The sequence below is a fragment of the Tenacibaculum halocynthiae genome, from assembly GCF_964512825.1.
Classification (GTDB): Bacteria; Bacteroidota; Bacteroidia; order Flavobacteriales; family Flavobacteriaceae; genus Polaribacter; species Polaribacter halocynthiae.
On the sequence record NZ_CAZELG010000012.1, the window covers coordinates 173,015 to 230,276 of the forward strand.

At 30.6% G+C, this 57,262-nt stretch carries 44 protein-coding genes (3 of these 44 running past the window's edge); 22 read left to right on the forward strand and 22 right to left on the reverse strand.

All coding sequences use genetic code 11. The annotated features are described in order from the left end of the window. The 3 genes in view from ACKTTQ_RS04185 to ACKTTQ_RS04195 are tightly spaced (at most 40 nt apart) and all read left to right on the forward strand, a layout consistent with a single transcriptional unit that may run on beyond the window. Positions 1-1,032, forward strand: the 3' portion of a protein-coding gene (locus tag ACKTTQ_RS04185; RefSeq protein WP_408048482.1) for an MBL fold metallo-hydrolase. The gene continues 462 nt to the left of window position 1, outside the view; only the last 1,032 of its 1,494 coding nucleotides appear in the window; its start codon lies beyond the left edge, outside the window; the stop codon is at positions 1,030-1,032. Positions 1,033-1,072: 40 nt separating this feature from the next. Then, the gene (locus ACKTTQ_RS04190; protein ID WP_299132992.1) at positions 1,073-1,963 is read left to right on the forward strand and encodes a tetratricopeptide repeat protein; all 891 of its coding nucleotides are present in this window, start codon (positions 1,073-1,075) and stop codon (positions 1,961-1,963) included. Between the two features lie 19 nt (positions 1,964-1,982). Further along, positions 1,983-2,369, forward strand: a complete 387-nt coding sequence (locus tag ACKTTQ_RS04195; protein ID WP_093869598.1) for a DUF1573 domain-containing protein — start codon at positions 1,983-1,985, stop codon at positions 2,367-2,369. A 291-nt stretch (positions 2,370-2,660) separates the two neighbouring features. Here the strand turns inward: ACKTTQ_RS04195 and ACKTTQ_RS04200 are convergent, their stop codons facing one another. The 6 genes from ACKTTQ_RS04200 to ACKTTQ_RS04225 all read right to left on the reverse strand — a co-directional run bounded on the left by ACKTTQ_RS04200 (position 2,661) and on the right by ACKTTQ_RS04225 (position 8,805). Further along, on the reverse strand, positions 2,661-3,407 hold the full coding sequence (locus ACKTTQ_RS04200; protein ID WP_093869597.1) for a succinate dehydrogenase/fumarate reductase iron-sulfur subunit: 747 nt from the start codon (positions 3,405-3,407) through the stop codon (positions 2,661-2,663). A gap of 9 nt (positions 3,408-3,416) precedes the next feature. Beyond that, the gene (locus ACKTTQ_RS04205; RefSeq protein WP_408048483.1) at positions 3,417-5,432 is read right to left on the reverse strand and encodes a fumarate reductase/succinate dehydrogenase flavoprotein subunit; all 2,016 of its coding nucleotides are present in this window, start codon (positions 5,430-5,432) and stop codon (positions 3,417-3,419) included. A gap of 12 nt (positions 5,433-5,444) precedes the next feature. Continuing rightward, a complete protein-coding gene (locus ACKTTQ_RS04210) occupies positions 5,445-6,122 on the reverse strand; it encodes a succinate dehydrogenase cytochrome b subunit (protein WP_093869595.1) in 678 nt (225 codons plus the stop codon). 567 nt (positions 6,123-6,689) lie between these two features. Beyond that, on the reverse strand, positions 6,690-7,373 hold the full coding sequence (locus tag ACKTTQ_RS04215; protein WP_408048484.1) for an alpha/beta fold hydrolase: 684 nt from the start codon (positions 7,371-7,373) through the stop codon (positions 6,690-6,692). Then, positions 7,373-7,993 (reverse strand): DUF6973 domain-containing protein, encoded by a 621-nt coding sequence (locus ACKTTQ_RS04220; protein ID WP_113786211.1) that lies wholly within the window; start codon positions 7,991-7,993, stop codon positions 7,373-7,375. Before ACKTTQ_RS04220 ends, ACKTTQ_RS04215 begins: the two co-directional genes overlap by 1 nt. Before the next feature lie 11 nt (positions 7,994-8,004). Then, positions 8,005-8,805 carry a S24 family peptidase gene (locus ACKTTQ_RS04225; protein WP_408048485.1) on the reverse strand — a complete coding sequence of 267 codons (801 nt, stop codon included), beginning with the start codon at positions 8,803-8,805 and terminating at the stop codon, positions 8,005-8,007. A gap of 316 nt (positions 8,806-9,121) precedes the next feature. Between ACKTTQ_RS04225 and ACKTTQ_RS04230 the strand changes: the two genes are divergently transcribed. The 14 genes from ACKTTQ_RS04230 to ACKTTQ_RS04295 all read left to right on the forward strand — a co-directional run bounded on the left by ACKTTQ_RS04230 (position 9,122) and on the right by ACKTTQ_RS04295 (position 27,087). Further along, positions 9,122-12,658, forward strand: a complete 3,537-nt coding sequence (locus ACKTTQ_RS04230) for a hypothetical protein (protein WP_408048486.1) — start codon at positions 9,122-9,124, stop codon at positions 12,656-12,658. 928 nt (positions 12,659-13,586) lie between these two features. Further along, positions 13,587-14,018 carry a TIGR02594 family protein gene (locus ACKTTQ_RS04235; RefSeq protein WP_408048487.1) on the forward strand — a complete coding sequence of 144 codons (432 nt, stop codon included), beginning with the start codon at positions 13,587-13,589 and terminating at the stop codon, positions 14,016-14,018. Continuing rightward, complete coding sequence (locus ACKTTQ_RS04240; RefSeq protein ID WP_408048488.1) at positions 14,011-14,418, forward strand: phage holin family protein; 408 nt, start codon at positions 14,011-14,013, stop codon at positions 14,416-14,418. The genes ACKTTQ_RS04235 and ACKTTQ_RS04240 overlap by 8 nt, the downstream gene beginning before the upstream one ends. 88 nt (positions 14,419-14,506) lie before the next feature. Continuing rightward, positions 14,507-15,250, forward strand: a complete 744-nt coding sequence (locus tag ACKTTQ_RS04245) for a hypothetical protein (protein ID WP_408048489.1) — start codon at positions 14,507-14,509, stop codon at positions 15,248-15,250. Positions 15,251-15,667: 417 nt separating this feature from the next. Further along, on the forward strand, positions 15,668-16,060 hold the full coding sequence (locus tag ACKTTQ_RS04250; RefSeq protein WP_408048490.1) for a hypothetical protein: 393 nt from the start codon (positions 15,668-15,670) through the stop codon (positions 16,058-16,060). Between the two features lie 167 nt (positions 16,061-16,227). Next, positions 16,228-17,121 (forward strand): hypothetical protein, encoded by an 894-nt coding sequence (locus tag ACKTTQ_RS04255; protein WP_408048491.1) that lies wholly within the window; start codon positions 16,228-16,230, stop codon positions 17,119-17,121. A 114-nt stretch (positions 17,122-17,235) separates the two neighbouring features. Further along, a complete protein-coding gene (locus ACKTTQ_RS04260; protein ID WP_408048492.1) occupies positions 17,236-18,753 on the forward strand; it encodes a hypothetical protein in 1,518 nt (505 codons plus the stop codon). 24 nt (positions 18,754-18,777) lie between these two features. Further along, positions 18,778-20,808, forward strand: coding sequence for a hypothetical protein (locus ACKTTQ_RS04265; protein WP_408048493.1), 2,031 nt, complete (start codon positions 18,778-18,780; stop codon positions 20,806-20,808). An 88-nt stretch (positions 20,809-20,896) separates the two neighbouring features. After that, a complete protein-coding gene (locus tag ACKTTQ_RS04270; RefSeq protein WP_408048494.1) occupies positions 20,897-22,186 on the forward strand; it encodes a hypothetical protein in 1,290 nt (429 codons plus the stop codon). 143 nt (positions 22,187-22,329) lie between these two features. Further along, on the forward strand, positions 22,330-22,929 hold the full coding sequence (locus ACKTTQ_RS04275; protein WP_299132941.1) for a protein kinase family protein: 600 nt from the start codon (positions 22,330-22,332) through the stop codon (positions 22,927-22,929). 13 nt (positions 22,930-22,942) lie between these two features. Beyond that, positions 22,943-25,585: a zincin-like metallopeptidase toxin domain-containing protein gene (locus ACKTTQ_RS04280; RefSeq protein WP_408048495.1), complete on the forward strand. Its 2,643-nt coding sequence runs from the start codon at positions 22,943-22,945 to the stop codon at positions 25,583-25,585. A gap of 1 nt (position 25,586) precedes the next feature. After that, positions 25,587-25,868, forward strand: a complete 282-nt coding sequence (locus ACKTTQ_RS04285) for a hypothetical protein (protein ID WP_408048496.1) — start codon at positions 25,587-25,589, stop codon at positions 25,866-25,868. A 181-nt stretch (positions 25,869-26,049) separates the two neighbouring features. Next, complete coding sequence (locus ACKTTQ_RS04290) at positions 26,050-26,355, forward strand: hypothetical protein (RefSeq protein WP_408048497.1); 306 nt, start codon at positions 26,050-26,052, stop codon at positions 26,353-26,355. A 303-nt stretch (positions 26,356-26,658) separates the two neighbouring features. After that, complete coding sequence (locus tag ACKTTQ_RS04295) at positions 26,659-27,087, forward strand: hypothetical protein (RefSeq protein WP_147239381.1); 429 nt, start codon at positions 26,659-26,661, stop codon at positions 27,085-27,087. Positions 27,088-27,158: 71 nt separating this feature from the next. Here the strand turns inward: ACKTTQ_RS04295 and ACKTTQ_RS04300 are convergent, their stop codons facing one another. The 4 genes from ACKTTQ_RS04300 to trxA all read right to left on the reverse strand — a co-directional run bounded on the left by ACKTTQ_RS04300 (position 27,159) and on the right by trxA (position 32,751). Continuing rightward, a complete protein-coding gene (locus ACKTTQ_RS04300; RefSeq protein ID WP_408048583.1) occupies positions 27,159-28,496 on the reverse strand; it encodes a deoxyguanosinetriphosphate triphosphohydrolase in 1,338 nt (445 codons plus the stop codon). Between the two features lie 80 nt (positions 28,497-28,576). Then, on the reverse strand, positions 28,577-30,976 hold the full coding sequence (locus tag ACKTTQ_RS04305) for a ribonucleoside-diphosphate reductase subunit alpha (RefSeq protein WP_093869578.1): 2,400 nt from the start codon (positions 30,974-30,976) through the stop codon (positions 28,577-28,579). 175 nt (positions 30,977-31,151) lie between these two features. Beyond that, positions 31,152-32,123 (reverse strand): ribonucleotide-diphosphate reductase subunit beta, encoded by a 972-nt coding sequence (locus tag ACKTTQ_RS04310; protein WP_093869577.1) that lies wholly within the window; start codon positions 32,121-32,123, stop codon positions 31,152-31,154. Positions 32,124-32,391: 268 nt separating this feature from the next. Beyond that, positions 32,392-32,751: a thioredoxin gene (gene trxA, locus ACKTTQ_RS04315; protein ID WP_093869576.1), complete on the reverse strand. Its 360-nt coding sequence runs from the start codon at positions 32,749-32,751 to the stop codon at positions 32,392-32,394. Between the two features lie 173 nt (positions 32,752-32,924). On the opposite strand from trxA, the gene ACKTTQ_RS04320 reads away from it, so the two are divergent. Then, entirely contained in the window at positions 32,925-35,084 is a 2,160-nt protein-coding gene (locus ACKTTQ_RS04320) for a prolyl oligopeptidase family serine peptidase (RefSeq protein ID WP_093869575.1), read from the forward strand. 139 nt (positions 35,085-35,223) lie between these two features. Beyond that, a complete protein-coding gene (locus ACKTTQ_RS04325; protein ID WP_408048498.1) occupies positions 35,224-37,302 on the forward strand; it encodes a M13 family metallopeptidase in 2,079 nt (692 codons plus the stop codon). A 94-nt stretch (positions 37,303-37,396) separates the two neighbouring features. Here ACKTTQ_RS04325 and ACKTTQ_RS04330 read toward each other — a convergent pair whose 3' ends face one another. From ACKTTQ_RS04330 to ACKTTQ_RS04340, 3 genes are read right to left on the reverse strand one after another with little or no spacing between them, the layout of a single operon-like run. After that, complete coding sequence (locus tag ACKTTQ_RS04330) at positions 37,397-37,615, reverse strand: hypothetical protein (RefSeq protein WP_299132921.1); 219 nt, start codon at positions 37,613-37,615, stop codon at positions 37,397-37,399. Positions 37,616-37,618: 3 nt separating this feature from the next. Then, the gene (locus ACKTTQ_RS04335) at positions 37,619-38,041 is read right to left on the reverse strand and encodes a hypothetical protein (RefSeq protein WP_408048499.1); all 423 of its coding nucleotides are present in this window, start codon (positions 38,039-38,041) and stop codon (positions 37,619-37,621) included. Between the two features lie 5 nt (positions 38,042-38,046). Beyond that, entirely contained in the window at positions 38,047-38,586 is a 540-nt protein-coding gene (locus ACKTTQ_RS04340) for an RNA polymerase sigma factor (protein WP_408048500.1), read from the reverse strand. Positions 38,587-38,720: 134 nt separating this feature from the next. Here ACKTTQ_RS04340 and ACKTTQ_RS04345 point away from each other — a divergent pair, with 134 nt between their 5' ends. Beyond that, positions 38,721-39,656, forward strand: coding sequence for an ABC transporter ATP-binding protein (locus ACKTTQ_RS04345; RefSeq protein WP_408048501.1), 936 nt, complete (start codon positions 38,721-38,723; stop codon positions 39,654-39,656). A gap of 77 nt (positions 39,657-39,733) precedes the next feature. Here ACKTTQ_RS04345 and ACKTTQ_RS04350 read toward each other — a convergent pair whose 3' ends face one another. Further along, the gene (locus ACKTTQ_RS04350; RefSeq protein ID WP_299132909.1) at positions 39,734-40,183 is read right to left on the reverse strand and encodes a 3-oxoacyl-ACP synthase; all 450 of its coding nucleotides are present in this window, start codon (positions 40,181-40,183) and stop codon (positions 39,734-39,736) included. Then, the gene (locus ACKTTQ_RS04355) at positions 40,180-41,286 is read right to left on the reverse strand and encodes an NAD(P)/FAD-dependent oxidoreductase (protein ID WP_408048584.1); all 1,107 of its coding nucleotides are present in this window, start codon (positions 41,284-41,286) and stop codon (positions 40,180-40,182) included. Before ACKTTQ_RS04355 ends, ACKTTQ_RS04350 begins: the two co-directional genes overlap by 4 nt. 70 nt (positions 41,287-41,356) lie before the next feature. On the opposite strand from ACKTTQ_RS04355, the gene ACKTTQ_RS04360 reads away from it, so the two are divergent. Next, positions 41,357-41,836 carry a hypothetical protein gene (locus ACKTTQ_RS04360; protein WP_408048502.1) on the forward strand — a complete coding sequence of 160 codons (480 nt, stop codon included), beginning with the start codon at positions 41,357-41,359 and terminating at the stop codon, positions 41,834-41,836. Positions 41,837-41,907: 71 nt separating this feature from the next. Here ACKTTQ_RS04360 and amaB read toward each other — a convergent pair whose 3' ends face one another. From amaB to ACKTTQ_RS04375, 3 genes are all read right to left on the reverse strand, one after another. Then, entirely contained in the window at positions 41,908-43,449 is a 1,542-nt protein-coding gene (amaB, locus tag ACKTTQ_RS04365) for an L-piperidine-6-carboxylate dehydrogenase (RefSeq protein WP_113786240.1), read from the reverse strand. 334 nt (positions 43,450-43,783) lie between these two features. After that, positions 43,784-46,960, reverse strand: coding sequence for a M4 family metallopeptidase (locus ACKTTQ_RS04370; RefSeq protein WP_408048503.1), 3,177 nt, complete (start codon positions 46,958-46,960; stop codon positions 43,784-43,786). A gap of 136 nt (positions 46,961-47,096) precedes the next feature. After that, a complete protein-coding gene (locus ACKTTQ_RS04375; protein ID WP_408048504.1) occupies positions 47,097-47,975 on the reverse strand; it encodes a helix-turn-helix domain-containing protein in 879 nt (292 codons plus the stop codon). A 364-nt stretch (positions 47,976-48,339) separates the two neighbouring features. On the opposite strand from ACKTTQ_RS04375, the gene ACKTTQ_RS04380 reads away from it, so the two are divergent. After that, complete coding sequence (locus ACKTTQ_RS04380; protein WP_408048505.1) at positions 48,340-49,392, forward strand: isoaspartyl peptidase/L-asparaginase family protein; 1,053 nt, start codon at positions 48,340-48,342, stop codon at positions 49,390-49,392. Between the two features lie 78 nt (positions 49,393-49,470). On the opposite strand, the gene ACKTTQ_RS04385 is transcribed toward ACKTTQ_RS04380, so the two are convergent. Next, positions 49,471-51,333: an ABC-F family ATP-binding cassette domain-containing protein gene (locus ACKTTQ_RS04385; protein ID WP_113786244.1), complete on the reverse strand. Its 1,863-nt coding sequence runs from the start codon at positions 51,331-51,333 to the stop codon at positions 49,471-49,473. Positions 51,334-51,624: 291 nt separating this feature from the next. Continuing rightward, entirely contained in the window at positions 51,625-56,001 is a 4,377-nt protein-coding gene (locus tag ACKTTQ_RS04390) for a GEVED domain-containing protein (RefSeq protein ID WP_408048506.1), read from the reverse strand. Positions 56,002-56,076: 75 nt separating this feature from the next. Further along, positions 56,077-57,262 carry the 3' portion of a GEVED domain-containing protein gene (locus ACKTTQ_RS04395; RefSeq protein ID WP_456243496.1) on the reverse strand. It continues 41 nt past the right edge of the window, so 1,186 of the gene's 1,227 nt are visible here — the last part of the coding sequence; its start codon lies off the right edge, out of view; it ends in the stop codon at positions 56,077-56,079. Next, positions 57,254-57,262, reverse strand: partial view of a S8 family serine peptidase gene (locus ACKTTQ_RS04400; protein ID WP_408048508.1) — the final stretch only. The gene runs 2,214 nt beyond the window's last position; only the last 9 of its 2,223 coding nucleotides appear in the window; its start codon lies beyond the right edge, outside the window; the stop codon is at positions 57,254-57,256. Before ACKTTQ_RS04400 ends, ACKTTQ_RS04395 begins: the two co-directional genes overlap by 50 nt.

Consider the following 57,262-nt stretch of genomic DNA (forward strand, 5'->3'; position numbering starts at 1 on the left):
GTTGAAAACACAAATAAATTAGCCACAAAAACAAGCCCAGAAAGCAACATTTACTCAATAAATATTGGTAAAACCCCTGTTGAATTACATATCAATAAATCAACAAATCTAATTAATAAAATCACCTATTTAACCTACGATGAATTGTATGGAGATGTGGTTACATCTTATATATATTCATCGTATAAAAAAAGTAAAACGTTAAACTATCCGAGTAAAATTAAAATTAAAAAAATTAATGAAAAAGTAGTTGATAAAGTAGCAATTTATAACTTAGAAATAATACCTGATAAACTACAGCTACTTTACAAACCTAATGATTACAGATTTATTACTTCAAAACCGGAAAACAAAACTCAAATAAAAACAGAGAAGTACAATGATTTTATTCATTTCATAAATCTAATACATACTGAAGATAAAATTATGGTTGTTGAGTTTGAAGATTTTATGTTAGTAGCAGAAGCGCCTCTTAATAGTAGAAATGGAGAACTTATTATATCGGAAGTAAAAAAAATAGCTCCTTCTAAACCAATAAAGTATTTTGTTTTTGGTCATCATCATCCTCACTATTTAGGAGGAGTAAGAGCTTTTGTACATAAAGAAGCAACTATTTTGTGTACAAAAATTAGTAAAGAATATATTGGATATATAGGGAATGCACCCCATAGTATTCAACCTGATAGTTTACACTTTGAACCAAAAAAATTAAAAACTCAAACAATACAAGATAGCCTTATAATTGGGAATAAAAACAAGTTGAACATTTACTTTATAGGAGAAAAGTCAGCACATACTAAAGATTACTTGATATACTACTTCCCTAAAGAAAAACTACTATTCCAAGATGACCTTTGTTGGATTCCAAAAACAGGAGTTATTGGTAAAGCCAATGCTAGACAAAGAGGATTATATAATAGTATCCAAGAGTTAAAATTGAATGTAAAAACTATTATTCAATCCTGGCCAGTAGAAAGTCATAAAGTAAAAACTATTATTCCTTTTCAAGATTTAGAAAAATCAATGCAATAGGAGCTTTAATTAAAAAATAAGGTTTAATAATCAATATAACATGAAAAAAACGATAACAATTATTTTTCTTCTAACAAGCTATTTTATAACAGGACAACAACTCAACACTCTATCAAAAGATAGTAAAGGAAAACCAATGCTTTTGGGAAAAACAAACAAAAAAGCTTTTGAGAATGAAAATTTTAAATGGTTTAAAAAAAATTACGATAGTTATTTAACAAATGATAAAATTATAACCCAATTAAAAGATTCTATTCAAAATTATACTATTAAAGCTTTTTATGGAAGCTGGTGTGGAGATAGTAAACGAGAATTACCAAAATTTTATAAAGTAATTGATGAAACTCATTTTAATAAAAGTCAATTAGAGGTGATTGCTGTAGATAAAAAGCCAGAAGCCTATAAAGCATCTCCTAATGGAGAAGAAAAAGGATTAAATATACACAGAGTGCCAACATTCATTTTTTATAAAAACAACAAAGAAGTAGCACGAATAGTAGAATACCCAAAACAAGATTTTGAAAGAGACATACTTACTATAATAAGTGGGAAAAAATATTCACCACAATACATTGTGGTTGAGTATTTACATAAAATGCTGGAGAAAAAAACAATTAAAGAATTAAAAAATGAAGAAAATAAACTAGCCGCTTCACTAGCTGAGTTTACAAAGGGTAGTAGAGAGTTAAACACTTATGGGTATAAATTATTACGCTCAAATCAACTAGAAAAGGCAGTATTCGTTTTTGAGTTAAACACCAAAATGTACCCATACAAAGCAAATGTTTTTGACAGTTTAGGTGAAGCTTATTTTACCACTAAAAATTATAATAAAGCTTTAAGTAGTTATAATAAAGCACAAAAATTAGATCCTAATGATAAAAACATAGCTAATATGATTAAGAAAATTAAAACAGAAATAAACCAGTAATACCCTAAATTTATATATTATGAAAACATTATTATTATTTACAGTTATTTGCCTATTATCAATAACAAGTTCAGCCCAAGAGTTCAAATTTGAAAAAGAGACTATCAATTATGGAAAGATAGCTCAAGGATCTGAAGGAACAAGAACATTTGAATTTACTAATATTGGAGACGCTCCTTTAATAATTAAAGAGATTAAATCTACTTGTGGGTGTGCTGTTCCAAAAAAACCAGAAAAACCGATTATGCCTGGTAAAAAGGGTCAAATAGAGGTTTCTTATGACACAAACAGACCTGGAAGTTTTTCAAAAGCGGTAACTATCTATTCAAACGCTAAAAACAAGAGAACAATGATTAAAATAAAGGGATTTGTTTCAAAATTAAAAAAAGATAAAACCAAGGTTTAATTATAAAACCTAATTAACCTATTTGGTATAACAAACAAAAACCTGAGTTTTCACTCAGGTTTTTTTTATAAGTTTAAATAAACTTATAAAACCTTTGAATTTGTGATTGTTTTTACATTTCAATCCCCCCGAATTTTAATGCTTGGTTAATCAACAAAAATCAAAAGTATCTCTATTTTCACTTACTAAATAAAAAAAACCTTAAGCGTTCTAATATTAGGAATAAGTGAAGAATATAAAAAAGCGAAGTTGATCAACTTCGCTTTTTTTATATGCAAAAAAAAATATTTTTTATCCTTTGAAGTTTGCTTTTAAAAACTCAGAATTCATTCGAGCAATGTTTTCTAAAGAAATACCTTTAGGACACTCTATTTCACAAGCTCCTGTATTAGTACAGTTACCAAAACCTTCTAAATCCATTTGAGCTACCATGTTTTTAACACGTTCAGTAGCTTCTACTTGTCCTTGAGGTAATAAAGCGTATTGAGACACCTTAGCACCAACAAATAACATTGCAGAAGAATTTTTACAAGTTGCTACACATGCTCCACAACCAATACAAGTTGCAGCATCCATAGCTTTATCAGCAGCTTCTTTTGAAATAGGAATAGCGTTAGCATCTTGAGTATTTCCTGAAGTATTTACAGAAATATATCCACCAGATTGTTGAATACGTTCAAAAGAACTTCTATCAACTACTAAATCTTTTATTACAGGAAAAGCAGCAGCTCTCCATGGTTCAATAGTAATTGTATCACCATCTTTAAACATACGCATGTGTAATTGACATGTAGTTACACCACGATCAGGCCCATGAGCTTCTCCATTAATATACATTGAACACATCCCGCAAATTCCTTCACGACAATCATGATCAAAAGCAACAGGCTCTTCACCTTGATTAATTAATTGTTCATTTAATACATCCATCATTTCTAAGAAAGACATATGCTCAGAAATATCGGTCACTTTATAATCGACCATCTTTCCTTTATCACTTGCACCCTTTTGACGCCAAATTTTAAGTGTTAAATTCATAATACTATCTTATTTGTATGAACGTTGTTTTAATTCAATATCGTTAAACTCTAATTCTTCTTTATGTAAAACTGCATCAGCTGGTTCACCTTTATATTCCCAAGCTGCTACATATGCATAATCTTTATCATTACGCTTAGCTTCACCTTTTTGAAGCCCATCTAACTCAACAGACTCTTCTCTAAAGTGACCTCCACAAGATTCATTTCTATTTAAAGCATCTTTAGCAAACAATTCACCTAGCTCTAAGAAATCTGCTACACGACCTGCTTTTTCTAGCTCAGGATTCATTTCATTCGCATCGCCAGGTACTGTTACATTTTTCCAGAAATCTTCACGTAAAGCTTTAATTTCAGCCATTGCTTCTTTTAAACCTTTTTCGTTACGAGCCATTCCACATTTTTCCCACATAATTTTTCCTAACTTTTTGTGGTAATAATCTACTGAATGCTCTCCTTTATTATTTACAAAGAAATTAATTCTATCCGTAACTTCTTTTTCAGCTTCATCAAACTCTTTAGAATCTGTAGGAATTTTACCTGTACGAATATCTCCAGATAAATAATCTCCAATTGTATATGGTAATACAAAATACCCATCAGCTAAACCTTGCATTAATGCAGAAGCCCCTAAACGGTTTGCTCCATGATCAGAGAAGTTTGCCTCTCCAATACAGTATAAACCATCAACAGTTGTCATTAAGTTATAATCAACCCAAACACCACCCATTGTATAGTGTGTTGCCGGATAAATCATCATTGGTGTTTCATATGGATTGTCATCAACAATCTTTTCATACATTTGGAATAAGTTACCGTATTTTGCTTCTACAATAGCTTGTCCTAATTCATATATCTTAGCAGCAGATGCATTACTAATACCTTTTAATTTTGCTTGCTCTTTACCATAACGGTCAATAGCTGATTTAAAATCTAAATATACAGCCTCACCAGTTGCGTTAACACCAAAACCAGCATCACATCTCTCTTTTGCTGCACGTGAGGCAACATCACGAGGTACTAAGTTACCAAATGCAGGATATCTTCTTTCTAAATAATAATCTCTTTCATCTTCTGACAAATCAGTTGGCTTTTTACGACCTTCTCTAATTGCCATTACATCTTCCATGTTTTTTGGTACCCAGATACGTCCATCATTACGTAATGATTCTGACATTAACGTTAACTTAGACTGATAATCTCCTGAACGTGGAATACACGTTGGGTGAATTTGTGTATAACAAGGGTTAGCGAAATACGCTCCTTTTTTATGTATTTTCCATGCTGCAGTTGCATTAGAACCCATTGCGTTAGTTGATAAGAAATATACATTTCCATACCCTCCTGAAGCAATAACTACTGCGTGAGCAGAATGACGCTCTATTTCACCAGTAACCAAATTACGAGCTATAATACCACGAGCTTTTCCATCAACAATAACTACATCTAACATTTCATGACGATTGAACATTTCAATCTTACCACGAGCAATTTGACGATTCATTGCAGAATATGCTCCTAACAATAATTGTTGTCCAGTTTGACCTTTTGCATAAAAAGTACGAGATACTAATACTCCACCAAACGAACGGTTATCTAACAAACCACCATAATCACGAGCAAAAGGAACTCCTTGTGCTACACATTGATCAATAATATTTGCAGAAACCTCAGCTAAACGATGAACGTTTGCTTCACGTGAACGGTAATCTCCTCCTTTTACAGTATCATAGAATAAACGGTAAAATGAATCACCATCACCTTGATAATTTTTTGCAGCATTGATTCCTCCTTGAGCAGCAATAGAGTGTGCTCTACGAGGTGAATCTTGATAAGCAAAAGCTTTTACGTTGTATCCTAACTCAGCTAATGTAGCTGAAGCAGAACCACCTGCTAAACCTGTACCTACAACAATAACATCTATTAAACGTTTGTTGGCAGGGTTTACCAAGTCAATTTTATCTTTATAAGTTGTCCATTTATCTTTTAATGGACCTTTTGGAATTTTTGAATCTAAAGTTGCCATACTTGTTTCGTATTATTGATTGAAATGGTGAAATAAAGCGATAATTATAAATCCAACAGGAATACCTATTGCATAAACTTTACTAAATGTTTTCAATCCTTTAGTATATTTATTGTTTGCTCCAACTGATTGGAATGCAGAATTAAACCCATGTAATAAGTGCATTGCTAAGAATCCGAATGCTACAACGTAAGCACCAACTCTTGCTGGGTTTAAAAATTTGTGTTGTAACTCATGGAAGTATCTTAACTCTCCATCATGTAATCCACTCCAATCACCTTTTATAAATTTGGTGTTGATTTCTGGAAACCAAAAATCAATAAAGTGTAATACCACGAACGCCAAAATCGCTAAACCAGACCAAATCATGTTTCTGCTCATCCAAGTAGAATTAGCTGCTCCGTTATTTTTAGCATAACTTACTTTACGTGCACTCTTGTTTTTTAATTCTAAGACGAATCCCATTACAAAGTGAAAAACAACTCCGAAAATTAATACAGGTTGCATTACATATTGAATTAACGGGTTTGTCCCCATAAAGTGCGACATTTTATTGAATGTTGCTCCATCATCTGGAAAAATCGAGGTAATGTTAATTGCAAAATGTTGTAATAAGAAAAACATCAGGAAGAATGCCGAAAGTGCCATGGCAAACTTTCTTCCGATAGAAGATTTTAGTAATCCGCTCATTATTTTGTTTATTGATTAAATAATAAGTACAAATTTAAGTGGTACATGCTACTTGAACAAACTTTACGAATTGTTTTATTAAATATTTAGAATGGGTATAAATAAACTGCTTTCACTAATCATTAGTAGAAAATGAAAAACACTATTACAAACTGATAAACAGTACATAACGATATCAACAGCTTAAAAGAATCACCCGAAAAGGGTGAGTGAAAAGTAAAATACAACACTTAGTTTTGAAATAACTAACCAAAAAGTAAAAGAAAATGAAAACTCAATTAGATTTTTTAAAGTCATCAATTCTTACAAAAAAAAAAAACAAAAAGAAATTCTAGGAGGAAAATTAGACGTTCGTTATTGCGCATATGCTACAAATAATGGAGGTATTGAAAAAAGATTAGACACAGGAAGTGGCTGTAATACTTCCGTTAACTGTTTAGGATGTTGGTGGGAAAAAATTTAATCTAAAAATTGAAATCCCCCCATTTTAAAATTTTAAATAGTAAAGTACGTTTTAATCTAAAATAATCCTTGAAGATTTAACCTTAAGGATTATTTTTTTAGCAACTATATTATGATTTTTAGCATCTCAGCTATCTCTTCTGGTTTTTCAAGAGGAATCATATGTCCACAGTTTTTAACACTAACATGCCTCCCCTTTAAGGCATTATTAGCAATCACTTTTATCTCTTTTGATGAAACTAAAGCATCATTTTCGGCCGAAATAAATAAAATAGGGATTTTTAATTTTGAAACTTCCTCAGAAATATCAACTCTTGAAGAAGTAGCTTTTAGTTGACGTATTAAAACCTCTTTACCTAAATCACTATCCATTTTTTTGATAATAGATATAACTTTTTCATTTTGATGGTTGCTAAAATGGAGAAACTGCTGAATTCTAACTTTTGAAATACCTTTATATTTATGTTTCTCTAAAAAATCAATTGTGCTTTTTCGTAATTGAATTTCATTCTGATTCAATCCGTTAGTATTCGCTGCAATTACTACTAATTGCTTTAACTTTTCTGGATAAGTAACAGCGAAATTCATAGCAGAAAACCCACCTAAAGAAAACCCTACAATTATCGCTGGCTCTTCAATTTCAGTTAAAATAATATTATTAATTTCACTAAAAGAAATAGCATGCGTAATATCAATATGAATTAGCTTTACATTTTCTAATTTAGGAAACACAAATTGCCATAAATCAATGGTACACATAGTGCCTGAGATAAAATATACTTTTTGCATCAACTTTTTTTATTAGAAAACACCAAACACTTATTATTTACCCATTTCCCTTGTAACGATTCATTTGAAATAACAGCACCTTTACAAGTTAAAAACTTACCTCGTTTATCTTTTTTAATAATCTTTAATCTTCCTTGATGTATGGCGTTTATTATCTGATAAATCAATCCTTCTTTAGAGGCTACACTTCCTTTTTTAGTAAAAGTTAACCCAACATCATTATTAAATAAATCCATAGAAGAAGATATTTTATCAGGAACAACACCATCTTCTAATTTACGCTTTTGAAAAGTCTGATAATTTTCTTTTTCATGAGCTCTACCTAGAGAGCGGGCAGCCTTTTTACCTATTTTTTGACGTAAACGAGCCATCCAAAAAGCATGACGAAAAGCGTCTACTTGCCCACCAGAAGCATCACCATCTAATAAAGGTGATTTTTGTATGGAGTCCGCAACTCTATTTGCTTCTTTTGAAATAAGCAATGCTTTTTTAGCTTTGAATGGATGAAAAAACACCCAAACCTTTTTTGGAGTAGACAGCTGTTTAAATTTCCCCCAATTTGATTGAGAAAACAAAGAAGTGCTTGTAAAAATGAGCAACAACAGAATTTTTTTAAACATGAATGTTTATGTTAGTTTTTGCTATTAACCTGCTCTTGTAATTCAACAATTTTACTTTCTAAATCATGCAACCTATCATAAACATCAACTGGCTCAGGCATTTGCTTAGACGCAAACATAGAAACATACCAAACCTCCATAATTTCCTCGGCATTTATAGTATACATTGGATAATTACCATCCTTGTTATCGCTTTTTAAAATAAGCTTACCACGTTCATGAATTCTATTAATAACTCTTTTTAACACGATACCATCATTTTTACTAACTATAATATACACACGACCATCTTTAATGTCAATAAGGTTTTCAACATACTTACCAAAAACCAAATCGCCGTCAAAAAACGTTCGCACCATAGAATTACCTTGCACTTCAAAACAACGGAAAGTTCCATTATTTAAATGTGGCATATGAAAAGAAGGTAATTGTTCAATATAATTAGAATCTCCATAACCATTTAAATACCCAGCTCTTGCTTTAATAGGTACATAAATTACATTTTCATTACCTGATTCATTAACAGAAACAACCTGAGGAACTCCAGAATATGTTGGAGTTTTTTTTACTTCAGATGTTAGCATAACATCACTTTTTCCAAATAAATAATCAGGATTTATATTAAATTCATTAATAATCGCAGTAAGAACATCATATCCAGGCTTCGTTTTTTTTCTAGTTCCATCTGCCTGTGGCCTTCCATTAATTATACTGTCTACGGTAGTTCCAGTAACTCCAATTCGTTTTGAAAAAGAGAAATTATTTAAATTAAAAGCGTTTCTAATAGTTGCTATTTTTTCTGATATCCCCATACCTTCATATTTTTGAAAAAATTAAACATTTTACATAATTGATTAAACTTTTGTTTTGTTTAATTTGTAAAATGTGTTATATTTGCACTGTAATTAATTGCTAATATACAAAAAAAATTTAAAAATCAAACATTTGTATAGTTTTGGTAATTGCGTTTTAGAGATTTTAACTTGATTTCAATCATTTTTTTAAAACCTCATCCTTTTAATTCAAACATTTTATTGAATTAAGTTCAAAACACGAAGCAGAAACTGTTAGAAAAGCAAAAAACAGTTGCTCAATTGAGCTTATTTAAAAAAATTAAAATCTATTAAAATGAGTAAAAAACCAATTAAATCAAACCTATTTAGGTTTGTAACATTACGAAGCCCACAAACAATTGAAGAGAAAGAAACAGGTTTTGTTTCATTTCCAGAAGGTCAAAATTTAAACAACAAGGCGCTTACAGCTATTGAAGGAATAGCAAATAAAGAAGAAAAAACAACAATATTATTAGCAGCATATAAAACAGGTTTCACTCCATACAAAACTCGCTCTAGTGTAAAAGCTGCAGATTCAGAATTATACAGGTTTTCACTTTGGTTGGGGAGAAACAAAACCAATCTTACATTTGAAAATATAACAAAAAACTTACCAAAAGATGGAGTAAGTAAACGAATCGTAGATTTTGAAGAAGTAATGTGGGATCAACTTTTTTATAACATTATTAATAAAAAATCTACCACAGTAAGAGAATCAATTATTCAAGTGTTAATCGGTCGTAAGTTTTTAGAAATGTTTAAAAATTTTCAACCTACAATTATACCTAAAGGCGGGTCTCCAATTTTTGCAAAAAAAGAAAGAGAAGAGTTTTCACGTAGAGCGAAGGCAAGCATAATCATACCTAAGGATATAATTATTGCAGCTCAAAAAAAACTTAACGGTATTGATTCTAGTACATCAAGAGACTCTCAAAAACACTTGAAATCCCATTTAGAAACCGCCTTAACAAAAGATAGGATTAAACAATATGAAATTTCTTTAAAAGAACTCGAACAAGCAGAATTACTACATAAAAAGGAAGAAAAGTTACGTTATGAAAGTGAATTAAAAACATACGACGCCTCTATTACTCAAATTAAAAGAGATGCAATCCCTAACAAACAAACTCTTTTAAATAAAGAAGGATACTCAAAGGAAGTAGACGTATTTCCAGAACTACAATTACCAAAATTTGAATTTCAAGAAAAAACTGAAATATCAAGAGATGGAGATAGTGTTGGAAATTCAGAAGGTGGCAATAGTTTTTCTCAAGAAACTAAAAAATTATTAAAGTCAGAAGAGTTAAAAAAACTTACTAGCTTTAGAGAGGTTTCTTCAGTTTTAAAAGAAAAAATACGAGAAGAATATAAAAACATACATGACAATACACCAAAAGAGATTGAGAAAATTAATATAGGAGGGTCAAATGTAATTGTAAACCCTTTAAACGGGGTAAAATTATACTCTTTTTTTGGAGGAATATCACCATCAACAACATATGGATACAACTATATTTCTATGATTTTGAATGTTGGAAATGAGAATATTAATATTATAAATGCATCTTATACACTTAAACATAGTTCTGGAACCACATTTTCAAGAGCTGAAATAAGAAAAGTTTCTGAAACAAATGGTTTATTAAGTTTACAACTTTTCCCTGACACAGGAAGTTTATTACCCGTTCCTATAGGAAATTGTGACTTTTCAGGTGAATTAACTTTAAGTAACGGAGTAAAGCTTAGTTTCGACTCTTCTTTATTTATTTCTAAAGATTATTTAGTATTTGGAACTATGGCTAGATATAGCGGTCGCTACTCTGGTGTTTGTCAAGTTTTAGAAGGAGGAGAAGATACAGGTTCAGGAACTACAAATACAGAAGAGACTGTATTACACGGAGTATCTCAATTAGGAATTGCTGATTTTAGGCGTGTTGAGCAAGAAGTTTGTTGCTATGTACCTGGAGAAGTTTCTCATATTGAAAATATCATGGCACGTGAATATAAAGAACGCTCAACAAGAAATTTAAATGTATCAGAACAAACATCTGAAACAACTTCAGAAAAAGAAGTAGAAAACTTAACCGACACAACTTCTACAGAACGTAACGAATTGCAAAATGAGGTTTCATCAGTTGTAAACAAAGATAAAGCCAATAATTTTGGAGCAAATGCTAGCGTTAGTGGAGAAAAATTTGGTATTAGCTTTAGTGCTGGAACTAATTACAATTCATCATCTTCAAATTCTGCCTCAAATTCAAATTTAGAAGCACAAACTTACGCACAAGATGTAACAGAAAGAGCACTGGAACGTGTAGTTCAAAAAATTAGTACGAAGCGTACTTCACGAATATTACGAGAGTATGAAGAAAATAATACTCATGGTTTTGACAACCGCAAAGGAGATAAACATGTTACAGGAGTATATCGTTGGGTTGATAAAATTTATAAAAACAAGTTAATTAATTACGGTAAACGCTTAATGTATGAATTTGCGTTGCCAGAACCAGCTAAATTTTACATTAAAGAATATTTAAAATTTAAGGAAACCAATAATAACGACGCTATTACCCCTAAAAAACCTGAAAAAATAAGCATTACAAATGCAGGACAATTAAATGAGAGTAACTATCAATTTTATGCATCAAAATACAACGCAGATGTAGCTTCTCCAATTGATAAATCAATAAAAGTTGGAAAGTCATTTGTAAAAGATGACCAAACATATACTGCTAATGGATATGTATTTAATGAAATAGATGTTCCTAAAGGATATGTTGCCTCAAAAGGAACTGTAAATTGGACTGTAGGTAAAAAAGGATCATCTTATAACTGGTGGGCAGGAACAACTCACTATGAGGCAGATCTTTCCATAGGTTTAGGTAGTGATAGAAAAACAGTAATTGGAGGAACAGGATATTCACATTTTTACAACTTTTCAGGAACGTTTAAAGAAAATATTCCGTTTTCATTCTATGCCCAAAATATTTATGCAGGGTACTTTAATGTTACTGTTTTTTGTGAAAGATCAAAAGAAACCTATCAAGAATGGCAAAACGAAACCTATAAAACTATTTTAGACGCATACAATGATAGAGTTAGAGAATATAATGAATATGTATTAACTCAAAATATTGGTAACACCACAGATGAAAAGAAAAAAGAATTAAGTTCTCAAATTAATAGAAGCATAGAAAAGCGTGAATTAAAACGTATTGCTATTGACTTGATAACACACCCTTTTAACAATATCAAATCAGCTGGAGATCATTATAAAGAAGGATCTAATGTAGACCTTAAAGATAATCGAAAACCATTACAGGAACATGCTGAAATTGTTAAGTTTTTTGAACAAGCATTTGATTGGGAAATTATGGCTTATACATTTTACCCATATTTCTATGCTGAAAAAGAAAACTGGAAAGATTCTTTTGAATATAATGAAGGAAGTGATCCTATTTTTCAAGCTTTTTTACAAAGCGGTATGGCCAGATCAGTGGTGCCAGTACGTCCAGGATTTGAAGAGGCTGTAAATTGGTATATAAAAACTGGAGAAATTTGGAACGGCCAAGGCATGGTGACGGATATGGACGATGATTTATACGTGTCAATTACAGAAGAAATGCAATCAATAGAAGGAGAAGTAGAAGGAACTTGGGAAACACGAGTACCAACTACATTGACTGTATTACAAGCAGATTCTGTGTCTTTAAATGAAGGAGGCTTACCATGTAATCCAGATTGTGAAGAAAGCGGATTGTTTAGTAGTGTAAAAACATCACCAGATGGTGTTGACTTTGATATTATTGGTCAAACAAATACCGTAACTTAAATATTTATTAGATAAAAGTTCATTTTAAATGAATTTGTGATAGGGAGGAATAATTTTACAATTCCTCCCTATCAGTTCTAATATCTTTTTATAAATCTAACTTTTAAAAAATTAATATTCCTTTTTCCTAAACATGTTTCAACGCCAAGGCTAAAGTGTATATGAACAAATAAGATAAAAAAAACAGAAAATACTACTTCCTCCCTTAATTGATTTAGCTATTAAATTAACCCAAAGACTTGTTAATGATTTACAATTTTGGTAATATTTTTTATATGATAAGTAAATAACCACCTAAAAACCAAGCTCTTTTTACCAGAAACTTAAAACAGCCAATAAATCAAAATCATACTTTAACAAAACTATAGTATCATTTTAACAGCGCTTTAAAACATATGTTTGTATGTTTAAAATGCATATGAAATTAAAAAACAACGCTATGAAAACCTTACCCAAAACTGCACCCACATTTTTGTGCGAACGAATCTTTAAAATTCTAAAAAAAACAATGTAGTGGTTTGTCGGAATCACTTTCTATTATCAACAATAAAGCTTCAAAAGAAACTAGGTATTGAAATTGAAGGGTGCGGATTGCAATTTACTTTTCTTAATTTTTTGTACAATTTCACAATACAAATAAACCAGAAAAACAGTGTATTTATTTACACTCTTTTTGTGAAAAATGGATGTATATATTTCAATAAAAAAAGAGGTTAAAAACAACCTACAAATATTTCTGTAAATTGTTTTGTTTTAATTGGTAATATGTTATATATTTGTATTGCTTTTCTAATAGTTCATTTATTTATTAACCTTTTTAATGTTAAGCAGAAACTGAAAAAGTTAGATTAAACCTCGATCAGGTATAGAGAAAAAGAATCGAAAACTTAAAAGTTTTGTCTGCTAACGCTTAAAATCAAACATTTGTATGAATAGTTTAATATCAACAGCGTTATCACAATATGGCGTAAAAGAAATAAGAGGCTCTAAAGACCACCCCCAAATTGTAAATTACTTTACATCGTTAGGGGTTGATGGAGCAAAGTTTAAAGACGAAACCGCTTGGTGTAGTGCCTTTGTAAGTTGGGTTGCCAAACAAGCCGGTTACGAACACTCAAGAAAATTAACAGCCAGAAGCTGGTTAACAGTAGGCACCTCATCAAATAAACCTGAACCAGGTGACGTAGTTGTTTTATGGAGAGAATCTCCTAATAGCTGGAAAGGACATGTTGCTTTTTTAATAAAAGAATCTAAAAGATATGTTTACCTGTTAGGCGGTAATCAAGGAAACAGTGTAAGTATAAAAGCATACCCAAAAAAAAGAGTTCTAGAATATAGAAAATTAAGAAAAAATGGATAAAATAACACATATCATTTTTTGGTTGTTAGCTTTACTATCACCTTTAAATGGAGTGTTAACTACCATGATGTTTTTAATTATGGTTGATTTTATAACCGGAGCATTTGCTGCATTAAAATTACAAATACCTATAAAAAGTGGAAAAATTGCAAATACGATATCTAAATTTTTCATTTATAACTTAGTAATTATATCCGCTTATTTTTTAGAAAAACATATTGTAAACGAAGTGCCTTTCTTAAAAATAATTGCAGGCTTTATAGCTGTTACTGAAATAAAATCAATTTTAGAAAATTATAATAAAATTTACGGCGTTAACCCCTTTAAAGCTCTACTCAATTTATTAAAACAAAGCGGTCTAAAAGACACTTTAGATCAAATAACTGAAGAAGAAGATTAAGAAAAGAAAAAGTTTAGTCGCTAACAATTAGTTTTTAGCGCCTCTTTTTTATCAGAAAAAAAGTAAAAAATCGATAAAAAAGTAAAAAATGAAACAAAACAAAGAAACTTTAAAAGCATATTTTGAAACTGGTGACAAACCTACTCAAGAACAGTTTTCAGATTTAATAGATAGTTATGTAGATAGTAAACAACCAGCTGGAGACCCTAACCGTAGGTTTGTAATTAATAAAAATGGAGATGTTGGTGTTGCTTCAGAACAAAAAACACCTGAATACACCTTATCAGAAATTACAGGAAAGAAATTAGCCTTATTAAAAGATGGTGTAACCGTTAAAGAAATAGATTTAACAGCATATTTAGATGACACTAATTTGGCAAGATTGGTTAGTGGTAGTATAGATATGAATGGTTTAGCTACTTTTACACGTGATGATGATTCTACATTTACTCTAGATTTAAGTAATTTAAAAGATGCGGTTCCTCAATATCAAGCAGGAACAAATGTTACAATAGACACCGTCAACCCATTACAACCAGTAATCAATTTTTCTAGTAAGGATAATTCATTTGTACCATATACAGGAGCTACAAACGACGTTGTTTTAGGAAATCACTCTATAGATTTAGGTAAGCTTGAAGATAATACCATAACTAATAAAAATGCAGTAATATTAGAACATCAAGGTGTACCTTTTTTTAGACTTGGTGTAAAAGTAAGTAACGGAACTACTATTGGAGATGATTATTGGAAAAGTTTAGGCATTGGTAGAGATGCATTAAAATCTGCAAAAGGCAGTGTTAATGCAGCATACGGAGCTAGAGCTTTATAAAATGTCAAAGGATCTAACAATATAGGTATTGGCTTTTCTTCTGGATATGATATAGAAGGTAATTATAATGTTATTACTGGAGCTTTTTCAGCAGAAAAAGCAAAAGGTTCGAACAATACAATAACAGGAGCTAGATGGACAGGTAGGTATTGTACAGGTAATTATAACGTAGCCAATGGTTATTTTGCTTTAGGTCAAAATACTGGGGATAGAAACGTAGCTATAGGCGATTATTCAGGATATGGATTTAATGGAAATAACAACACTTTTATTGGTAGTTTAAACCCAAATCTAATACAAAGTAAAAAAGTAGTATCATCTGACCCTTCTAAAAAATATGTAATTGAAGCTGTAGATGTAGCATCTAATGCTGAAATAACTATAACTTCTCACGGGTTTACTATAGGAAGTAGAAAATTGTTTTTTTATGAAAAAGATATTACTGACCCAACCAGCCAAACACTAGTTAATATTGGAGCTAGAAATCCAAGAATATCTATATGGGAAGTTATAGATCTAAATACTTTAAAATGTTTAAATGAAACCTATTTAGGAAATGCTATAGGTAGACAAACTTTTACAGAGTTTGAAGAAATAAATAACTCTTCAGGGTTAGGACATGATGCATACCCTATTAAATCTAATCAAGTAGTTTTAGGAGATGAAAATATAATGGAAGTGACTACCACAGGTGATTATATTAGTACAAATGCAGGAAAGGGTGTAATACTTAAAACACCAGATGGAACAAAAAATTATAAAATTAGTATTGATAATACAGGAAATATTATAACAACTAAGGTTGTATAAAAAATAAAAAGCATTTTTTTTAAAAAGTCTAGTCACTAACAACTGGTTTTTAGTGTCTCTTTTTTATGTAAATCAAAAAACACTGAAACAACAGAAATACAAAAGGGAATTTCCCCTTGTAAAAAATTGTTTTTAGTAATATTAAAAATTATAGTAAAACATAAAAAATGAAACAAGATAAAAAAACAATTAAAACCTACTTTGAAAAAGGTGACAAACCTACTCAAGAGCAATTTTCCGATTTAATAGATAGCTATATAGACAGCAAACAATCTGAAGGAGAAGCAGGTCGTAGATTTATTATTGATAAAAATGGAACAGTTAGCCTGACCACAGGAAAACAAACAAGTACATCTAACATACAAGAAGTAACAGATAATGGCAACACTACTACCAATAAATTAATACTTGAAAACAACTTTGACAACACCGCTAAAGTTGATTTGAGTTTTAATGAAATAGCTATGCTAAATTCAATTCAGCAAACTTATTTATTGCAGCAAAGGGTTGCCATGTTAGACAGCCAACAAAAACTAAACTTTGATGTAAATAACGGAAGCTTTACAAGCTCATACTCAACAACAAAAGTTAATAATAGTATAAATTTAAGGTTTCCTACAGAAGAATTAAAAAAAGGGATCTCCAAAAGTGCTAAATTTTTAAAACTACCCTATAAAACAGGAACTTTAGCAACATTAGATGATATCCCTAAAACTCTAGAAGAAACTTTTTCTATTTCTACCTCTTCGTTAGGGTCTACATTCACATACAGTAATTCTACTTCAAAAAAATATAAAATAGGTAAAAGAGTTTTTATTGATATTGTTTTAAGCGGAGTTACCTCAGATGGAAACGCTACTAATAACTACATTCAAATTGATGGTTTTAATGAAATTTCTAGTTTTTATGCAAGTGGCACTATTGTTAATAGAAAAAATTATGAAATAAATGGTGTAGCTATTGAATCAAGTGGCGGTAGTATTAGGTTTAAAGATCATGTTTGGAATGACGATACTTTAATTATAACAATTAATTTTTTAGGTGATGGGTCTGCAGTTTAATTTCAAAAAAACTCTATAACATATTTAAAAAAGTCAAAAGATTAAAACTAAAAAGTCTAGTTACTAATATCTAATTATTCAGCTACTCTTTTTTTCTTAAAAAATTACAATAAAATGAAACAAGATAAGAAAACAATCAAAACATATTTCGAAACTGGAGATAAACCAACGCAAGAACAATTTGAAGACTTGATAGATAGCTATGTAGACAGCAAGCAAGACGAAGGAGAAGCTAACCGTAGGTTTATTATTAATGCAGCTGGTGAAGTAAACCTAACTTCTGAACAAAAGATACCTGAGTACACCTTATCAGAAATTTCAGGAAACAAATTAGCATTAATAAAAGATGGTGTAACCGTTAAAGAAATAGACTTAACTCCATACATAGACGACACCAATTTAGCTAGATTAGTAAGTGGTACTTTAGACACTAATGGTATAGCTACATTTACTCGTGATAATAATTCTACTTTTACTATTGATTTAAGCAACTTAAAAGATAACTTAAGCTTACAAGAAATCACTGACAAAGGAAACATCACTACTCAAAACATTATCACTCAGGGCTATACTTCAACAGGAAAAAGAGATGAATCTGACGTCGTTGTAAAAATAGGAGATTATGATGACAAAGGGAATGGTACAAAGTTAATTATTGATGATGATAGAGGCGTAACCACTTTAAATTCTTCAAAAATAAATATTCTTGGAGATTTAATAATAGATCCTCAAAATAGTGTTACTAACATAGCAGGCTCTTATTTAACTGTAAAAAAAGAATCTACCGAAAAAGGCATCAACACTAGTCAGTTTGTAGATGTAAAAAGAACAGGAACAATTCCAAATACTTCAAATACTATAGCTGGAGTTTTTAGAAGCACTAATAGCTCAAGTGTAAATGTAGATGGAACCACAGGTATGAATATTGTAGGTGTTTATGATGGAACTGGGGGTGGAAATTATGTTTATGGAGCAATAACAACTGCAACTCATAAAGGTAGTGGGAATATAAATTTTTTAATCCCACATAGTGATAAAGCCAAAGTAGAAGGAACTGGTATTGCTACTATTGATTATGTTAGAGGTCATAGTCCAAGTGTAATATTAAACAACCCTAATGCTACTATCAATTACGCACAAGGTATTCACCCTAATGTTACAGTAAATGCGGGTACAGTAACGCAAGATGTAAATGTAATGTTTTTAGATATAGATGTAGATACAGCTAATGCTGCAAATATTAATATACAAGGAAACATGACATACATTAGAGGAGGCGGTGGCTCAGATATAGAAGCAGCTTCAGTAGGGGGAAAAAAAAGGTTTATATGGAATGAAGGAGCGACAGAAAGTGACTTCAACGGGGTAATAAATGTTTTAAATCCAGTTGCAGACATAACTAATGCTACAAATAAAGTGTTAATAACTAAAGAATACGCAGATCAAGAATATAAAACAAAAACTATAGATACCTCTACCCCGCAAACAAGTATCACATTAAACACTTCTCATCCAATAGCTTCAAACCCTATAGGAACCTCTGTTTTAAATACAAACTCATCACAACAATTTATGTATGTGAGAATATCTAGTAACGCATGGAAAGCTATCGCTTTAGGTGCAGATATTTAAAAAAACACAATTAAAAACAAAAAAATGAAACAAGATAAAACAACAATCAAAACATATTTTGAAACTGGTGACAAACCAACTCAAGAACAATTTGCTGATTTAATTGATAGTTATGTAGACAGTAAACAAGGAGAAGGAGAAGCTAACCGTAGGTTTATTATTGACGCAGCTGGTGAAGTAAACCTAACTTCTGAACAAAAGATACCTGAGTACACCTTATCAGAAATTACAGGAAACAAATTAGCTTTATTAAAAGATGGTGCAACCGTTAAAGAAATAGATTTAACTCCATACATAGACGACACTAATTTAGCTAGATTAATTTCTGGTAAAGTTGACACCAATGGCATAGCTACTTTTACTCGTGATGATAATTCTACTTTTACTTTAGATTTAAGTAATTTGAAAGGTGGTTTAAATTTACAACAGATTACAGATAATGGAAAAACAACAACAAATTCTATAGAAATTCAAGAAAAAAATGGGTTAATTGTAAACCAAGGAGGAAATAGTAATTATCAATCAGTATATAACTCTCTAAGTTCTTCACACAAAAGAAATAATCTAACGGGAGTATTTAATGAAAAATCAATTTATTTCTTTAATCCCGGTGGCTTTGGCAATTATATAGCGCTAACCTATGATCATAATCAGGTAATGAGTAGTGGTCAGAAACAGTTAATAATGCCTTATAAAACAGGAATCTTAGCAACTACCGAAGACATTCCAAAAATACAAGCTGGAACAAATGTTACTATTGACAAAACTGACCCTTTGCAACCTATTATAAACTCTATAAGTTCAATAGAAGGCATTACTTCAATTGGAACCATAGCTAACAATGACAATGAAATTATTATTGGTAATAAGCCATTAGGAGCTTATGCTTCTTTTAGTTATAATGGGGGTAATAATTTGTTTGGAGAAAATAATATGGTAGGAGGTGTTAATATTTCTACATTAGACAATCAAAATAACCCCGTTGTGCAAGGTAAAGTACTCCACATTGGAGGAGCAGAACCTGCTATACTTAACTTGTCTTCTACAGCTAATGTTCAATCTTTTGCAAAAGGAGGGAATACTTTAAAAGATTATTTATTTGATTTTAATTTTACAGAAGGGTTTAAAATTAAAAAAAGAATAGCTGGTGTAGTTGGTAACACAAATCAAGCTGTTATAAAAGCAACAAATTTAACAACAAATATAAATGTAGAAATACCTAATAAATCAGGTACTCTAGCAATTACTGAAGATATTCCACAAATACAAGCTGGAACAAATGTTACTATAGATACCACAAACCCATTACAACCAATTATAAATGCAACAGGACAAGATGGTTCTGTTACATTAGATACTACTCAAACAATAAGTGGTCAAAAAACTTTTGATGCTCTTTTACAAACTAAAAGCATTCAAACTAATGGAGGTTTAAGTACTTCAGGAAATATAACAGCAGGAGGCAGAATAAGGGCTGCAAAAAATGCTTTAGACTTCACTGAAGAAAATAATGCTGGTTCTGCCACAATAAAAGCTAATATTGTAGGAAGTTCATTACATACATTACAGCCAAAATCTGGAACTATAGCTCACTTAGATGATATTGTACCTGTATTACCAACTAACTTCTATGAGAAAGGAAATTGGCCTATAAACATGTTAGTTCAGGGAGTTTCAATAACACCTGGTAATTCTTTAACTTTTTTTGAAAGACAAGGAAACAAAGTTAACTGCGTAGTAGATTTAAGATTGTTTGATACAAATGAACAAACAAACACAAATAACGGAACTTTTCAATTTGATTTACCTTTCCCTTGCATAAATAATAGCGCTATTGGTAATGTAATTGAATTTAATTCTGGAGATGGGGCAAACGCAGTTCAATATACAGGGAACTTAACTCCAGATGTTGTTAACAATAAATTATTTCTTGTAAAATCCTTAAAAAGAGAATACTTAAGGCCTGGAGATGCGGTTTTTCATGACACATCTGGAGCAGATTCAACAAGAATTATTATCTCTTTTTCTTATTTGACAACTGTTTACACACCATAATACTAATTAAAAGTCTAACCGCTAACAATACTTTTAGCAGTTCTTTTTTTATCAGAAAACAAATTATAAACAGATATAAAAAACAAAAATGAAACAAGATAAAAAAACAATAAAAACCTATTTTGAAACTGGTGATAAACCAACTCAACAACAATTTGAAAACTTAATAGATAGCTATGTAGATAGCAAGCAATCTGTAGGAGAAGCAAACCGTAGGTTTGTAATTGATGAAACTGGAGATGTAAGTGTAACTTCAGAACAAAAAACACATGAATACACCTTATCAGAAATCGCAGGTAATAAATTAGCCTTATTAAAAGATGGTGTAACCGTTAAAGAAATAGATTTAACTCCATACATAGACGACACTAATTTAGCTAGGCTAGTTTCTGGAAATGTTGACGCTAGTGGTATTGCCACTTTTACCCGTGATGATAACTCTACCTTTACTGTAGATTTAAGTAATTTGAAAGGTGATTTAAGTCTACAACAAGTAACTGATAATGGGAAAGAAACAAGTAACTCAATTGAATCTAGTAATAAGTCATCATTTATATCAAGGAATAACACTGGGAATTATTCAGTAATGACTCCTGCTCAGTATAGAATATTTTCCACACATCCTGACGAAAATTCTGCTTTATATATGTCATCTGGGTTTGAATTTAAACAAAAAAATGACCAAAGAATTACATTAAGAACACCTCAAAACTATACTGGTTATCATAATATTGAAATACCTGCAAAACAAGGAACTTTAGCTATAACCTCTGACATTCCACAAATACAAGCTGGAACAAATATCACAATTGATAATACCAATCCACAATCTCCAATTATCAATGCAGTAGGTGCTTCAAGTAGTCAAACAAATTTATCCTATAATTCCTCAACAAGAACAGTAGAATCTAGTACCGGTAATAATGTAGTATTACCATTAGCTGATACCAGTAATGCAGGGCTAATGCAAGCTGATTTTTATAAAGAAGGCACATGGGCTCCTATTATATCTAGTAGTACTAACGGAAGTTCTCAATACAATTCTACAGGTGCTACTGGTATATATAAAATAATAGGAAATGTTTTTCATTACTCCATTCAATTAACAGGAATAGTTACAAACGGTGACTTAAGTGGCTATACATATATCAGTTTACCAGATATTGTGGGCAACTCTCTTTTTCAAACAAATAGCACATTAGAGCAAATATTTCTCGGATCCGGACGAGAAGCTCCAAAAGATTATTTTACACCACAAATAACAAGTGAAAATAGCAAAAGAGTAATTTATTTGTCAACTTATCCTTCCACTAATTTTTATTCTGCTGATTTTAATAACGGTTTTATTAAATTATCTGGAACATTATTTTTGAAATAAGTATTTCTAAATTACTATTAACCGCTAACAATACTTTTAGCGGTTCTTTTTCCTTTTTTTAAACCCCGTGTTTTATGTTATTTCTATGAATACTCTTCACTTTAGAAAACATACACTTTTTTTCAAATCATAAAACACAAATCATGAAGCTTACAAACCTCAAAACCAATAGCATAATATTGGTCGGCATATTATTGCTGTTACTTATCAATTTATTTTCAAGAAGAACAAATAAAACTACAATAGAAAAACCTAAAATAACTATTGTTAGAGATACTGTTTGGCAAACTAAAATAGACACTTTTAAAGTACAAACTGTAAAGTATAAAAAAGTATATGTTCATAAAAATGATATTACCAAAATTATAAAAGACACCATTTTTATAAAAGACACCACCAATTTTGTAGCAGCAAAAATATACCGAGATACTTTAAACAATACCGATGTAGAAATTTATAGTTACGATTTGGTAAAAGGAAAATTGTTAGACAGTCAGTTATCCTATAAACTCAAGGTTCCTAGAGAAATCACTATTACTAAAACTATTGAACATCCAAAAACCTATAGAAGCGGACTATATCTATTTTCTGAAGTTGGAGGAAATGGACAAAAGTTTGACAACCTAAGTTTAGGAATACAATACAATAGAAAAGGAAAATGGTTTGCTAGCTATCGGTTAAATGTAAATCAATTTAGCCAACCTACCCATAACATTGGGTTTGGTTATCGATTATTCAATTAAAAAAAGAAAGAGAATGAACACTATTACAACCATAACAGACTTAATTAAATTTTTAAAGGTAGGGACTTCCAACGGGAAAACGAATCAGGAAGTATTGGTTAAAAAAATAACCCGAGATGCTACTTATGAAGAAAGTACCCAGTCTTTTCGCGATTTTGGATCACAACACAAAGAAGTCAATATTCCACAAACCATATATTTAAATAAGGATAATAATGCTTTTTTAAAACAACAGTATACCACAGGTGTTTTTTACAAACCTATCACCTATCAAAAAGACTTAGTATTGTATCCTGAAAAGGATATAAAAGAATATGTAAAAGAGTTCAATATTCCAGAAGAACTATATAATGGCGGATATAGTTTTTATGTAAATCAAGAAGACACTCTAGTTACTTCAATTCAAATAACAACCTTAAATAACTTAAGTAACTATGCTGCTTACCAAGCAAGTGCTTTTTCCTATTTAAAAAGCTACTCTAATGTTCCATATAAATATACAAGTGTATATGGAAATTCAATAGCAGATACTATTAAAGTTGTTCCGAATACTGAAAGTGAGTTGATTCATAAATTTCCTGTTATTACAAAATCCATTGGAACTTGTTTTAGCTATTGTTTATCCTATTATTATAAAAAAGATAGTGCTGAAATAAGAAGCATACCTCCAGCAGAAGAAGATTACCAATTTATAGGGCTACGTATTTATTGTAAAGATATAACTACAGTGCTACAATTTTTAAACGAAACAATTTTTAGCTATTACAATGAGTATACAGACTTTCAATCTAAATGGCGTAATTTATTTTTAATTAAATTAATTGAAAAAATAGCTCCTGCCTATAATAATAGTAAGCTACATAATAAAGCAGCTATTGTATATCATTTAGCGCAACCATTATACTATAAATTTAATACTGACTCTCTTTGGAATTTACTAGAAGGGTTGGCCAAAGGCTACATACGAAACTATTTAAGTATTAATGAGGAAGATTTAATTATAAAAACATTACGAATACTTTATTTCAGGTACACACACAGGCAAAAAACAAAAACCATAGACGGTTCAAAAATACTAGAAAAGAAAGATATTGGAAGTATAGAAATAAACGATCTTTTTATTGAAAACTTATTAATTAGAAGGGCAGATAAAAAAATACTTTTATACAAACTAATTGATGGTTTAAATGGAGAACATTTTCAAACCTATGTATATTTTATTTGGAATATCTGGAAAAGTAGTTCATATGCCGATATCAACCCAAAAACCAATAAATTAGTAGTTATTACTGATAAAACTCCTGTACTTTTAGCATATCAATCTAAGAAAATTTTAGGGTTTCATTCTGATAATGCTACCATAAACTGGAAAGGCAACCAACCTCTAATAGATATTTCTGTTAGTGTAAAAACAGGTAGATTTGAAGAAAAAACAATAGAACGAGAAGATGGAGATCAAAAAATAATAGTAGAAAAGCAAGAAAAACACCAATACAGCTACCACCCATTTTCACCATTGGTATTACAAAATGGTAAAAACCCTGCATTTCTACTAAAAGACAAAGATCAAAAAGAAGGCGTACGTTTTACAAAGCTACCTGCATTCTTATTATACGCAAATGACCAAAAGGCCTTCTGGGAAAATGTATTGACAGGAGTAGAATATGGAGTTGATATACTAACTACTGTATCAGGTGTTGGTAACCTAATTAAAGTAGGTCGTTTAGTAAAACTCCTTAAAAACGGAAAAACCTTATTGTATAAAACCAAACAAGTAACTACAGCAATTGCAGCAACAAAAGCAGTAGCTGGGGCTATAGAAGTAAGTTCAGGTGTCGTAAACACTTTGTTAAACCTCACTAGTATTGATGATACCGAGTTAGGAAAAAGTATCTCTAAATATTTATTTTATTTAGAAACGATAGCATTGACTGGTGAAGTTTCGGTGTTTTTAAAGGGAAAACTACAGAAAACAGCAAAAGAAATTGTAGAAAATTCTAAATTTACTATGTCGTTAGATGATTTAGTTAAAAAAGGAGAGATTGATGAAATAGAAAAAAGAAAGATTTTTGATGAAATGCATGGGTTTTCACAATCTTCTTTCCTTAAAAAGGTAAGTGGAAGAGGCAGAAGATTAGGGCAAAAATTAACTAAATCTGATTTCAGAAAAATTAAAAAATTTCTTAAAAATCATAAAGTAGAATTAGAAATACATCCTAAAGAGAGTTCCAATATTATTGAGGGATTTTTTCTTCAAAATGGTAAGAAAGCAAAGATGCCAACTAATGCAGCAGCTATATTTATAACTGATGGAGAGAAAATGAAAATAGTATTAAGAGAACAAGCTACTGTTTATGAGTTTTTTCATGAGTTTATGCATTATAGACATTCTCAAGATATTGGTTTGAAAGAATTTTTAAAGCTAGGAGGTAGGGATACTTATGGAGAGTTTATAAAAGAGCATTGGGTGTATAATATTCTATTAAAGCATAAAGAATACTTGACGAAAAGTGAGTTAAAACATGCTTTAGAATATATAAATGAAACAGTAAGATATAAGTTTGGAAAAGAACCTTTAGATTTTGAGTTTGATATTGAAAAAATTCCAGATATTAGAAAAGAAATAAAAGTAGGAGAAATATTTAAAATTAAATAAGATGATAACTAAAGAAGAAGCTAAAAAAATAGGAGATGATTTATTAAGAAATTCTGATATAGAATATGAAACATTATATGATGTAGATAAAATTTCTTTTTTCAATGAAAAAGAAATTTTATCCGGTAAAGAAAAAGGGAGTAATAAAGATGTATATATGTATTCCTTTACTCAAATTTGGGGTATTGAAGAAAGAGGACTTGGGTTATATATCGACGCTCATTCTGGTGAACCTTTATATATAATAACACCTCATGGTTATATAGACATAGAAGCTAAATAAAAATATGTTTTTAATATTTCTGTATAGGAAGTCACTTGTAAATAGATAGTTTCTTTCTTTTTTAGTTTTTTAGATTGATTAAAAAGTCAAGAAAAAGAAACTGGATACGAAAAGAATTAGAACTCAGCTTTACTTATGCTAATAGAGAAAGAAAAAAAGCAGGTATAGATTTAATAAAATTATGAAACATACAGAAGAACAAATTATAAAAAAAGCAAAACAAATCATTAAAGATTTAGATGGTGAGTATTATTTCGAAAATTGTACAGATGGAACGTTATTTGAAGAAAATGAAAAGATTGGATACGGTAATTTGAAAGGTGAAATACTACCTTGTTGGACTGTTTTTGTCAAAACTATTTTTGATAATTCAGATCATTTATTTATTTCAGACGAAACAGGAGAGCCTTTATATTATCATAACTTTAATATGATTCTTTTTGAAGTAGCGAAAGATAAAGAAGGTAAATATTATAAAAAAGAGTAGGTATAAACGAGCTCTATTTGTTATTAATTTTATAGCAGTTTTAAGGTTACTTGAAACTGCTTTTTTAATTCTTTAATAATTTTTGACGTTGTTCTCGTGAATTTGTGATGTTAGAAGAATACCTGAAATCTATCCGAAAAAAAGTAAAATTCATTGTAAAATCTGATGAATCTGTAAAAGGGTTTAAGGAATTAAAAATAAAGTATCCTGTTATTAACAAGAACATTAAGAAATATTATAAAATTTATAAAAGAAATAAAGATGAAATTAAAATATATGCAAAAATTAAAAGATAACCCAAACTTGATTGGGGAATCTTGGGCAGTAAATAAAGGGCTTTCAAAAGAAGATACCTTGATCCTTTCCGATAAGTTTAATGATGGCAAAGAATTCCCTTTGGTTTTTAATGAGTTTTTAACTTTGGCTGGAGAGTCAAACGGACTTGATATTGTTGCAATATCGGATGACTTTGAACAACTTAGAGAAGATTGTGAAGAATCATTAGAGTACACAGGTTACAAAATGGATAGACCTTATTTTGTGTTTGATCAATTAGATAGTCAGTATAGTATTTTCTTTTTAGATGAAGACAAGGAAGATCCCGATATATATATACTGGATGCTTATGCTAAAAAAGAAGAAAATTGGCCTTTGTATAGAGATGTCAAATACACCTTTAGTAAAATGATTAACGATGCTATTTACAGAAGGTTAAATAACATTCCTTTATAAAATTAAATAAGGGATGAATAAAACAGTATTCATCCCTTATTTAGTTATTTTTAATATAGTTATAATTTCACCTAAACAATATTTCCCATTATTTTTCTATGTAAACGAATTGCAAAACCATCAGATAAACCAGCAATATAACTACATATTTGCATTACTCTATCGTATAAGTTTTCACGTTCTTGCTGATATTCTTGTGGTAATAAATTCAACACTAAGGTATCGTAATTTGATTGCTTATTATCAAACTTATTATTTAAAGCAGTTACAAAAACATCCAATAAATCGGCAATAATTTTATATCCAGCTACTTCTTTTTCTACTACCTCTTTGCTTTTATAAATTTTAGCAACACTAATTTTTATAATGTCGTTTATTTGAGCTTCATATTGGCATTTATCTAACAAGCCTTTATCAAAAGTTCCGTTTAAAATAGCTTCTTCATTTTCTAAAAATATGGCTACTGCCTCATTAATTAAAACTCCAATTGCCAACGCTCGTAAATAGCTAACCCTATCTTTTTTATGTTTTAAAGAATGGTATTTTGCGCTATCTATTGTGTTTTTAACTAGCTTAATCATATACTCTAAAGCATAATCTTCATCAATTAAACCTAAGTTAATACCATCTTCAAAATCGATAATTGTATAACAAATATCATCTGCAGCTTCTACTAAATACGCTAACGGGTGACGATAATAGGAGATTCCTGCACTTTCTTTCTGCTTCAATCCTAAATCTTCAACTAAATCTTGAAAAGCAGTCTTTTCCGACTGAAAGAAGCCATATTTCTTATCTACTATATGTTTGGTTGGCTTTTTAGGTAAACTCTCTTTAGGGTACTTAATAAAAGCTCCAAGTGTAGCATACGATAACCGTAAACCACCCTCAACACCATCTCTACTCTCCGTTAAAATTTTTAAACCGTTTGCATTTCCTTCAAAGTCTATTAAATCTTGATATTCCAGTTCTGTTAAGGCTTCTTTATATTGAAGTCCTTTTCCTGTTTTAAAATATTCTCCTATCGCTTTTTCTCCTGAATGACCAAAAGGCGGATTTCCAATATCATGCATTACAGAAGCTCCCGCAACAATAGCACCAAAATCGTTAAACGTATATCCTAATTCTACTAATTTAGGATGACGCTTTAACAGCTCCTTTCCTACTCTTCTACCTAATGTACGACCTACAACAGATACTTCTAAACTATGCGTTAAACGGGTATGTACAAAATCGGTTTTTGATAATGGAATTACCTGGGTTTTATCTTGTAAACTTCTAAAAGCTGATGAAAATATAATTCTATCAAAATCTACTTCAAATCCTAAACGAGTTTCATCTTGTTTAGCTCTCTCACGTTTTTGTGTATCTCCAAATCGTTTTAACGATAGTAATTGCTCCCAGTTCATCATTTGAATAAAATTTGTCGAATTTACTAAAAAAAGAGAAGCCTTTCGACTTCTCTTTTTTTCACTTATAATTTATTGTTTTAAGATCCACACATTAAGCAATCATCGTCTGGCGCTCCATTTTTAGAAGCGTCTACCATTGCTTTAAATTCAGAAGCACTCATTGGTTTATCATCTTCAATTACTTCTTCTTTCTTCTCAATGTTTAATGTAAACTGTTTTGCGTTTACTGCCGATTTAGTACGTAAATAATACATTCCTGTTTTTAAACCACTTTTCCAAGCATAGAAGTGCATTGATGTTAACTTACCAAAATCTGGATCTTTCATAAATAAGTTTAACGATTGAGATTGATCGATAAAATATCCTCTATGGCGAGCCATATCAATAATATCTTTCATACTCATTTCCCAAACTGTTTTATATAAATCTTTTAAGTCTTGAGGAATTTCTTCAATATGCTGGATAGATCCGTTTGCACGCATAATATCTTCCTTCATGTTGTTATCCCATAAATTCAACTCTACTAAATCTTCTAGTAAATGTTTATTTACTACAATAAACTCACCCGATAATACTCTACGTGTATAAATATTAGAAGTATATGGCTCAAAAGCTTCATTGTTTCCTAAAATTTGAGAAGTAGATGCAGTAGGCATTGGTGCAACCAATAATGAATTACGAACTCCATGCTCCATTACTTCTTTACGTAAATTACTCCAATCCCAACGACCACTTAAATCCTCTTCTTTAATTCCCCACATATTGTGTTGAAACTCTCCTTCAGACATTGGTGAACCTTTAAATGTTGAATATGGTTCTTTTGCTTTTGCAATTTCCATTGATGACGTTACAGATGCAAAATACAAAGTTTCAAATATTTCTTGATTTAACTTTTTAGCTTCATCAGATGTAAATGGCATACGTAACATAATAAATGCATCTGCCAATCCTTGAATTCCTAATCCAACTGGACGGTGACGAACATTCGAATTCTCCGCTTCTACAACCGGGTAATAATTTCTATCAATTACCGTATCTAAGTTTCTAATAACTTTTTTAGTTACTTTAAATAACTTATCATGGTCAAAAAACTTATTTCCATTTTCATCTTCACCAACAAACATTGGTATTGCTATAGAAGCTAAATTACATACTGCTACCTCATCTTTAGCAGTATATTCCATAATTTCAGTACATAAATTTGAAGAACGAATAGTTCCTAAATTCTTTTGATTTGATTTACGGTTAGCAGCATCTTTATACAACATGTACGGAGTACCTGTTTCAATTTGCGATTCTAAAATTTTCTCCCATAAATCACGCGCTTTAATGGTTTTTCTACCTTTTCCAGCGGCTTCGTAACTTGTATATAAACGCTCAAACTCTTCACCATAGCTATCAAATAAATGCGGACATTCATGTGGACACATTAACGTCCAATCAGCATCTTTTTGCACACGCTCCATAAATAAATCAGAAATCCACATCGCATAAAATAAATCACGTGCTCTCATTTCTTCTTTACCATGATTTTTCTTTAAATCAAGAAAATCATAAATATCAGCATGCCAAGGTTCTAAATACATTGCGAAAGAACCCTTACGCTTTCCTCCTCCTTGATCTACATAACGTGCAGTATCATTAAATACTTTTAACATTGGTACAATACCGTTTGATGTACCGTTTGTACCAGCAATATAACTACCTGTTGCACGAATATTATGTAGAGACAAACCAATACCTCCCGCAGATTGCGAAATTTTTGCAGTTTGTTTCAATGTATCGTAAATACCCTCTATACTATCATCTTGCATTTGTAATAAGAAACAAGATGACATTTGTGGTTTAGGTGTACCTGCATTGAATAATGTTGGCGTAGCATGTGTAAAATATTTTTTACTCATTAATTCGTATGTAGCGATTGCTTCGTCAATATCTTCTTTATGAATACCAATAGACACACGCATTAACATGTGCTGTGGGCGTTCAACAATATTCCCATTTAATTTTAATAAATAAGAACGTTCTAAGGTTTTAAAACCAAAATAATCGTAATTAAAATCACGACTATAAATAATAGTAGAATCTAATTTATCAGCGTTTTTCATGATAATTTCATACACATCATCAGCTAACAAAGGAGATTTTTTTTCTGTACGTGGATTTACATATTCATATAAATCAATCATCGTTTCTGAAAACGATTTCTTTGTATCTTTATGTAAGTTTGATACAGCAATTCTTGCAGCCAACTTTGCATAATCAGGATGAGCTGTAGTCATTGTCGCAGCTACCTCAGCCGCTAAATTATCTAATTCTGAAGTAGTTACTCCATCATACAACCCTTCAATAACACGCATCGCTACTTTTACCGGATCAACAATTTGGTTTAATCCGTAACACATTTTTTTAACCCTTGCTGTAATTTTGTCAAACATTACAGGTTCTTTTCTACCATCTCTTTTTGCTACATACATATTATTACTATTGGTTTTTAAGTTGGTTTATAGAGTCACTAAAGCATCATGCTTATAATAACTCATACATGTTAAAATAATTTTATTTCTTTTTGAAAATATTATGATGCTAAAAACACAATCGTGTTTTAGCAAAATTTACCGCATGTAGGGGGTAGCAGTATGTCGTTCTTATTTAAAAATCAGCATCGAAGCTAATGTCTCCTGTACCACCAGATGATACTCCTGCTTTTTGATACTCAGATACTCTTTTTTCAAAGAAGTTTGTTTTTCCTTCTAATGAAATCATTTCCATAAAATCAAATGGATTAGTAGCATTGTATTCTTTTTCGCATCCAAATTCTAGTAATAACCTATCGGTTACGTATTCTAAATACTGTGTCATTAATTTGGCATTCATACCAATTAAACTCACAGGTAAAGACTCAGTAATAAACTCTCTTTCAATACTTAACGCATCAATAATAATAGCTCGAATTCGGTCTTTAGGTACTTTATTTACAATATGATTATTGTGTAAATGAACTGCAAAATCACAGTGCATTCCTTCATCACGAGAAATTAGTTCATTAGAAAAAGCTAGCCCAGGTAATAATCCTCTTTTCTTTAACCAGAAAATAGAACAAAATGATCCTGAGAAGAAAATTCCTTCAACCGCTGCAAAAGCGATTAAACGTTCAGCAAATGAATCTGACTCTATCCATTTTAATGCCCATTCAGCTTTCTTTTTAATAGCAGGAAAAATTTCGATAGCTTTAAATAACCTATCTTTCTCTGCTTCGTTTTTCACATACGTATCTATTAATAATGAATACGTTTCAGAATGAATGTTTTCCATCATTATTTGAAAACCATAAAAGAACTTTGCTTCAGAATACTGAACTTCATTTACAAAGTTTTCAGCTAAGTTTTCATTTACAATTCCATCAGAAGCTGCGAAAAAAGCTAACACATGCTTAATAAAATAACGCTCATCATCTGATAATTTAGTTTCCCAGTCTACAACATCTACAGATAAATCAATTTCTTCAGCAGTCCAAAAACATGCTTGTTGTTTTTTGTACCATTCCCATAAGTCATTATGTTGAATTGGAAAAATTACAAATCTGTCTTTATTCTCTTGTAAAATTGGTTCAATACTAGCCATTCTGTAAACTAAAATTTAATGTGTTATTTTTAGGTTGTTAGGGGAAAACAAAGATTGGAATTTTTACTAAAAATTGAAAGCCATACTTATTCACAAATCCCTTGAAGTTTTTAACAAAATGATGTTTTTAAGTTTTTAACGCTCTAAAAACACAATTCTTAAAAAACTACTAATCAAATAATTAAAAACCAAAAAAAAGCTTCCGTAGTGATAATCACTGAGTTTCTTAAAACAGTTCATTTCATAAAAAAAAGTGATGTTTTTAACATCACTTTTTTATTTTTAAAACGTCTCCAATTATTTGTTCAATTTGTTTTTTGGGGAGTGCTCCATTTGCCATTTGTGGCTCTTCACCTTTAGGGCAAAAAAGCATAGAAGGTATACTTCGAATACCAAACGCTGCAGAAAGTTCTTGTTCTGCTTCCGTATCTACTTTATAAATATGTATTTTACCTTCATACTCATTACTTAAATCTTCTAAAACAGGAGCTAATGCCTTACATGGACCACACCAATCAGCATAAAAATCAATAATTGCTGGAATTTCACCTTCAAAACTCCATTCTTTATTCTTTTCATAGTTAAAAACCTTTTCAAGAAAAGTTTCCTTTGTTAAATTTTCTGTCATTTTTTAAAATTAATTATAACCTTACTTTTACTTTAAATCTCTTAATTGTAAAATTAGTCGTTTTAACTGATAATAATTACAAAAAATAGATTTATGTTAAAATCCTCTTAAAATGTAACACTCTTGCCTATTTTTCTTCTAACTTTGAGAGAATTATCTAATTCTTTTTTAAGATGAAAAAACTAATCATTCCTATTCTAATTACTGGCTCTATATTTATGGCTTGTAAAGAATCAAAAAACACAAAAAGAGACATTACTGTGAACTACCCTGAAACTACTAAAATTCCCGTAGTTGATGATTATTTTGGAACAAAAATAACAGACAACTATCGTTGGTTAGAAGATGATAAAAGTAAAGAAACTGAAGCTTGGGTTAAAGCTGAAAATGAAGTTACCTTCGATTACTTAGATAAAATTCCTTATCGTAAAGAATTAAAAAATCGATTGTCTGAATTATGGAATTACGAAAAACTAGGCGTTCCTTTTAAAAGAGGCGACTATACGTACTTCTATAAAAACAATGGTTTACAAAACCATTATGTTTTATATAGAAAAGACAAAGATGGTAAAGAAGAGGTTTTTTTAGACCCAAATACATTTGCAGAAGACGGAACTACATCATTAGGTTCGGTTAGCTTTTCAAAAGACAAAAAAACGTTAGCTTATTCAATATCAGAAGGCGGAAGTGATTGGAGAAAAGTAATCATTATGGATGCTGAGTCAAAAGAAATTAAAGAAGACACTATTGTTGATGTTAAATTTTCTGGAATATCATGGAAAGGAAACGATGGTTTCTACTATTCAAGCTATGACAAGCCTAAAGGAAGTCAGCTATCTGCTAAAACTGATCAACATAAATTATATTACCATAAATTAGGAACAAGTCAAAAAGAAGACAAGGTAATTTTTGGAGCTAAACCTGAAGAAAAACATAGATATGTTAGTGGTGGTGTTACCGAAGATGGTAAGTATCTTTTTATTTATCCAAGAATATCTACTTCTGGGAATAAATTATTAATGAAAGATTTATCAAATGACAATAATCCTATTGTTACAATTTTAGATACTGACAATAGTGATACTTATGTTATAGAGAATAAAGGAACTCAGTTATATTTAGTTACTAACCTTAATGCACCGAATCAAAAAATAGTTACAGTTGATGCATCAAATCCTACAGAAAAGAACTGGAAAGATTTTATTCCTGAAACAGAGAATGTATTAAGTCCGTCAACTGGTTCTGGTTATTTCTTTGCTGAATATATGGTAGATGCTGTTTCAAAAGTATTACAGTATGATTACGATGGAAAATTAGTTAGAGAAATAAAATTACCTGGAGTAGGATCTGTTGGTGGTTTTGGAGGAAAAAAAGAAGCTAAAGAGTTATATTTTTCATTCACCAATTATAACACTCCTGGATCTTCATATAAATTCAATCCAGAAGATGGTACTTATGAGATATACTGGAAACCAAATATTGCTTTTGATGCTGATGGATATGAAAGTAAACAAGTATTTTACACTTCAAAAGATGGTACAAAAGTACCTATGATTATAACGTATAAAAAAGGAATAAAGCTTGATGGAAACAACCCTACTATACTATATGGTTATGGAGGATTTAATGTAAGTTTAACGCCAAGTTTTAGTGTTGCAAATGCCGTTTGGATGGAACAAGGTGGTGTGTATGCTGTACCTAATTTACGTGGTGGTGGTGAATATGGAAAAAAATGGCACGATGCAGGAACTAAACTAAAAAAACAAAATGTTTTTGACGATTTTATAGCCGCTGCTGAGTATTTAATTAAAGAAAAATATACCTCATCAGAGTATTTAGCTATTCGTGGTGGATCAAATGGAGGTTTATTAGTTGGAGCAACTATGACACAACGACCAGATTTAATGAAAGTAGCGCTACCTGCAGTTGGAGTATTAGATATGTTACGTTATCACACATTTACAGCTGGAGCTGGTTGGGCTTATGACTATGGAACTTCTGAGCAAAGTAAAGAAATGTTTGAATACTTAAAAGGCTATTCACCTGTACATAATGTAAATAAAGATGTAAAGTATCCTGCAACTATGGTAACAACTGGTGACCATGATGATAGAGTGGTACCAGCCCATAGTTTTAAATTTGCAGCTGAACTACAAGACAAACAAAAAGGAGCTAACCCTGTTTTAATTAGAATTGAAACAAATGCAGGTCATGGAGCAGGTACCCCAGTAGCAAAAACTATTGAACAGTATGCTGATATATTTGGATTTACATTATTTAACATGGGCTTTGATCAATTACCAAACCCATCTAAATCAAAAATTAAAAGTTAAGCTTTGTAACATTTTCTCCCATTTATTGTCTTATTAAATAAACCTGGCGAAAAAGTTTATTAAAGAAAAGGATGAAAAATACTATTGAAGAGAAAACATCTAAGTTTTGCATTTAATTAAATCAATCTAATTATATATAATGAAAACCATACATAAACTTGTTTTTACAACAGCTGTAGCCTCTTTAGGTGTTGTTGCTTGTAAAACTGAAAAAAAACCTGAAGAGAAAGCTCAAGGTATCATATTAGAAAACATGGACACATCTGTTAAACCTACAGATGATTTCTTTAGATATGTTAACGGTACTTGGTTAGATAAAACTGAAATTCCTGCCGATAGAACTTCTTGGGGTGGCTTTGGAGAACTTCGTAAAAAAACGGATGCCGATGTATTAGCTATTTTAAATAAAGCTATTGAAGAAGGTAATTTTCCAAAAATAAAAGATTCTAAAGGAAATGAAATAGATTCAGACCAAGAGAAGGCAGTGAACTATTATGAAAGCATCATGGATACTGTATCACGTAATAAACAAGGTATAGCTCCTGTAGCTCCATATTTAGCTAAGATTGATGCTATAAAAACTAAAAAAGATGTTGAAACATATTTAACTAATATGGCTCAATACGGAGGTGGTGGTTTTTATGATTTTGGTGTTTTTAACGACTTAAAAAACAGTAGTATGAATGCTGGTTATTTAAGTGGTGGTGGTCTTGGTTTATCTAGAGATTATTATGTAGATGAAAAAGTAAAAGACAAATTAGAAAAATACCAAGAGTTTGTTGCTAAAATGTTAGTTAAATTTGGTGATGATGAAGCTACTGCTAAAAAAAATGCAGCAAATATTGTTGCTTTTGAAGCTAGTTTAGCTGAACCAATGATGACTAAAGAAGAGCGAAGAGACACTCGTAAAATGTATAACCCAATGACAGTTGCTGAACTTCAAGAATTAGCACCTGCAATTGATTGGGATGCTCATTTAAAAGGAATTGGTGTTAACAATATTGAAAAAATAATTGTTACTGATCCTGGGTACTTTAAAGCAATGAATGATATTTTTACAACTCGTTCTGTAGAAGATATCAAATTAGTATTACGTTGGAATACTATTAACACTTCACTTAACTTATTAAGTACTGATTTAGAAATAGCAAACTGGGAGTTTTACAGCAAAACAATGCGTGGTGCTAAAAAACAACGCCCAAGAAATGAGCGTGCTTTAGGAAACTTAAACGGTGCTATCGGTGAAGCTTTAGGTAAATTATACGTTGATGCTAAATTTCCGCCAGAAGCAAAGAAAAAAGCTAAGGAAATGATTGATAATGTAATGTTAGGTTTCGAAAAACGTATTGCTCAATTACCTTGGATGAGTGAAGAAACTAAAGAGAAAGCTTTAGCAAAATTACATAAGTTAACCGTTAAAATTGCATATCCTGATAAGTGGAAAGATTATTCTGCATTACAAGTAAAAGGCTTAAAAAATGGAGGTACATATTTTGAAAATGCAATTAATGTAGCTAAATGGAATTATAATAAAAACATGGCTAAATTAGGTAAGAAAGTTGACAGAACTGAATGGGGAATGTCTCCTCAAACTGTAAACGCTTACTTTAATCCAGTAAATAATGAAATCGTATTTCCAGCAGCAATTTTACAACCTCCTTTTTACAACTACAAAGCTGATGAAGCTGTAAACTATGGAGGAATTGGAGCTGTTATCGGTCATGAAATTTCTCATAGTTTTGATGATTCTGGTGCTCGTTTTGATGGTGATGGAAACTTAAAAAATTGGTGGACAGAAGATGATTCAAAAAAGTTTAAAACTATTGGAGACAAGTTAGTTAAACAATACAGTGATATTATTGCTATAGATAGCATGCACTTAAACGGTAAATATACATTAGGAGAAAATATTGGAGATTTAGGAGGAGTTCAAGCTGCTTATGAAGGTTTACAAATTTTCTTAAAAAAGAATGGTCGTCCTGCTGATATTGACGGTTTTACTGCTGAGCAACGTTTCTTCCTTTCTTGGGGTACTATTTGGAGAACAAAAATGCGTGATGAAGCTTTAAAAAACTTAATCATGACCAATACACATGCTCCTGGACAATATAGAGCTTATATGCCTCTTAAAAACGTAGATGCTTTTTACAAAGCTTTTGACGTTGAAGAAGGTGATAAAATGTATATAACACCTGAAGAAAGAGTTAGAATTTGGTAAACAAACCTTAGTCTTAAAATATTACAATTCTTAAGAATTGCTTTTAAAATAAAAACCGATACAGATGTATCGGTTTTTTTTTATTTTTCTTTACTTAATCAACTAATTCCACACAATGGAATCCTTTCTTTTCAACTTTATTAATAATATCAACTTCTTCTATAAAATCAGTTGCTTCTATTCGTAAAACATTATCAATATCTTCAATATCAATTGATACATCAATTATATTACTATCTTCATTAAATAGTTTATGAATCGATTTCACTTTATGTTCAGTATTTATATCTGTTCCGTAAATAAATAATTTCATAATTTATTCTTGTTTAGTATCTGTATTACTGTTTTCATCTATACGCTCTTTGAATTTTTCGTAAGCGTCACTCCCCTCCTCTTTCCAGAATTTTTCATAATGTTCCCAGTCAGAAACATTCTTATTACATCTGTTTTTATCAAAAGATCTAAATTTATGCTTCTTTTTTTCTCTTGGAGAGCAGTCCGAACTATGTTTTCCTCCAGAGCATAATAAAATTTTAGACAAAATAAATAACCCTACTGCTTGCCAATAACTAATAACTCGTAACCCGAATATCTCTGGCATTAATGTATTCCATAACCACATAATTACATACCCAAATAATATGGCTAATCCAATAATTGCTATCACTCCAAAAACTATTCTTCCTATAAATATCCCTAACGATTCTCCTTTAACCCTTTCTTTAAATAAATTTTCCATCTGTTTTAATTCTTGTTATTTTTTAATTCTATTTTTTTTAATAAAAGTCCTAATGCTCTATGTCTTCTAGACATTAATGTTCCTATTGGTACTCCTAAATCTTGTGCTAATTCATTATATGTATACCCTTCAAAATCGATAGCTATAATTATTTCTTTATATATTGGCTTTAAACTCAACATTCTTACTTTAATTTCTTCCTTCATTGCTTCTGAATAAACATCTTCAGAAGCTCCATATAAAGCTTGTGTAAGCTCATTTAACTTTAAAGCATCAATATCTTCATCTGAAATATTTTGTTTGTTCTTCCTCATCCTATCAATAATCTTATTTCTTAATGACCTGTATACAAAACTTGCCACGTTATTAATAGGAGAATATCCACTTACACCTGAAAACAATTTAAGCGCAACATCTTGAATAATATCTTCAGCATCTTGATTAATATTTTGCTTTATTTTAGACCTAACGTAAGATTTAAGAACATTATATTCTTTATCAAAAAATGCTTTGAGTTTTTTATTATTTTCTGATTTGTGGTTCATTTATAAGCTTTTTAATCGCTCTTCAATTATAAAGACGTAGCTTTTATAATCTATTGCATTTTTTTATAAAAAAATTAAAAATCATCGTTTAATATAAAGAGGTATTATTTTATTCCTTTGCTTATTTTTGTTCTATGCTACACGTAAATAATATTTCTTTTCAATATTCTACACAAAACAACACTTTACAAAATGTAAGTTTTACACTACAAGAAGGAGAAAACCTATGCATAATGGGAGAAAGTGGCTGTGGAAAATCTACATTGTTGAAAATTATTTATGGCTTATTAGATGTAAATAAAGGTACTATCTTTTGGAAAAAAACTCAAATTTTAGGGCCTTCTTATCATTTGGTTCCTGGTATGGATTTTTTTAAATATGTGGCGCAAGATTTTGACTTAATGCCTTACACTACTGTAAGTGAAAATATTGCAAAATTTTTATCACGTTTTTACCCTGAGAAAGCACAACAACGAACGAAAGAGTTGCTTGAAGTTATTGAAATGACCGAATTTGCTGATGAGAAAGTTAAAAATTTAAGTGGTGGACAACAACAACGAGTTGCTATTGCTAGAGCGCTTGCTAAAGAACCAGAGCTACTATTGCTAGACGAACCTTTTGGGCAAATAGATAATTTTAAAAAAAACTCTTTAAGAAGAAATTTATTTACTTATTTAAAAAGTAAAAACATTGCATGTATTGTAGCTACGCATGATGGTGGTGATGCTCTTTCTTTTGCCGATAAAATGATTGTAATTAGAAATAATCAAATACTTGCTAAAAACACTCCTAAAAACCTATATAACGCACCTAGAGAAAAGTATATAGCTTCTTTATTTGATGATGTAAATGAAGTAACAGTTAACAATACAAAATTACTTTTGTATCCTCATCAAATTAAAATTGTAGAAAAATCAACTATTATTGCTACCGTTTTAAACTCATATTATAAAGGATTTTACTGGCTAATAGAAACTGATTTAGAGGGGCAAAAATTATTTTTAAATCACAATAGTTACATAGATAAAAAAACAACAGTTTCACTAGAGATTAATAGTGAAACTGTTTAAAAATTCAAACTACTCGTTATAGATTGATAATTACTTCTTATAAAACAGATAGAAGTTACCAATCCCTACTTTTAGTATTAAAGTATATTTTTTATAGCTATCTTTTTTCCATTAAAAGTAAGCTCGTCATTAACAGTTTTTCCTAATAATAACTTTCCTATTGGGGAAGAAACTGAAACTGCAAAAAAAGTTTTATTATTAACAATTATTTTACCTGCTGAAATACTTAAAAAGTAAGTAAACAAATTTGTTTCAATAATACTACCAAGGCAACTAGTACTAGAATTGGCAGTTAACACTATTCTTGCTAAGGTTTCTTTCATTTGCTGAACTCCATTTAATTGTTGGCCAGCTTTTTCCATTTCTAATTGTAACATAGCACGTCCTGTTTCATGCTTATCACCTGCTGAGCTTTTTGTTTCAGAGTGTAATGCTTTCTTATTTGAACTTATAATGTTCTCAATTGTTTGTAAACGATTATTTACAAAAGCCTCACATTCATTATATAATAATTCTTTTACATTCATGTTAAATCTGCTAATTCCTTTCCTATTAAACTACCTATTGCAACTCCCATTCCACCTAAACGAACTCCACAATAAACATTATTTGACACCTGTTTTACTATTGCTTTTTTTTGATTTCCTACTCCCATTATTCCACTCCATCTATAATCAACTTCAACTTTCTTATTTGGTAAAATAACTTCTTGTAAAATTTCATCTAACTTATTTTGAATTAAGTCGGTTTGTTCAAAACTAGTAGTCTCTTCTGTTTTAAAATCTAGGTTTCTACCTCCACCTAATAATATTCTATTATCAATGTTTCTAAAATAATAATATCCTTTATCTAAATGAAATGTTCCTTTTATCTGTAAATTCTCAATAGGCTTAGTAACCAATACTTGAGCTCTTGCTGGCTTTACGTCTTCTTTTAATAATTCTTTAGCAAACCCATTCGTTGCTATTAATAATTTTTTGGAAAAAAACTCAATTTTGTTTGTTTTGATATGAACTTTGTTTTGTCCTTCGATATAACTTTCTAAAGCAATTCCATTCAATATTTTTATATCTAAATCTTGTGCTTTTTTCAATAGTTGAGTAACCATTTTACCAGTATCTATTTGACCTTCTAAAGAATTAGTTATATAGTTTTTATAGATATTCTCAAACCTAAAAACATTGTCATTAACAGTAAATACATTTCTTTTAAATAATGGATTTAATAACATGTTTATTTCATCTATCTTATCTAAACATTCGTTATAAAAACCTGTATCTAAAAATAATTCATGTCCTTTATTTTGTTGAAAGCTTATATTTTCATCCCCTAAATTAGTTCGTAATAACTGTAAGCCTTCCCATCTTTTTTTTACCAAATTAAAAACCTCTTCTTTGCTGTGTGTTTTTAAATCATCTATAAGTTCAGATAAACTACCAAAACAAGCAAATCCAGCATTTTTACTGCTAGCCCCTTGGGGTAAAACTCCTTTTTCAAGTATAACTATTTTGGCTTTAGGATATTTATTTTTAAGTTGAAAAGCACAATTTAACCCCACAATTCCACTTCCAATAATGGTAAAATCAATATTAGAAAACCACTCTTTTAACTCCCAATAACTATAATTCAACATTTTTTAATCTATAATAAATTAGTAACTTGGCATACTCCTTGAATTTAATGAAACTAAATAATACAAAATGAAAATAATGAAACTCTTCAGTCTATTAGTTTTAACTATTAGTTTTACTCAGTGCGCTAGCATGCAATTTGAAAAAACTCCTCCTTTTACAATTAAAGGAGCTAGCTATGTAAATATCACTGGTGGTATGCCTGGTAATAACAGTACAGATGTAAAAATAGCTTTTTCTTCTCCAAAAAAAGTAGTTTTTGAAAAACTCTATTTTATGAATAAAATTATAGACGTAACTATAGAAACTAAAGAAAACTCAAAATATATTATTGGAAGACACTATTATTCTTCAGGAAATACTAAGTATGACTTACAATTACATGATGATCCTAAAAAAGAATACGGTAATACTACTAAAAAAACAGAAAAGAAGTTTCCTTTTGAATTAAAAGAAAATGTAGCTGTTTTAAGCTATAAAGAAGCTGGTAAAACAAAATATTTTAAAATAGAAAACATAAAAAAAGGGAAAGATGTAATTATGCAATAATTTTTCTTAAACCCAATAAAAAACCCCATTTAAATATTTTAAATGGGGTTTTTAGTATTATTAAAACACTATTATAAATCAAATTTAATTCCTTGAGCTAATGGTAACTCATCAGAATAATTTACTGTGTTTGTTTGACGACGCATATATACTTTCCAAGCATCAGATCCAGACTCACGTCCTCCACCTGTTTCTTTTTCACCACCAAAAGCACCTCCAATTTCAGCACCTGAAGTACCAATATTTACGTTTGCAATACCACAATCAGAACCAGCATATGATAAAAACTTCTCAGCTTCTTTCATTTCACTTGTCATAATTGAAGATGATAAACCTTGTGCTACACCATTTTGTAATTCAATAGCATTTTCTACTTCTCCAGAATATTTCATTAAATATAAAATTGGAGCAAATGTTTCATGCTGTACTATTTCAAAATGATTTTCTGCTTCAATAATCGCTGGCTTAACATAACATCCACTTTCGTATCCTTCTCCTTCTAAAACTCCTCCTTCTACTAATACTTTTCCTCCTTCAGCTTTTGCTTTTTCTATTGCAGCTAAATAGGTATTTACAGCATCTTTATCAATTAATGGTCCTACATGATTATTTTCATCTAATGGGTTTCCAATTTTAATTTGCCCATAAGCACCAACTATCGCATCTCTTACTTTATCGTAAACTGATTCATGAATAATTAATCTACGTGTAGATGTACAACGTTGACCACAAGTTCCTACTGCTCCAAATACAGCTCCTGGAACAACCACTGTTAAATCTGCAGTTGGTGTAATAATAATTGCGTTGTTTCCTCCTAATTCTAATAAAGATTTACCAAAACGCTCAGCAACTGTAGCTCCAACAATACGTCCCATTCTTGTAGATCCAGTAGCAGATACTAATGGAATACGAGTATCAGTAGTAATATACTCTCCTACTTTATAATCACCATTAACAATACAAGAAATACCTTCTGGTAAGTTATTTTCTTTTAAAACATCTGCAATAATATTTTGACATGCTACTGAACATAAAGGAGCTTTTTCTGAACCTTTCCATACACATACATCACCACAAATCCAAGCTAAAGCAGTATTCCAAGCCCAAACAGCTACTGGGAAGTTAAATGCAGAAATAATTCCTACCACACCAATTGGGTGCCATTGTTCTCTCATTACGTGTCCTGGTCTTTCTGAAGGAATTACTTGTCCGTTTAATTGACGAGATAAACCTACTGCAAAATCACAGATATCAATCATTTCTTGAACTTCTCCTAAACCTTCTTGATAAGATTTACCCATTTCATAAGAAACTAATTTACCTAATGGCTCTTTTAATTCTCTTAATTTATTTCCAAACTGACGAACAATTTCTCCTCTTTGTGGAGCTGGCATTGTTCTAAAAGTTTTAAAAGCCGAAGTAGCGGCATCCATTACCTTATCGTAATCTTCTCTAGTTGTAGTTTTTACTTTTCCTATTAACTTACCATCAACTGGAGAGTATGATTCAATAATTTCTCCATTAGAAAAATTTACAGAACCAGTTGAAGTTCCATTGTTTATTTCTTTTAAGCCTAATTCTTTAATAGCTTTATCAATTCCAAAATCAGTCATTTATTTCTAGTTTAATTATTGTTCAACTTTTATGGAAACAAAACTACGAATAAAAATACATTTCAAAAATTAAACATTCAAAGGTTTTTTGTTGTTTTTTACAACTTTTTGTATTAAAAAAAACAAAAAGACTAATTACTAAAAAAACCATCTATAAAAACAAACAGTTTATATAGATGGCACACTTTAAAACCCAGAAGTAGGATTATTGAATTGTAAAAACTCAATTTATTTATAAATCTAATTTCCCCTTAAAAAATAGATGCTTTTTATAAAACACTCAAATACTTAGTATTTACAAGTAACCTACTTCTTTTTTGTAAAAACAAATCAATTATTCTACTATTAATTTCTTAGTCATTCCATTAACATTAATAAAGTATACTCCAGTTTTTAGATTTGGAATAGCTATTTCATGCTGTGAATTAAATGAATTTAGTTTTAATTTAGTTAATATCCTTTTAACAAGAATATTTCCTGAAAAGTCAGAAATATTTACATGAATATTTGTTCCTTTTAAATTATTAAAAGATACTATTACCACTCCTTCTTTTGCAGGATTTGTTATTATGTTAAAACTTTGCTTAACAGTTAAGTTATTACAAGGACCTAAATTTGTCCAATAACCATAAATTGGAGCCCACCAAACTGTAATTTGAGCTTCAAACACATTTCCGTTGTATACAACTTTATCACCTTTTTGGTAAAAAACACCACTTCTATATTCTGGTATTCCATTACATCCTCCAGTAGTGCCTTCAGTTACAAAACTTACGGTATTTGAATATGGCGACTTATCTCCATTACTACAAGTATAACGAACTCTTAATTGATATGAAGTACTTGCACTTAAATTAGTAAATGAATACGATGAACTAGATACGTTAACTAAATTATAACTGCTATCAGAAGATTTTTTATATTCTAATTCGAAAGAAGTTATCCCTAAAACTGGTGACCATGAAACATCTGCACTATTTGTTGTAATACTAGAAATATCAATATTATTAATTGCTTCACAAACATTTGTATCATCTTGTAATGTAGTAAACCTAATTTCGCTTGAATAAGGTGAATCGTTTTCTAAAGCTGAAAAACTAGAAGAACATGGTCCTAAATCTTTCCATAAGTATGAATGTGTATTACCAGTAGGAGGAATATTGTATAAATTATCAGCTAAACTTTCATATTTTTTCCCATTATAAGTAACCTTATCACCAGTCATATAAATAGACGGATATGACTGATATGCTGAAACACCATCACAGCCAGTATCACCTCCACCGTCATTACAACTATATTTAATTCTAGCTAAGTAAGTTGTATTTGGTAATAGCCCATTAATTGAAATAGATGATCCATTTGCTGAGGTAATTGTATAACTATTACTAGTTTCTTTTCTATATTCAACGGTGTAAGAATTAATAGAAGGAACACTGTTCCAAGAAAGAACTACAGAGTTTTTAGAAACATTAGAAATATTTAATCCAGTAACTGGATCACACTTGGGAGGATCTATAATATTTTTTGTTCTAAATGAAATAACAGATGAATATGTAGCTAATTTCCCATCACATGTATAGGTTACTCTAACTTGATATAATGTATTTGAACTAAGACCCGTCAAGGTTTGAGAAGCTCCATTTACAGTAGTTTGGGTATAATTAGTATCAGTAGATTTCTTATATTCAAGTTTATAATTAGAAACCCCTGATTTAGCTGTCCAATTTATAGTTGCACTTGCAACTGATACATTTGAAGCTATTACATTTTCAATCACTGAACAGTCAGAGGTACTACACCCAGAACCTGAATATTTTGAGCCAATACCTACAGCATACATTGCATCAGTAGTAGCTACTAATTCACAAGAATTTGCTCCATATAAATCGGTTGCTGCATTTATCACTGCATTTCTTGCTGATGAATAATTAGAACTTGAAGTTAAATACCTTGTAAGTGCCCTATAAGCAACTTGAGCTGCTTTTTCGATACCTATTCCTTTTACATTATATGAACTTCCTTTATCATTTGAACCTTGCTTACCTTGTGATAAAATATAAAACCAGTGATTTAACACTCCACTATTAATATGAACACCTCCATTATCACCAGAGCCTGTATACCAATTTGTACCATTGTAAGTGTCTGGTTGCCTATGTTGTTTAGGATTCGATAAAGAACGTTGAAAAGAAATATTTTCTCCTAAGGTCCAAACATTAGAGTCTAGCCTATTGAACGCATAATATTCAGCATAACATCCAAAAATATCACTAAACCCTTCATTCATAGCTCCAGATTCATTTCTATACACTAAACCCGCTGAGGTTTGAGTAACTCCATGTGCTATTTCATGACCAACTACATCAAGAGGAGTAAAAGGAGCTCCACTTGAAGCATTTCCAAAATATGTCCAAGATCCTACCCAAAATGCATTATTATCTGCTCCTTGACCTGAGCCATTAACGAATATATTAACTTTTCCACCTGAGCCATTATAGCTTGACCTACCAAAAACACTTTTAAACATGTCCCATGTTTGTTCTGCTCCCCAATAAGCAGCCATATAATAACCTTCATTACCAGAATTTCCAAAACCATTAGCAGTAGTACTAGAAATAACAGAACCTCCAGATGGTGGTGTACTTCCAAAACCTATACTTCTACCGTTTAAATTAGTAATAGAGATATTTCTGTTTCCTGTTTGAGAAGCTGTATACCTTCCTGTTGAACCAGAAACTGTAATACTTTTAGTTCCATAAAATCTAGTTTGGGTAGAACCTGTAGCAAACATTTCTTCTTCTTTTGTATGCGATTCTTCTTTACAAGAATGTTTCTCCATTCCAGGAAAAGCGGAATGTTTTAATACCTCAGTAAAAACAGTTTCTCCATTTGATGCGTTTATATATACTTTTTTTCTTTCAAAAGGCTCTTCAGAATATAAATCAAATTTATACACCAGCTCTAATTCACTTGAATTTAAGTTATTTCCTTTAGAGATATAAACTAAATTATCATCTTTTACTTTAGATTTTATTTGATTATGGCCCCAAGTAAGGGCTTTTCCTGTCAATTCTTTCAAAGCAAACCTTAACGCTTGATCAGATGATATACTTGATTTTTTTTGAATTCCAGTAGTTTTTAATATTGTTTTAAATATTTCACCATTTACTGAATACACTTTTCCTTTTCGAGCATGTAAAACATAGTAGGCGTTTTCAACTGGTATATCATTTAAATACTGTTGATATTTTATATGGGTTATACCAAGTTCATCCGTTTCATTAGACACTTCAGTAAAAGTAAAGTTTGAAGAAATTTTAAAAGTTTTTCTTAAAAAACCGATTGCTGAATTAATAGCTGGTTGACTATTTCCTTGTATTTGTACGTACCTAGGAGCCAAACCTTTTTCTCCGTTTTGAAGAATAATAATATTGTTTTGGGAATACGTTATTCCAGTTATCATTGATAAAAACACAACGATTAAAAGTTTATTTAATTTTGTTTTCATTGTTTAGAAAGGTTTATGATTAAAACCGCTAATTACCACAAAAACAAAATATTAAACAAAGTAACAATGTCTCTAAACATGTTTAGAGACATCTCAAAAAATTGATACAATTAATAACTTATAAATAAATACTATTTTATTTATTTTTAATAAAATCATGTGGTGAAACCCCCACAATTATCTTAAAGTTTTTATAAAACGAAGCTCGTGAATTATACCCTACTTCATGAGCTAAAGCTTCAATACTATATTTTTCATATTTTTTATCTAAAACTAATCTCTTAAACTCTTCAATTCTGTATTCATGTACAAACCTGTTAAAATTCTTGTTCTTAATTTCATTAATAGATTTTGATATTAATCGATCTGGGATTTTAATATAGTTTGACAGAAAAGTTAAATTTAGTGAAGGATTTAAATACAATTTTTCACTTGTCATATAATGATCAATTGTTTTACAAACATCGATAAGTTCTTTTTGAATTTCATTCAAAGAAACTTTATTTAAGTTAATAACGTTTGATATGTTAATTTGAACTAAACTAGCAATGGTTATATAGTATAACGAAATCAAAAATAGTACTTCAATTAATATGTGATAACTTTTATTATTCAAAAGTAAAAATCGTCCAAAAAAACCTAAAAAATTTAAAGCTATACATATAACACAAAAAGCTGTAAGCCATAATAGTGTTTTATACTTTACATCCTCATAGTGCTCTAAAAGTTTCTTTTTATGTATTAAATTAATTTTAATTATTCTGATACAGAAATAACCTATAAATATTGATGATGAAAACATATAAACATCCATAAACCCATAAATAAAAAGTTTTTCTATAAGGCTAGGAACAAACCAAACAAGAATAAACAATACAGAAAACACTACTGTTTCTATAATTGCTAGTAGATAATATTTAAACTTGTTTTTTATTATAACACCAGATGTTTCTGATGCATAAAAAAATAAGAAAACAATAGTTAAAAAATTAAAATTTACTGGTAAAAAAATCAAGTAAATATTATGATACGTTCTTAACAAAATTATTTTTACTGTTTCAATAAAAAGGGTAAGAAAAAAGAAACCTAAATACCTGTTTAATTTAAATTTTTGAGATTTGTATAAAAAAAATATTAACGTTATTAGTAATGTTTGTACACTACTTATAAAGTAACAGGAATTTAACATGATATTTGTTTAGTTAGTTCATTTTGTTTGGAATTTAACTAAGATAAATAATTAATTATTAATATTTTAAAAACAAATAAACATCAAACAAATAATTGAATTTTGTTAAAAACTAAAATATTAAAAGTAACATAAAATTGAAAAGTCATATTTTTGATATCAAATTAATTATCAAACACTAACACAAAAAATGAAACAAATAACTACTATTTTACTATTGCTGTTGTTTTTAAGCAGTTGTAAAAACGATAAAAAACAAAAAACAAAAAACACTAAAGATATCAAACAAAATGAGTTTGCTATTATTATTCACGGAGGTGCTGGTACTATTTTAAAAAAGAATATGACTCCAGAAAAAGAAAAAGCATACCAACAAAAATTAGAAGAAGCTATAAAAGCAGGATATTCGATTTTAAAAAAAGGTGGTTCGAGTACTAAAGCAGTTGAAGCATCAATACATATTATGGAAAACTCTCCTTTGTTTAATGCTGGTAAAGGTGCAGTTTTTACAAATGCTGAAACCAATGAAATGGATGCTTCTATAATGGAAGGTAAAACTCTAAATGCTGGTGCTGTTGCTGGTGTTAAAACAGTTAAAAACCCAATTTCTGCAGCCATCCAAGTTATGAATAATTCTAACCACGTATTATTATCAGGAATTGGTGCTGATAATTTTGCTAAGGAAAAAGGATTAGATATTATGGATCCAAGTTATTTTTATACTGAAAAACGATTCAAATCTTTACAACGAATAAAAAATAAAGAGAAGACACAATTAGACCATGATGAAAAATCTGCATTTTATGATACTGATATTAAAGATAGTAAATTTGGTACTGTAGGTTGTGTTGCCTTAGATAAAAAAGGAAATATTACTGCTGGTACTTCTACTGGTGGAATGACTAATAAACGTTGGAATAGAATAGGAGATTCTCCTATAATTGGAGCAGGTACGTATGCAAATAATGCTACATGTGGGGTTTCTTCTACAGGATGGGGTGAATATTTTATTAGAGGTGTTGTAGCCCATGATATTGCAGCACAAATGGAATATAAAAACGTTTCTTTAAAAGAAGCTACCAATGATGTTATTCAAAACAAACTTACGAATCTTGGTGGAACTGGTGGTATCATTGCTCTTGATAAAAATGGTAACATGTCGTTTGAGTTTAATACAGCTGGTATGTATAGAGCATCAATGAATGATAAAGGAGAATTAATCGTAAAGATTTATAAAGAATAAAAGCTATTGTTTTTAAAATTAAAACCCACATTTTTTATGTAAAATGTGGGTTTTAATTTTACTCTATGATGTACTTATTTATTCACCTTCAAGTTTCATTGAAAGTTCGAGCCATCGTTCTTCTTTTTTTTCTAAACTATCAATTGTTTCTTGAAGTTCTTTTGATTTATCATTAATCTCTTCAGGAGAATATTCAACATTCATAAATTTCCCTTCAATCAATTGTTTCTTTTTTTGAAGTTTTTCAATATCTTTTTCTAATAAGCCCCATTCGCGCTTTTCATCAAAACTTAATACTGCCTTTTTAGCTGTTTTAACAGGCTTTATAACTTCTTTCTTTATCTCCCTTGATTCTTTTACCTTTGAGTCTTCATAAGCCCTAAAATCAGAGTAATTCCCTGGGAAGTTATCAATTTGTCCTTCACCTCTAAACACAAATAAATTATCAACTATTTTATCCATAAAATAACGGTCGTGAGATACCACCATTAAGTTACCAGGATAATCTAATAAGAAGTTTTCTAATACATTTAAGGTTACAACATCTAAATCGTTTGTAGGCTCATCTAAAATTAAAAAATTAGGGTTCTGTATTAAAACAGCACATAAATACAATCGTTTTTGCTCACCTCCACTTAATTTTTCTACAAAATCATGCTGCTTTTTCCTATCAAAAAGGAAACGTTCTAACAATTGTCCTGCTGATATTTTTCGTCCTTTTGATAATGGAATATATTCACCAAACTCTTTAACTACTTCAATTACTTTTTGTCCTGGTTTTATTTCAATACCATTCTGAGTGTAATATCCAAACTTTACAGTTTCACCTATAACAACTTTTCCACCATCTAAAGGTATACCACCAGTTAGCATATTCAAAAAAGAAGATTTTCCTGTACCATTTTTACCAATGATACCTATACGTTCTCCACGCTTAAAAACATATTCAAACCCGTCTAAAATTACTTTATCATCAAATGATTTTCGCATTTTATGAAGCTCAATAATTTTACTTCCTAAACGCTCCATATTAATTTCTAACTGAACTTCATGTTCGTTACGTCGTTTATGGGCTTTTTCTTTAATTTTATAAAAATCATCTGTACGAGATTTAGATTTTGTTGTTCGTGCCTTAGGCTGACGACGCATCCAGTCTAATTCTTTTTTAAATAAACTTTTTGCTTTCCCTAAATTGGTTGCTTCAAGTGCTAATCGTTCTTCTTTATTTTGTAGGTAATATGAATAATTTCCTTTGTATTTAAATAACTTTCCTTCGTCTAGTTCAATAATTTCATTACACACACGCTCTAAGAAATAACGATCATGTGTAACCATAAATAATGTTATTTTTTCTTTAGCAAAAAAAGCTTCTAACCATTCAATCATTTCTAAATCTAAATGATTGGTAGGCTCATCCAATATTAACAAATCTGGTTTTTTTATCAATACGATTGCCAATGCTAAACGTTTCTTTTGACCCCCAGAAAGTTTACCTACTTTTAACTGTAAATTTTCTAATTTTAATTTAGATAAAATTTGCTTGTATTGAGTTTCAAAATCCCATGCATTATGTTGTTCCATTAACTCAAAAGCTTCTTGATATGCTTCTACATTATCTGGATTATCTAATGCTTTTTCGTATTGTTGAATAATCGATAAAACTTTGTTATCTGTAGAAAAAATTGTTTCTTCAATAGTTAAATCGGCATTTAAATTATCTGCCTGTGATAAATAAGCAATATCAATGCCTTTTCTACTAACTACTTGTCCAGAATCAGCTTCGTCTACTCCTGCTACTATATTTAAAATAGAGGTTTTACCACTACCGTTTTTAGCAACAAAAGCTATTTTTTGATCTTTATTTATTCCAAAAGAAATGTCATGAAATAACACTTTTTCTCCATAAGCTTTTGCTATATTCTCAACCGATAGGTAATTCATCTTCTAAATTTTATACAAAGAAACAAAAACCCAAACAAAATGCTCGAGTTTTAAAAACTATTAATTTAAGATGTCTAACTTTTTATTTTACTTTGAGTTTATAAACTACAGTTTCTTCCACTCTTTTAAATCAAATTATATCAGTTTCTGTTTTTAACCATTACTATTATAAATGCTAGATGAAATAAGTTAGTAACTCTTTAAGAAAATTAAGTTAACAAAAATGAATAAAAAAACCCTGAGCTTTTGCCCAGGGTCATCATTAGTTAAAGAAAGAAGGGTTTTAAAAAATTATCTTTTAACTAATTTAGTAGTCAATGATTTTTGACCATCATTTGCTTCTAATAAGTAAATTCCACTTTTTAAACTAGAGATATTTACTGTGTTATTCATAGTTTCACCTTTTAACACAACTTGACCAATTGTATTAGTGATTCTGTAATTTACATTTTCATTGTTACCAAATTTTACAATAATGCTGTTAATTGCAGGATTAGGATATGTAATTAAACTTGGTAAACCATCTCTATCTAATGGTTCAGCAGATAAATCATTTGAAGAAGTAGTTCCAGCTAAAGAAGAAGACGAACTAACGATATTAACCGTATAATCTTCTACTTCACCATCAGCAAATGTTTCACATGCTGTAGACGCTGCGTTATACTTCATAGAAACGCGCATTCTTGTTTGACCTAAAGTTGCTCCTGCAGGTATTGATATATTTGCAGATCTATTTGAAGCTGAACTAGAAGAACCTAAAGAGGTTTGCTCACTACTTTCAAAAGTTCCATTTCTATTATAATCAATCCATACTGTAAAGTACTCAGTATAAGAAGAACTATTAAATCCTGCACTTACTACTATTTGATTGGTAGTTCCTTGAGTAACTGTAGCTACCTTAGAAGTAAAATCACCATACCCACCATTTGCAGCAGTTGTATTTGTCATTCCTCCGAAAGAAACATAATCAATCCATTCATAAGTAACTCTATTTCCTTTTGAAGCACAATAATTTACTACATTACTCAATGTTGTAACATTTACTACATTACTTGCAGAAGAAACGTTTCCAGCAGCATCTTTTGCCTTTACTGAGAATGTATATGCAGTATTTGCAGTTAACCCTGTTACATTATAAGAAGTAGTTGTTACAGTTGCTAACTTAGTAGTACCTCTAAAAACATCATATCCAGTTACTCCTACCGCATCAGTTGAAGCTGTCCAACCTAATGTTAATGAAGTTTGTGTAACACTTGAAGAAGTTAAACTACTAGGAGCTGTAGGTGCCTGTGTATCTGGCCCATCATTAACTGCAGTTACAGATAAATCATCAACAGCGATATCACTAGACCAACCACTACCAGTTGTTCCTACAATTCTTAACTTAACATTAGCACCTAAATAAGCACTTAAATTAACATTAATAGAATTCCATTGGTTCCCTTTACTTCCTGAATCAGACCATAAGTCAGTCCAAGTTGTTCCATTCGAAGATCCTTGAACTTTTAAAGATCCTATATTATTCCCATACATATGGTTTTTGAAACTAAAAGAAGCTGAAGATTTATCAGATAAATCAAAACAAGCACTTTCTAAAATAGCTGTTGCATTTGCTCCAATTTTTCCTGGACTATTATTCGTTGAAGCTTCTAAAAACATATAAAAAGAACCTTGAGTTGCTGAACTTGGTCCAGTTCCGTTAGATGGTGTACTACCACTTTTTCTTACCCAGTTTCCATCATCACCAGTTACTTGTACCCATCCATCATTAGATTCGAATCCTTCACTATAAGGAAATGATGTAATTGTTGATGAACAAGACATTGTAATAGCTGTAGTAGTAGCACTTGCTGTATTACTTGCCGTTGAGATATTTCCAGCTGCATCTTTTGCTTTTACTGTAAAAGTATATGCTGTACTTGCTGTTAATCCTGTTACATTATAAGAAGTTGTTGTAGACGAACCTATTTTAGTAGCCCCTCTAAACACATCGTATCCAGTTACTCCTACATTATCAGTTGAAGCTGTCCAATTTAAAGTTAAACTAGTTGCTGCAATTGAACTAGTTGCTAAACTAGCTGGTGCTGTTGGTGCTTGTGTATCTGCTACTGCATTACTCGTAAATGATCCTGTAAACACTCCTCTACCGTAGGTAGAAGCAATTACTTTGTTGGTTGCATTATCTCCACTAACATTCCAATAATCAAACGATGTTACACTTACATCACTCATTCCATTGTATGCTTGTGTCCAGTTTGGATTAGCATCATTAAAGTTTGACGTTGACCAAACTCCTAATTGTGTAGCTAAAATAACTTCAGTTCTATCTAATGGATTTTGTAATAAATCTCTTACAGGGATATTTGGTAAATTTCCTTCTTTATTAACCCAATTAGTACCTCCATTCGAGGTAGCCCAAACACTAGTTACACCATAATTATGAATTGTAACAAAAATATCATTTGCAGTAGCTCCAAATCGAACAGATGAAACAGACCCTACAAAAGGTGTATTAATTTGACTCCATGTCGCTGTTGTATTTGTAACATTTGTTAATTGTAAAAGGTTTCCATTAGTTAATCCAACATACCATGTATTATTTGCAAACGGTGAAGCTCTAAAAGCTGAAGGAGCAGCTGTTAATAAATTATTTCTAAGCTCTCCATTCGTATTAGCAGCTACATTAATACTTCTTATAGAACGATGTGTTAATGCTCTTGTAGTACAATCAAAAGGACTCCCATCTGTTAAAAGTCTATTAGCACTGCTATCATAATCCATAGGGTTAACAAACTGTCCAGAACATTGATTGTTATATATAGTAGTTGCTCCTCCTTGTATTCTACTTACCCCATTCCATGGCAAGTTAAAACGATAAATTACATTATTTACGTAAGTTGCAATCATGTACTGACCATCTTTGTCAATAAACGTATTAAATCCATCACCTCCAGAAACTTCTGTAGAACTATTAACACCTGCAACTGCATTTCTAAATCCTTGTGTTCCGTTATCTTGAGCTCCAGCACTAAAAATTCCATTTACGTCTCCAACCCCATCTGGTCCAATACTTGCTTTTACAAATTGTGTTACGTTATAACCTTTGTTACGTACATTTATATTAGTTCCTGAATTTCCAGAATAATAAACTCCTCCATCATTTCCAAATAATATTTTTGAGGAATCATTATTTCCAAAAGCTATCGAATGTTGATCAGCATGTACATTTTGATGACCAAAACCTCCATACCAATGAGATAATTGAGACCATGATGTTCCTCCATTAGTGGTTTTAAATAAGTCAATACCACCAACATAAACGATATTATCATTTGTAGGGTCAGCTTCAATTACTAAATCGTAAAATGCTTGCCCTCTTGTAAAATCTGTTGAAGATATGTTTGTATCTGAGTCATTTGGTAATGACGTTGAAGTTACTGAAGTAAAACCGTTTGTTGTTTTATAAATATGAACTGGTGCAGCAGAAGTTGTTCCTTGAGTTAATGCATAAATTTTATTAGCATTCGTAGCAGAAGTTTCTAACTCTACTCTATTTGAGTTTGTTAAAGGTGAAGCTGCAGCTTCGGTCCAAGTAGAACCATTTGTTGAACTATATACTCTACCTCCACTATTTGCATCTAAAGCAGATTTAATCGTTCCCATCCAAATCGTATTATTAGCACTTACCTCTAAATCATTTGGTACATAATAATAATCATTACCGCTAAATGTATATCTCATGTTAGCAGATTCTATTCGATTCCAAGTAGTTCCATTATTTGTAGAACGATAGATACCAGCTGATTGTAATCCTAGCCAATTCTTAGGACTAGATGAATCTCCATATACATGAGCTCCTACGGCTACGAATAATTCAGTAGACGCCCCATTATCCCATGCAAGGATATCATTTACATAATGTATTCCTGAAAGGAAAATATTACTTGCATTATGATTAATAATCGCTGTACCTGAAGCAGGTATATTAATAGCATTCCACGTAGTACCTCCATTAGTAGTAACATAAACTCCATTACCTACAACATCACCAGCAGTATATTGTTCTCCAGTACCCACATACCACGTATTAGAGTTTCTAGGATCAACAGTAATAGAAGTTACCGATAAGTTACCTGGTACATTCTGTACTCTTGTCCATTGAGTATTAGCGTTACTAATGTTGGTGTTTTTCCATAAACCACCACTTACACCACCAGCGTATACTGTATTATTTGTTGCATCATTTGGATCAAACAAAATTACTCTTGTACGTCCTCCAACATTATTAGGGCCTCTTTCTACCCAAGAATTTCCAGCATCTCCAGGGCCTCTTTGTTGTGTATTATTTCCTTTAGCTGATCTACTTTTTAATAAATCTTCTCTTAACTTAGCTAATGTTCCATCTTCCATTTGTCCGGTAGCTGGGTTCATAGTAAGTAATTGCATTTGATCATAATACCTATTAGGAGGTAATCCTTTTAATTTTCTTTCTTTTTTCCCCCATTTTAAAGATTCATTTAAAGGGCTTTCGTCTAAAAAGGTTTTATGAACCTCTCGTTGCTCAGCTATTGTAGCTGAAACGTCTTGCTTCTTTAAATAATCAGATCCAATAATTGAAATTGCTGCAACTGATAAGCCGCCAATCAAAAACTTAAATTTATTGTTCATTTGATTAATGTGATTAGTAAAAAATAGCTAGGGATGACTCCCTAACTATTTTTTGTTTATAAATAAATGTGTAGATTATTTTTTTACAATCTTAGTCTTTAATGATTTTTGACCATCATTAACCTCTAACATGTATATTCCTGAATTTAGGCTTGAAACATCTAAGTTTCTAGATTTCATTTGCCCAGATTTAACAACACTTCCTATAGTATTTACAATTCTATAAGTCATATTTTCTGCTTTTGATGCAAACTTAACTTGAACAAAGTTTGTAGCTGGATTAGGATATGCCATTAAGTCTAATACATCTTGATTAGAGAAAGGCTCTCCTGTTACAGTAACATCTGAGAATGTAGTTAAACTAGCACTAGAAGCAGTAATGTTTACCGTATAATCTTCTACTTCTCCATCTCCAATATTAGCTTCACAAGATGTTGGTGCTGAATTATATTTCATAGAAACACGCATTCTTGTTTGTCCTAATTTTGCATTTCCTGGTATTGTAATATTTGCTGTTCTGTTTCCTGAGCTTGTTGAATTACCTGAAGTTACTTGTTCTCCACTATCAGTAAAGTCTCCATCTCCATTGTAATCTATCCAAATAACAAAATACTCATTGTATGCAGTACTTCTAAATCCAGCACTTACTACTAATTGATTAGTACTTCCTTGTGTTACAGTAGCAACTTTAGATGTGAAATCTCCATATCCTCCGTTTGCTCCAGTTGTATTAGTCATTCCTCCAAATGATACATAATCAATCCACTCGTAAGTAACTCGTGTACCTTTTGAATCACAATACGACACTACAGTTCCTAAAGTAGTAACACTTGCAGTATTACTTGATGATGATACATTTCCTGCTGCATCTTTTGCTTTTACTGTAAATGAATATGCAGTATTTGCTGTTAATCCTGTTACGTTATAACTTGTTGCAGTGGTAGTTGATCCTATTTTTGTTGATCCTCTAAAAACGTCATATCCTGTTACCCCTACATTATCTGTTGAAGCTGTCCAGTTTAATGTTAATGTTGTTTGAGCTATACTTGCTGCTGCTAAACTACTTGGTGCACTTGGTGCTTGAGTATCTGCTACTGCTCCCTGAACATTTACTGTATAATCTTCTACTTCTCCATCAAAGTTTGTTTGACATGAAGTTGGGTTTGCATTATACCTTGCTGAAACTCTCATTCTTGTTGCTCCTACTTTTGCATTTGCTGGAACTGCTACTGCTTTAGTTGGTAATGCTCCGTTAGATACA

What these genes read in the sequence shown, in the direction of transcription:
- ACKTTQ_RS04255 (WP_408048491.1), top strand. Translation starts at nt 16,228, where the DNA reads ATGAAACAAGATAAAAAAACAATTAAAACCTACTTTGAAAAAGGTGAC.
- ACKTTQ_RS04280 (WP_408048495.1), top strand. Translation starts at nt 22,943, where the DNA reads ATGAACACTATTACAACCATAACAGACTTAATTAAATTTTTAAAGGTA.
- ACKTTQ_RS04270 (WP_408048494.1), top strand. Translation starts at nt 20,897, where the DNA reads ATGAAACAAGATAAAAAAACAATAAAAACCTATTTTGAAACTGGTGAT.
- ACKTTQ_RS04350 (WP_299132909.1), bottom strand. Translation starts at nt 40,183, where the DNA reads ATGAATGTAAAAGAATTATTATATAATGAATGTGAGGCTTTTGTAAAT.
- ACKTTQ_RS04370 (WP_408048503.1), bottom strand. Translation starts at nt 46,960, where the DNA reads ATGAAAACAAAATTAAATAAACTTTTAATCGTTGTGTTTTTATCAATG.
- trxA (WP_093869576.1), bottom strand. Translation starts at nt 32,751, where the DNA reads ATGACAGAAAATTTAACAAAGGAAACTTTTCTTGAAAAGGTTTTTAAC.
- ACKTTQ_RS04345 (WP_408048501.1), top strand. Translation starts at nt 38,721, where the DNA reads ATGCTACACGTAAATAATATTTCTTTTCAATATTCTACACAAAACAAC.
- ACKTTQ_RS04275 (WP_299132941.1), top strand. Translation starts at nt 22,330, where the DNA reads ATGAAGCTTACAAACCTCAAAACCAATAGCATAATATTGGTCGGCATA.
- ACKTTQ_RS04335 (WP_408048499.1), bottom strand. Translation starts at nt 38,041, where the DNA reads ATGGAAAATTTATTTAAAGAAAGGGTTAAAGGAGAATCGTTAGGGATA.
- ACKTTQ_RS04215 (WP_408048484.1), bottom strand. Translation starts at nt 7,373, where the DNA reads ATGCAAAAAGTATATTTTATCTCAGGCACTATGTGTACCATTGATTTA.
- ACKTTQ_RS04230 (WP_408048486.1), top strand. Translation starts at nt 9,122, where the DNA reads ATGAGTAAAAAACCAATTAAATCAAACCTATTTAGGTTTGTAACATTA.
- ACKTTQ_RS04265 (WP_408048493.1), top strand. Translation starts at nt 18,778, where the DNA reads ATGAAACAAGATAAAACAACAATCAAAACATATTTTGAAACTGGTGAC.
- ACKTTQ_RS04205 (WP_408048483.1), bottom strand. Translation starts at nt 5,432, where the DNA reads ATGGCAACTTTAGATTCAAAAATTCCAAAAGGTCCATTAAAAGATAAA.
- ACKTTQ_RS04210 (WP_093869595.1), bottom strand. Translation starts at nt 6,122, where the DNA reads ATGAGCGGATTACTAAAATCTTCTATCGGAAGAAAGTTTGCCATGGCA.
- ACKTTQ_RS04330 (WP_299132921.1), bottom strand. Translation starts at nt 37,615, where the DNA reads ATGAAATTATTTATTTACGGAACAGATATAAATACTGAACATAAAGTG.
- ACKTTQ_RS04320 (WP_093869575.1), top strand. Translation starts at nt 32,925, where the DNA reads ATGAAAAAACTAATCATTCCTATTCTAATTACTGGCTCTATATTTATG.
- ACKTTQ_RS04300 (WP_408048583.1), bottom strand. Translation starts at nt 28,496, where the DNA reads ATGAACTGGGAGCAATTACTATCGTTAAAACGATTTGGAGATACACAA.
- amaB (WP_113786240.1), bottom strand. Translation starts at nt 43,449, where the DNA reads ATGACTGATTTTGGAATTGATAAAGCTATTAAAGAATTAGGCTTAAAA.
- ACKTTQ_RS04240 (WP_408048488.1), top strand. Translation starts at nt 14,011, where the DNA reads ATGGATAAAATAACACATATCATTTTTTGGTTGTTAGCTTTACTATCA.
- ACKTTQ_RS04260 (WP_408048492.1), top strand. Translation starts at nt 17,236, where the DNA reads ATGAAACAAGATAAGAAAACAATCAAAACATATTTCGAAACTGGAGAT.
- ACKTTQ_RS04340 (WP_408048500.1), bottom strand. Translation starts at nt 38,586, where the DNA reads ATGAACCACAAATCAGAAAATAATAAAAAACTCAAAGCATTTTTTGAT.
- ACKTTQ_RS04225 (WP_408048485.1), bottom strand. Translation starts at nt 8,805, where the DNA reads ATGGGGATATCAGAAAAAATAGCAACTATTAGAAACGCTTTTAATTTA.
- ACKTTQ_RS04285 (WP_408048496.1), top strand. Translation starts at nt 25,587, where the DNA reads ATGATAACTAAAGAAGAAGCTAAAAAAATAGGAGATGATTTATTAAGA.
- ACKTTQ_RS04220 (WP_113786211.1), bottom strand. Translation starts at nt 7,993, where the DNA reads ATGTTTAAAAAAATTCTGTTGTTGCTCATTTTTACAAGCACTTCTTTG.
- ACKTTQ_RS04380 (WP_408048505.1), top strand. Translation starts at nt 48,340, where the DNA reads ATGAAACAAATAACTACTATTTTACTATTGCTGTTGTTTTTAAGCAGT.
- ACKTTQ_RS04290 (WP_408048497.1), top strand. Translation starts at nt 26,050, where the DNA reads ATGAAACATACAGAAGAACAAATTATAAAAAAAGCAAAACAAATCATT.
- ACKTTQ_RS04245 (WP_408048489.1), top strand. Translation starts at nt 14,507, where the DNA reads ATGAAACAAAACAAAGAAACTTTAAAAGCATATTTTGAAACTGGTGAC.
- ACKTTQ_RS04190 (WP_299132992.1), top strand. Translation starts at nt 1,073, where the DNA reads ATGAAAAAAACGATAACAATTATTTTTCTTCTAACAAGCTATTTTATA.
- ACKTTQ_RS04200 (WP_093869597.1), bottom strand. Translation starts at nt 3,407, where the DNA reads ATGAATTTAACACTTAAAATTTGGCGTCAAAAGGGTGCAAGTGATAAA.
- ACKTTQ_RS04325 (WP_408048498.1), top strand. Translation starts at nt 35,224, where the DNA reads ATGAAAACCATACATAAACTTGTTTTTACAACAGCTGTAGCCTCTTTA.
- ACKTTQ_RS04385 (WP_113786244.1), bottom strand. Translation starts at nt 51,333, where the DNA reads ATGAATTACCTATCGGTTGAGAATATAGCAAAAGCTTATGGAGAAAAA.
- ACKTTQ_RS04235 (WP_408048487.1), top strand. Translation starts at nt 13,587, where the DNA reads ATGAATAGTTTAATATCAACAGCGTTATCACAATATGGCGTAAAAGAA.
- ACKTTQ_RS04305 (WP_093869578.1), bottom strand. Translation starts at nt 30,976, where the DNA reads ATGTATGTAGCAAAAAGAGATGGTAGAAAAGAACCTGTAATGTTTGAC.
- ACKTTQ_RS04310 (WP_093869577.1), bottom strand. Translation starts at nt 32,123, where the DNA reads ATGGCTAGTATTGAACCAATTTTACAAGAGAATAAAGACAGATTTGTA.
- ACKTTQ_RS04360 (WP_408048502.1), top strand. Translation starts at nt 41,357, where the DNA reads ATGAAAATAATGAAACTCTTCAGTCTATTAGTTTTAACTATTAGTTTT.
- ACKTTQ_RS04195 (WP_093869598.1), top strand. Translation starts at nt 1,983, where the DNA reads ATGAAAACATTATTATTATTTACAGTTATTTGCCTATTATCAATAACA.
- ACKTTQ_RS04390 (WP_408048506.1), bottom strand. Translation starts at nt 56,001, where the DNA reads ATGAACAATAAATTTAAGTTTTTGATTGGCGGCTTATCAGTTGCAGCA.